At 49.4% G+C, this 57671-nt stretch carries 57 protein-coding genes, 2 tRNA genes and 1 other annotated feature (1 of these 60 running past the window's edge); of the genes, 49 read left to right on the top strand and 10 right to left on the bottom strand.

Annotated elements, in window-relative coordinates; translation table 11 throughout:
- The 23 genes from spoVE to GON22_RS04895 form a co-directional block, all read left to right on the top strand.
- A protein-coding gene (gene spoVE / locus GON22_RS05005; RefSeq protein ID WP_160395016.1) for a stage V sporulation protein E crosses the window boundary here: on the top strand, window positions 1–194 show its end. 904 nt of this gene lie to the left of the window's left edge; only the last 194 of its 1098 coding nucleotides appear in the window; its start codon lies beyond the left edge, outside the window; the stop codon is at window positions 192–194.
- 7 nt (window positions 195–201) lie between these two features.
- Window positions 202–1311, top strand: coding sequence for an undecaprenyldiphospho-muramoylpentapeptide beta-N-acetylglucosaminyltransferase (gene murG / locus GON22_RS05000; protein WP_160395015.1), 1110 nt, complete (start codon window positions 202–204; stop codon window positions 1309–1311).
- 189 nt (window positions 1312–1500) lie between these two features.
- On the top strand, window positions 1501–2406 hold the full coding sequence (gene murB, locus GON22_RS04995) for a UDP-N-acetylmuramate dehydrogenase (protein WP_160395014.1): 906 nt from the start codon (window positions 1501–1503) through the stop codon (window positions 2404–2406).
- A gap of 15 nt (window positions 2407–2421) precedes the next feature.
- Window positions 2422–3708: a UDP-N-acetylglucosamine 1-carboxyvinyltransferase gene (murA, locus tag GON22_RS04990; protein WP_160395013.1), complete on the top strand. Its 1287-nt coding sequence runs from the start codon at window positions 2422–2424 to the stop codon at window positions 3706–3708.
- A gap of 68 nt (window positions 3709–3776) precedes the next feature.
- Window positions 3777–4544, top strand: a complete 768-nt coding sequence (locus tag GON22_RS04985) for a cell division protein FtsQ/DivIB (protein ID WP_160395012.1) — start codon at window positions 3777–3779, stop codon at window positions 4542–4544.
- 221 nt (window positions 4545–4765) lie between these two features.
- Entirely contained in the window at window positions 4766–6016 is a 1251-nt protein-coding gene (ftsA, locus tag GON22_RS04980; RefSeq protein WP_160395011.1) for a cell division protein FtsA, read from the top strand.
- Window positions 6017–6031: 15 nt separating this feature from the next.
- A complete protein-coding gene (gene ftsZ / locus GON22_RS04975; RefSeq protein ID WP_160395010.1) occupies window positions 6032–7156 on the top strand; it encodes a cell division protein FtsZ in 1125 nt (374 codons plus the stop codon).
- Window positions 7157–7363: 207 nt separating this feature from the next.
- On the top strand, window positions 7364–8305 hold the full coding sequence (spoIIGA, locus tag GON22_RS04970; RefSeq protein ID WP_160395009.1) for a sigma-E processing peptidase SpoIIGA: 942 nt from the start codon (window positions 7364–7366) through the stop codon (window positions 8303–8305).
- 36 nt (window positions 8306–8341) lie between these two features.
- Complete coding sequence (gene sigE / locus GON22_RS04965) at window positions 8342–9064, top strand: RNA polymerase sporulation sigma factor SigE (protein ID WP_006036355.1); 723 nt, start codon at window positions 8342–8344, stop codon at window positions 9062–9064.
- A gap of 222 nt (window positions 9065–9286) precedes the next feature.
- Window positions 9287–9688 (top strand): GntR family transcriptional regulator, encoded by a 402-nt coding sequence (locus GON22_RS04960; protein ID WP_160395008.1) that lies wholly within the window; start codon window positions 9287–9289, stop codon window positions 9686–9688.
- Complete coding sequence (locus GON22_RS04955) at window positions 9685–10377, top strand: ATP-binding cassette domain-containing protein (protein WP_160395007.1); 693 nt, start codon at window positions 9685–9687, stop codon at window positions 10375–10377. Before GON22_RS04960 ends, GON22_RS04955 begins: the two co-directional genes overlap by 4 nt.
- Window positions 10374–11207 (top strand): hypothetical protein, encoded by an 834-nt coding sequence (locus GON22_RS04950; RefSeq protein ID WP_160395006.1) that lies wholly within the window; start codon window positions 10374–10376, stop codon window positions 11205–11207. The genes GON22_RS04955 and GON22_RS04950 overlap by 4 nt, the downstream gene beginning before the upstream one ends.
- 18 nt (window positions 11208–11225) lie before the next feature.
- On the top strand, window positions 11226–12548 hold the full coding sequence (locus GON22_RS04945) for a hypothetical protein (protein WP_160395005.1): 1323 nt from the start codon (window positions 11226–11228) through the stop codon (window positions 12546–12548).
- Window positions 12549–12760: 212 nt separating this feature from the next.
- Window positions 12761–13543: an RNA polymerase sporulation sigma factor SigG gene (sigG, locus tag GON22_RS04940; protein ID WP_160395004.1), complete on the top strand. Its 783-nt coding sequence runs from the start codon at window positions 12761–12763 to the stop codon at window positions 13541–13543.
- A 195-nt stretch (window positions 13544–13738) separates the two neighbouring features.
- Window positions 13739–14026, top strand: coding sequence for a YlmC/YmxH family sporulation protein (locus GON22_RS04935; RefSeq protein WP_160395003.1), 288 nt, complete (start codon window positions 13739–13741; stop codon window positions 14024–14026).
- A 155-nt stretch (window positions 14027–14181) separates the two neighbouring features.
- Window positions 14182–15054 (top strand): peptidoglycan editing factor PgeF, encoded by an 873-nt coding sequence (gene pgeF, locus GON22_RS04930; RefSeq protein WP_160395002.1) that lies wholly within the window; start codon window positions 14182–14184, stop codon window positions 15052–15054.
- A complete protein-coding gene (locus GON22_RS04925) occupies window positions 15051–15767 on the top strand; it encodes a YggS family pyridoxal phosphate-dependent enzyme (RefSeq protein WP_160395001.1) in 717 nt (238 codons plus the stop codon). Before pgeF ends, GON22_RS04925 begins: the two co-directional genes overlap by 4 nt.
- A 3-nt stretch (window positions 15768–15770) precedes the next feature.
- Window positions 15771–16241, top strand: a complete 471-nt coding sequence (locus GON22_RS04920) for a cell division protein SepF (protein ID WP_160395000.1) — start codon at window positions 15771–15773, stop codon at window positions 16239–16241.
- A 7-nt stretch (window positions 16242–16248) separates the two neighbouring features.
- Window positions 16249–16518 (top strand): YggT family protein, encoded by a 270-nt coding sequence (locus GON22_RS04915; RefSeq protein WP_160394999.1) that lies wholly within the window; start codon window positions 16249–16251, stop codon window positions 16516–16518.
- A 17-nt stretch (window positions 16519–16535) separates the two neighbouring features.
- Window positions 16536–17324: a YlmH family RNA-binding protein gene (locus GON22_RS04910; RefSeq protein WP_160394998.1), complete on the top strand. Its 789-nt coding sequence runs from the start codon at window positions 16536–16538 to the stop codon at window positions 17322–17324.
- 84 nt (window positions 17325–17408) lie between these two features.
- Window positions 17409–17915 carry a DivIVA domain-containing protein gene (locus GON22_RS04905; RefSeq protein WP_160394997.1) on the top strand — a complete coding sequence of 169 codons (507 nt, stop codon included), beginning with the start codon at window positions 17409–17411 and terminating at the stop codon, window positions 17913–17915.
- A 49-nt stretch (window positions 17916–17964) separates the two neighbouring features.
- Window positions 17965–18280, top strand: a binding site (T-box leader).
- Window positions 18281–18338: 58 nt separating this feature from the next.
- Window positions 18339–21431 (top strand): isoleucine--tRNA ligase, encoded by a 3093-nt coding sequence (gene ileS / locus GON22_RS04900; protein WP_160394996.1) that lies wholly within the window; start codon window positions 18339–18341, stop codon window positions 21429–21431.
- Between the two features lie 112 nt (window positions 21432–21543).
- Complete coding sequence (locus tag GON22_RS04895; protein WP_160394995.1) at window positions 21544–21912, top strand: DUF5665 domain-containing protein; 369 nt, start codon at window positions 21544–21546, stop codon at window positions 21910–21912.
- Here the strand turns inward: GON22_RS04895 and GON22_RS04890 are convergent.
- Window positions 21909–22664 carry a TraR/DksA C4-type zinc finger protein gene (locus GON22_RS04890; protein WP_160394994.1) on the bottom strand — a complete coding sequence of 252 codons (756 nt, stop codon included), beginning with the start codon at window positions 22662–22664 and terminating at the stop codon, window positions 21909–21911. The two genes, GON22_RS04895 and GON22_RS04890, sit on opposite strands and share 4 nt — an antisense overlap.
- A gap of 199 nt (window positions 22665–22863) precedes the next feature.
- Between GON22_RS04890 and lspA the strand changes: the two genes are divergently transcribed.
- The 16 genes from lspA (at window position 22864) to GON22_RS04810 (ending at window position 44642) form a co-directional block, all read left to right on the top strand.
- A complete protein-coding gene (lspA, locus tag GON22_RS04885) occupies window positions 22864–23409 on the top strand; it encodes a signal peptidase II (RefSeq protein WP_160394993.1) in 546 nt (181 codons plus the stop codon).
- A complete protein-coding gene (locus GON22_RS04880) occupies window positions 23409–24383 on the top strand; it encodes an RluA family pseudouridine synthase (protein WP_160394992.1) in 975 nt (324 codons plus the stop codon). The genes lspA and GON22_RS04880 overlap by 1 nt, the downstream gene beginning before the upstream one ends.
- A 134-nt stretch (window positions 24384–24517) precedes the next feature.
- A complete protein-coding gene (locus GON22_RS04875; protein WP_160394991.1) occupies window positions 24518–25753 on the top strand; it encodes an LL-diaminopimelate aminotransferase in 1236 nt (411 codons plus the stop codon).
- Window positions 25754–26536: 783 nt separating this feature from the next.
- Entirely contained in the window at window positions 26537–27091 is a 555-nt protein-coding gene (pyrR, locus tag GON22_RS04870; RefSeq protein WP_160394990.1) for a bifunctional pyr operon transcriptional regulator/uracil phosphoribosyltransferase PyrR, read from the top strand.
- 57 nt (window positions 27092–27148) lie between these two features.
- The gene (locus GON22_RS04865) at window positions 27149–28048 is read left to right on the top strand and encodes an aspartate carbamoyltransferase catalytic subunit (protein ID WP_160394989.1); all 900 of its coding nucleotides are present in this window, start codon (window positions 27149–27151) and stop codon (window positions 28046–28048) included.
- Window positions 28049–28106: 58 nt separating this feature from the next.
- Window positions 28107–29396, top strand: coding sequence for a dihydroorotase (locus tag GON22_RS04860; protein WP_160394988.1), 1290 nt, complete (start codon window positions 28107–28109; stop codon window positions 29394–29396).
- A 104-nt stretch (window positions 29397–29500) separates the two neighbouring features.
- Window positions 29501–30646, top strand: a complete 1146-nt coding sequence (locus GON22_RS04855; protein ID WP_160394987.1) for a carbamoyl phosphate synthase small subunit — start codon at window positions 29501–29503, stop codon at window positions 30644–30646.
- A complete protein-coding gene (gene carB, locus GON22_RS04850) occupies window positions 30633–33845 on the top strand; it encodes a carbamoyl-phosphate synthase large subunit (RefSeq protein ID WP_160394986.1) in 3213 nt (1070 codons plus the stop codon). Before GON22_RS04855 ends, carB begins: the two co-directional genes overlap by 14 nt.
- Window positions 33846–33977: 132 nt before the next feature.
- Window positions 33978–34715 carry an orotidine-5'-phosphate decarboxylase gene (pyrF, locus tag GON22_RS04845; RefSeq protein WP_160394985.1) on the top strand — a complete coding sequence of 246 codons (738 nt, stop codon included), beginning with the start codon at window positions 33978–33980 and terminating at the stop codon, window positions 34713–34715.
- The gene (gene pyrE / locus GON22_RS04840; RefSeq protein WP_160394984.1) at window positions 34712–35359 is read left to right on the top strand and encodes an orotate phosphoribosyltransferase; all 648 of its coding nucleotides are present in this window, start codon (window positions 34712–34714) and stop codon (window positions 35357–35359) included. The genes pyrF and pyrE overlap by 4 nt, the downstream gene beginning before the upstream one ends.
- Window positions 35360–35567: 208 nt before the next feature.
- Window positions 35568–37310, top strand: coding sequence for a methyl-accepting chemotaxis protein (locus GON22_RS04835; RefSeq protein WP_160394983.1), 1743 nt, complete (start codon window positions 35568–35570; stop codon window positions 37308–37310).
- Between the two features lie 184 nt (window positions 37311–37494).
- A complete protein-coding gene (locus tag GON22_RS04830) occupies window positions 37495–38277 on the top strand; it encodes an ABC transporter ATP-binding protein (RefSeq protein ID WP_160394982.1) in 783 nt (260 codons plus the stop codon).
- A complete protein-coding gene (locus GON22_RS04825; protein WP_160394981.1) occupies window positions 38243–39325 on the top strand; it encodes an efflux RND transporter periplasmic adaptor subunit in 1083 nt (360 codons plus the stop codon). Before GON22_RS04830 ends, GON22_RS04825 begins: the two co-directional genes overlap by 35 nt.
- A gap of 3 nt (window positions 39326–39328) precedes the next feature.
- Window positions 39329–42244, top strand: a complete 2916-nt coding sequence (locus tag GON22_RS04820; RefSeq protein ID WP_160394980.1) for an FtsX-like permease family protein — start codon at window positions 39329–39331, stop codon at window positions 42242–42244.
- A gap of 3 nt (window positions 42245–42247) precedes the next feature.
- Entirely contained in the window at window positions 42248–43123 is an 876-nt protein-coding gene (locus GON22_RS04815) for an ABC transporter ATP-binding protein (RefSeq protein WP_160394979.1), read from the top strand.
- 7 nt (window positions 43124–43130) lie between these two features.
- Window positions 43131–44642, top strand: coding sequence for an ABC transporter substrate-binding protein (locus tag GON22_RS04810; protein WP_160394978.1), 1512 nt, complete (start codon window positions 43131–43133; stop codon window positions 44640–44642).
- 100 nt (window positions 44643–44742) lie between these two features.
- On the opposite strand, the gene GON22_RS04805 is transcribed toward GON22_RS04810, so the two are convergent.
- A complete protein-coding gene (locus GON22_RS04805; RefSeq protein WP_160394977.1) occupies window positions 44743–45291 on the bottom strand; it encodes a 2'-5' RNA ligase family protein in 549 nt (182 codons plus the stop codon).
- A 152-nt stretch (window positions 45292–45443) separates the two neighbouring features.
- Between GON22_RS04805 and GON22_RS25670 the strand changes: the two genes are divergently transcribed.
- The 3 genes from GON22_RS25670 (at window position 45444) to GON22_RS04795 (ending at window position 45892) form a co-directional block, all read left to right on the top strand.
- Window positions 45444–45608 carry a hypothetical protein gene (locus tag GON22_RS25670; RefSeq protein WP_202113091.1) on the top strand — a complete coding sequence of 55 codons (165 nt, stop codon included), beginning with the start codon at window positions 45444–45446 and terminating at the stop codon, window positions 45606–45608.
- A 102-nt stretch (window positions 45609–45710) separates the two neighbouring features.
- Window positions 45711–45787 (top strand) — tRNA-Ile (locus tag GON22_RS04800).
- A 19-nt stretch (window positions 45788–45806) separates the two neighbouring features.
- Window positions 45807–45892 (top strand) — tRNA-Leu (locus GON22_RS04795).
- A 412-nt stretch (window positions 45893–46304) separates the two neighbouring features.
- Here the strand turns inward: GON22_RS04795 and GON22_RS04790 are convergent.
- Window positions 46305–47459: a stalk domain-containing protein gene (locus tag GON22_RS04790; protein ID WP_160394976.1), complete on the bottom strand. Its 1155-nt coding sequence runs from the start codon at window positions 47457–47459 to the stop codon at window positions 46305–46307.
- 169 nt (window positions 47460–47628) lie between these two features.
- Window positions 47629–48381, bottom strand: coding sequence for a GTP pyrophosphokinase (locus GON22_RS04785; RefSeq protein ID WP_160394975.1), 753 nt, complete (start codon window positions 48379–48381; stop codon window positions 47629–47631).
- A gap of 155 nt (window positions 48382–48536) precedes the next feature.
- Between GON22_RS04785 and GON22_RS04780 the strand changes: the two genes are divergently transcribed.
- Both GON22_RS04780 and GON22_RS04775 read left to right on the top strand, forming a co-directional pair.
- Window positions 48537–49241, top strand: coding sequence for a uracil-DNA glycosylase (locus tag GON22_RS04780; protein WP_160394974.1), 705 nt, complete (start codon window positions 48537–48539; stop codon window positions 49239–49241).
- Window positions 49228–50043, top strand: coding sequence for an SPL family radical SAM protein (locus GON22_RS04775; protein WP_160394973.1), 816 nt, complete (start codon window positions 49228–49230; stop codon window positions 50041–50043). The genes GON22_RS04780 and GON22_RS04775 overlap by 14 nt, the downstream gene beginning before the upstream one ends.
- 138 nt (window positions 50044–50181) lie before the next feature.
- On the opposite strand, the gene GON22_RS04770 is transcribed toward GON22_RS04775, so the two are convergent.
- The 4 genes from GON22_RS04770 to GON22_RS04755 all read right to left on the bottom strand — a co-directional run bounded on the left by GON22_RS04770 (window position 50182) and on the right by GON22_RS04755 (window position 53027).
- Entirely contained in the window at window positions 50182–51153 is a 972-nt protein-coding gene (locus GON22_RS04770; protein WP_160394972.1) for an S-layer homology domain-containing protein, read from the bottom strand.
- An 86-nt stretch (window positions 51154–51239) separates the two neighbouring features.
- Window positions 51240–51896, bottom strand: a complete 657-nt coding sequence (locus GON22_RS04765) for a LysE family translocator (protein ID WP_160394971.1) — start codon at window positions 51894–51896, stop codon at window positions 51240–51242.
- Between the two features lie 71 nt (window positions 51897–51967).
- Window positions 51968–52306 (bottom strand): L,D-transpeptidase, encoded by a 339-nt coding sequence (locus tag GON22_RS04760; protein WP_160394970.1) that lies wholly within the window; start codon window positions 52304–52306, stop codon window positions 51968–51970.
- A gap of 61 nt (window positions 52307–52367) precedes the next feature.
- Window positions 52368–53027, bottom strand: coding sequence for a CPBP family intramembrane glutamic endopeptidase (locus GON22_RS04755; protein ID WP_160394969.1), 660 nt, complete (start codon window positions 53025–53027; stop codon window positions 52368–52370).
- 84 nt (window positions 53028–53111) lie between these two features.
- Between GON22_RS04755 and GON22_RS26520 the strand changes: the two genes are divergently transcribed.
- The 4 genes from GON22_RS26520 to GON22_RS26680 are packed head-to-tail and all read left to right on the top strand — an operon-like array spanning window position 53112 to window position 54695.
- Window positions 53112–53312 carry a helix-turn-helix domain-containing protein gene (locus GON22_RS26520; RefSeq protein ID WP_336604263.1) on the top strand — a complete coding sequence of 67 codons (201 nt, stop codon included), beginning with the start codon at window positions 53112–53114 and terminating at the stop codon, window positions 53310–53312.
- Window positions 53313–53317: 5 nt separating this feature from the next.
- A complete protein-coding gene (locus GON22_RS04750) occupies window positions 53318–54010 on the top strand; it encodes a hypothetical protein (protein ID WP_160394968.1) in 693 nt (230 codons plus the stop codon).
- On the top strand, window positions 54007–54549 hold the full coding sequence (locus GON22_RS04745) for an accessory gene regulator B family protein (protein WP_160395130.1): 543 nt from the start codon (window positions 54007–54009) through the stop codon (window positions 54547–54549). Before GON22_RS04750 ends, GON22_RS04745 begins: the two co-directional genes overlap by 4 nt.
- A gap of 20 nt (window positions 54550–54569) precedes the next feature.
- Window positions 54570–54695 (top strand): cyclic lactone autoinducer peptide, encoded by a 126-nt coding sequence (locus tag GON22_RS26680; RefSeq protein ID WP_160394967.1) that lies wholly within the window; start codon window positions 54570–54572, stop codon window positions 54693–54695.
- 37 nt (window positions 54696–54732) lie between these two features.
- Here the strand turns inward: GON22_RS26680 and GON22_RS04735 are convergent, their stop codons facing one another.
- Window positions 54733–55056, bottom strand: a complete 324-nt coding sequence (locus GON22_RS04735; protein ID WP_160394966.1) for a hypothetical protein — start codon at window positions 55054–55056, stop codon at window positions 54733–54735.
- Window positions 55057–55301: 245 nt separating this feature from the next.
- Window positions 55302–55667, bottom strand: coding sequence for a helix-turn-helix domain-containing protein (locus GON22_RS04730; RefSeq protein WP_160394965.1), 366 nt, complete (start codon window positions 55665–55667; stop codon window positions 55302–55304).
- 464 nt (window positions 55668–56131) lie between these two features.
- On the opposite strand from GON22_RS04730, the gene GON22_RS04725 reads away from it, so the two are divergent.
- Window positions 56132–57671, top strand: a 1540-nt coding sequence (locus GON22_RS04725; RefSeq protein ID WP_160394964.1) for a contractile injection system protein, VgrG/Pvc8 family, incomplete at its 3' end; no start/stop codon positions are given.

Here is a 57671-nt window from a genome sequence, read left to right as displayed (position 1 = left end):
CTTTTGGCAGCTTGCTGGCGGCAGGAATTATTGGCATCGTCGGCGTACAAGTACTCATTAACATCGGTGTCGTTATCGGCATGATGCCGGTAACAGGCATTACATTGCCGCTAGTCAGCTATGGCGGCTCATCGCTCACGCTGCTTCTAACGGCGCTTGGCATTTTATTAAATATATCCCGTTATTCGAGGTGACTCATATATGCGTATTGTTTTGACCGGCGGAGGGACGGGCGGGCATATTTATCCGGCCGTCGCCATCGGGCGGCAAGCACAGGAGCAATCGCCGGGAACAGAGCTGCTGTACATCGGCACGACACGAGGGCTGGAAAGCCGCATTGTGCCTAAGCTTGGCATTCGGTTCGAAGCGGTTGAGATTACAGGGTTCAAGCGGAAGCTTTCCTTCGACAATGTGAAAACGGTTATCCGTTTCCTAAAAGGCGTTAAGCGTGCGAAGCGGCTGTTAAGGGAGTTTAAGCCTGATGTGGTCGTTGGCACAGGCGGGTATGTGTGTGGCCCTGTCGTATATGCGGCAGCGAAGCTAGGCATTCCTACGCTTATCCATGAACAAAACGTTATTCCAGGCATAACGAACCAATTTTTAGCGCGGTACACGGATTCCGTAGCGGTAAGCTTTCCGGATTCGGAGCGCCATTTTGCCAAAGCAAAGCGTACCTTCTACGCAGGCAATCCGTGTGCTACGAATGTGATGCGCGCGGAACCGGGCAAAGGCATCGCATCTCTTGGCTTAAAAGCGGGCAGCCGGATCGTTCTCGTCTTTGGCGGAAGCCGCGGCGCGAAGGCGATAAATGAAGCAATGCTTGATATGGCGCCGCAGCTTCATAAGCTGCCGGGCGTTCATTTTGTGTTTGTGCCCGGCGAGGTGTATTACGAGGATGTGAAACAGCGTGCCGAGCAGATGCAAGCATATCAATCCGGCCAGCTGCATGTTGTTTCCTATTTGCATAATATGCCAGATGTACTAGCTGCGTCGCAGCTGGTCGTAAGCCGGGCTGGCGCTTCTACGATAGCGGAGATGACGGCGCTTGGCGTGCCTTCCATCCTTATTCCTTCGCCTAATGTGACGAACAATCACCAGGAGGCGAACGCTAGAAGCCTCGTAGAAGCAGGTGCTGCTATGATGGTACTGGAGAGGGAGCTGAGCGGAACCCGATTATTCGAAGCTGTCTCCGCATTGTTAAGCGACGATAGGCGCCTCACGGATACAGGGAAAGCTGCTTTAACGCTCGGCATGCCTGATTCTGCTGTTACGATCGTTGATGAATTGAAGCGATTAAGCAAGAAAAAGTAAACATAACTTGAACCGTGACTGGCCATTTAGGCGTTTGTCACACTCCATGAGCCGGGGGCATAGGATACGTTATAAATCGCGACCGTCACCCATCGGGACGATTTTACGATATCTGAAGCGTCCGGCGGCGCCGTGTCTACGCCTTGGTGAAGGATACGGTTCAATTGACAGAAGGGGAGGTACGACTTGATGGAAGCCATATTGGCGGAACTACAACGGAACGATTGGGGTCAGGTTCTGTTGCAGGAGCCGCTTGCAAAGCATACAACTTGGAAAATCGGCGGTCCAGCCGATTGTCTCATTATCCCACGTGGAAAAGACCAGCTAGTATCGACCATCCTGCTGCTGAAGGAACATGGCATCCCGTGGACCAGTCTGGGACGCGGCTCGAATATGCTCGTAGCTGACAAAGGCATTCGAGGCGTTGTGATCAAGACTGGTGCAGGGCTGGACTACGCGCGCTTCGAAGGCGCTACGGTCGTTGCAGGGGCTGGATATTCGTTCATCAAACTGGCGGTCATGGCCGGCAAGGAAGGGCTGACCGGGCTGGAATTCGCGGGGGGGATTCCAGGAACGGTTGGCGGTGCCGTCTATATGAACGCTGGCGCGCTGGGGTCGGATGTGTCGCGCATTTTCAAATCGGCTGTCATTGTTCGGGAGACAGGGGAATTGGTAACTTACGGTCTGGAGGACATGGCGTTCACGTACCGGCATTCTATTCTGCATGAGGAGCGGGGAATCGTTGTCGAAGCGACGTTCGAGCTGGCGGAGGGCAACCGTTCGGAGATCGAATCGGTTATGGCTGCCAACAAAGAACGCAGATTGAATACGCAGCCGCTGCAGCTTGCTAGCTGCGGCAGCGTGTTCCGTAATCCGGCAGGTGATTTTGCTGCAAGGCTCATTCAGGAAGCGGGATTGAAAGGCCTACGTGTTGGCGCCGCCGAAGTATCGCAGCAGCATGCCAATTTTATTGTCAACACAGGGCAAGCGAAAGCCGAAGACGTCCTCACCTTAATGGCGCAAATTAAGCGCACCGTCAAAGATCGCTACGGCATCGATCTGGTGCCGGAAGTATTGGTGGTGGGTGAGCGGTAATTCGGAGGTGATACATTGGACAAATTGGTGATTGAAGGCGGGAAACCTCTCTCAGGAACCATTGCGATCCAAGGAGCGAAAAACGCCGCTTTGCCTATATTGGCTGCTAGCATGCTAGTTTGCGGTACCGTTACGATCGATTCTGTGCCGAAGCTGCTCGATATCGAAGTGATGCTAAACATCCTTCGTGAACTCGGGTGCAAGGCCGATCATATCGGGGATACGGTCGTTCTCGACACGACGCTGGCGCATTCGCCGCACGTGCCTGAGACGCTCATGCGCCAAATGCGTTCTTCGATTTTCTTAATGGGACCGCTGCTCGCACGTTTCGGCGAAGTTCATGTCTATCAGCCAGGCGGCTGCGCAATTGGCGAACGCAAGATTGATTTGCATTTGACTGGATTGCAAGCGCTTGGCGCTACGATTATGGAATCGGGCAACCGGATTATTTGCAAGGCTGATAAGCTTACAGGGGCAGAGGTGAACCTGAGCTTCCCGAGTGTAGGGGCGACGGAGAACATCATGATGGCCGCTGTGCTCGCCGAAGGCCGGACAACGATCAGCAACGCAGCGAGAGAACCTGAAATTCAGGATTTGCAAAATTACTTGAATGCAATGGGAGCAAGAATAATCGGAGCTGGCACGGATACCATTACGATCGAAGGCGTCGAATCGCTCACGCCTTGCCGTTATAAGGTGATTCCGGACCGGATCGTAACGGGTACGTTAATGGTAGCGGCTGCGGCAACCCGCGGGCATGTCGTTCTCCAGAATACGAATCCAGCCCATGTCTCGTCTCTCATTCATGTATTGCGCCGAGCCGGTGTTCAGATTACAGCTGACGATGATATAATTAAAGTTAACAGCATCGCACGGCCCAAGGCGATCGAGCGAATCGTTACCTCGCCATACCCAGCGTTTCCTACCGATCTGCAATCTTTGGTTATGGTGCTCCTGACGTTAGCGGATGGCGTTAGTATTATGAAAGAAACGATATTCGAAGGCCGCTTCAAGCATGTGGGCGAACTGTCGCGCATGGGTGCGGATATTCGAGTCGATATGAATGCTGCGTTTATCCGCGGCGTGTCAAGGCTGTACGGAGCGACTGTGGAAGCGACGGACTTGCGGGCAGGTGCTGCGCTTGTTGTCGCAGGTTTGGCTGCACAAGGAAGGACCGTCGTAGAGCAGGTGCACCATATCGATCGCGGATATGACCAAATCGAGCACATGCTTACCAGGCTTGGGGCCCGAATTAGCCGCTATACGCCGGTTCCAGATGATCGTGCCGTACCGAATGGTTAATGCTGTAAGACGCCGGCGCTCGCAACATTTGCGAGGGCCGGATGCTTTTGACGAAAGTAGGGACAAGCATGAAGCAACCGATGCCCGTGCTGCGGGAACCACAACGCAAACTTCGCAGCAGCCGCAAGCTAAAGATCATTCTTTTGCTCTTATTTATCGTGGTATTGTCGGTCTTGTTTTTTAACTCATCAATTAGTGAAGTGTCAACGGTAACGATTGACGGCGAGCGTTTCGTGCCGAAGGATGCAATCAGCAAAACGGCTGGCGTTTCAACTGGCGATGCCTTCTTCGGTTTTACGGAGCGTTCGATTGAACGAAAGCTTCTTGCGAATCCTGCGATTGAACAGGCGGAAGTAACGAAGAAGTTTCCTGGAGATGTTCATATTCATATTCAGGAGTTTCCAGCTGTTGGCTACGAGCTAACGCCTCAGGGACAGATGACCGCGATCCTGTCTAACGGCATAGGAATTACAGCGACTAAGGGCGAATTTGTTGTCGACAAGCCGCTGCTGTCGGGCTGGAAATCGAATGACCCTGTAAAATTAGCGCTCTCCAAAGTGCTAGCAGCTATTCCTGTACAGCAGCTCTCCGATATTTCCGAGATTCGCCCTGATCCTTCTAAGGCGTACCCAGACCGCATTCGCTTGTATACGCGCACGCGCTTTGAAGTCATTACAGCTGTTTCCGTATTCGCGGACAAACTTGAAACGCTCAATGCTGTGACCGAAACCCAACCGCCCGGTAAAGTGACGATGCTTTTGGCAGATACGTATGAGCCCTATGAACCGGATTCTACAGAAAACTTGGAAACTACTGAAAAAGAGTCTACTCAATAGCTACAAACGATGGTAGAATTTTAGTTATGGATTCTGGAGCTAGTGTAGTTTGTTGATAGCCGAAACGTTGCGATGATTGGCCTTTCTTTTGCTGGAAATTGGAAGCCGCTAAGAGGCCGAAAATTTTGTAGAAAAAAGAGGAAAGCCGTCAATTATGTTGAATATGTAGATTGTTAAGGACTGAAATTCATACTTTTCGTTGGGAATGGAGGTGCCGCACGATGAGCAACAGCGATATCATCGTTAGTTTGGACATCGGTACATCCAAAGTTCGTGCTATTATTGGTGAAGTGACGAATGGAGCCATTAATATTATTGGAGTTGGATCTGCCGACTCGGAAGGAATCCGGAAGGGTGCTATCGTCGACATCGATCAGACGGTAAGGTCGATTCGCAGTGCGATCGATCATGCTGAGCGGATGGTCGGCATTCAAATAAGCGAAGTATTTGTTGGCATCCAGGGCAGTCACATTGCACTGCAAACGAACCATGGTGTAGTCGCCGTATCGAACGAGGATCGCGAGATTGGCGAGGAAGATATTGAACGTGTCATGCAGGCGGCGCAGGTCGTTGCGCTACCGCCTGAGCGTGAAATTATCGATGTTGTACCTAGGCAATTTTTGGTAGATGGTCTGGAGGGAATTTCTGACCCGCGCGGAATGATTGGCGTTCGGCTTGAGGTAGAGGCTACGATTGTAACGGGAACCAAAACTTCCTTACATAACTTAGCTCGTTGCGTTGAGAAAGCGGAACTGCATACATCTGGCCGAATCTTAATGTCTCTTGCATCAGGTTCGATGTCGCTGACGAAGGACGAGAAGGTTATGGGCACGGCACTGATCGAGATCGGTGCAGGCTCAACGACAATCGCGATTTTCGAGGGCGGTGGACTCGTTGCAACATCTACGTTGCCAGTAGGCGGCGAGCATGTGACGAACGATATTTCGTACGGCTTGCGGACGCATACGGAGCAGGCGGAGAAGATTAAGCTTAAATTCGGATGTGCGCTCGTCTCAGACGCAGCTGAGGACCAGAAGTTCAAAGTGATGCGAATGGGCAGCAATGTCGAAAAAGAATTTTCTCAAGTGGATTTGGCTAATATTATTGAGCCGCGCATGCAAGAAATTTTCCATTTGGTTAGGCAAGAAGTTAGGCGCCTCGGTTTTGGCGACAAGGTAAACGGTTATGTGTTAACAGGCGGTGCGGTATCATTGCCGGGCACGCTTAGCTTAGCGCAACATGAACTGGAATCCTCGGTACGCATTGCCGTGCCTGACTTTATCGGTGTTCGTGACCCGGCTTTCAACAGCGGAGTAGGAATGCTGCAATATGTGCTGAAAAATACGCGCAGGGGAAGCACGACGCCTGTTGTGAAGAAAACGGCAAGCCGCAAAGCAAAAACGCCTGCCGCAGCATCGCCGAAACCCGGAATGTTCGAGCGACTCAAAAATTATTTCAGCGAATTCATTTGATCGGGGGAAACGGAGATGTTGGAGTTCGATATGGATATGGAACAACTAGCACAAATTAAAGTCATCGGCGTAGGCGGCGGCGGTAGCAACGCAGTAAACCGAATGATTGAGAACGGTGTCAAGGGTGTAGAGTTTATTACGGTGAATACAGATGCACAAGCTCTTCACCTTGCACACTCGGAACATAAGCTTCAAATTGGGGACAAGCTCACCCGGGGCCTTGGCGCTGGCGCAAACCCTGATGTAGGCAAGAAAGCAGCCGAAGAGTCCCGCGAACTGATCAGCAACACGCTAAAAGGCGCGGACATGGTATTCGTAACTGCAGGCATGGGCGGCGGTACGGGTACGGGAGCTGCTCCAGTCATCGCTGAAATCGCACGCGAGTGCGGTGCGTTGACCGTCGGTGTTGTTACGCGCCCGTTCACGTTTGAAGGCCGTAAGCGTTCGGGACAAGCCGAGCATGGCATCGAAGCGTTGAAAGAAAAGGTCGACACGCTGATCGTTATTCCGAATGATCGGTTGCTCGAGATCGTTGACAAGAAAACGCCAATGCTCGAAGCTTTCCGTGTAGCAGATACTGTATTGCTTCAAGCAGTTCAGGGCATTTCCGATCTGATTGCTGTTCCGGGTCTCATCAACCTCGACTTCGCAGATGTTAAGACAATTATGACGGAGCGCGGTTCCGCGCTGATGGGCATCGGCACGGCAACCGGAGAAAATCGCGCAGCTGAAGCTGCTCGTAAAGCGATTATGAGTCCGCTGCTTGAGACGTCGATTGACGGCGCACGCGGCGTAATCATGAATATTACGGGCGGAGCGAATCTGTCACTCTATGAAGTGAACGAAGCGGCAGAGATCGTAATCGCAGCTTGTGATCCAGAAGTTAATATGATCTTCGGTGCAATTATTGACGAAGACCTCAAAGAAGAAATTAAAGTGACAGTCATTGCGACTGGATTCGAGCATAAAGGCATGCCTGAACCAGTGCGCCGTCCTAGCCAACCGACATCAGAATCGACGGAATCGCGCAGTACGACTTCAACTGCAGCGTCGAACCTGAAATCATTTGGCGCAACGACGTCAAGCGACCAGCTTGATATCCCCGCATTTTTGCGTAATCGCCCACGCGGTGATCGCTAATCCACCCATAGGCTAGTTGCTTAGAACCGCTCACCGGCATTGGTGGGCGGTTTTTTTGCGTTATGGGGGAGGCTTCAATGCTCGACAAAAAAAGAGCGTCTGGGGCGTCATGAATAGACAGACATCGAAATACGATTATCCTATACTAGTCTCAATCGTTCCTACCGGATACGGACGTACGGCCGTACAGCAGGAACCGGCGGGCAGGTGAACGTCCTGGCGATTTACGTTGACGTCTTATTCATGAAAGAGTTGTTGATTGACGGAGCACTGCTGCTCGTCACTGCTTGGGTCAGGGGCATTCGCGCTGTCTGGTATCGAATACTAGGAGCGGGCGCTATCGGCGCCCTATACGTCGCTCTGTTGTTAGTTCCGCCGTTGTCGTTTCTTTACACATTCGCGTTTAAATTTGGCATTTCGTTAGTTATGTTGCTCGTTGCATTTGGTTTTGGCGGATTGCGCGCTTACGGCCGCAATTTAGCGGCATTTTATGCAGTTAATTTCATTGCAGCAGGTGCCGTGCTAGGTTTCTATTATCTCATCATGCAGCAAGGCTCATTGGCGTTATGGCAAGGGCTTCAGTTCATTGAAGGTGGCGTACGGACAGAGTTTAAGACAGGATTTATATTTGTTGGGTCAACAGCTTGTGTAGGGCTATATATCGCTCGCTCGGTTGTCGTACAGCGCCGTGAGAAAGCGCTTATACGAGCCCATGTCGCTCAGGTCAAGGTCACGATTGAGGATCGGGAATATGAATGTGAAGGTCTCATTGATACGGGCAACCAGTTGTATGATCCGCTGACACGGACGCCGGTGACCATCATCGAAGCGTCGCTGCTGGAAGCGGATTTGCCGTCTACATGGCTCAAGCGAATTCAGGAGTCTGAGGTTGATAAGTTGATCGTCGGTGATTCAGAAGAAACATTCGTCTGGCAGGACCGGCTACGGCTGGTGCCTTACCGGGGCGTGAACCGCGGAACGCAGTTTATGCTCGCACTGAAGCCAGATGCCGTTACGGTACAGTTCAATGGGGAAACCATCGTCACCCGAAAAGCTTTGGTCGGCCTTGATGGCGGACAACTGTCATCGGATCGGGCTTATCGGGCAGTCATCCATCCGTCCATGGCGGAGAGGAGCGGCGGAGCGTAACGGCGTATTTCATCTAAACGGGGAGGCATGAGGCCCATGCTCGGCAAATGGAGACTTATTCTTCAGTTATACTATTATCGTGTTCTGTTTTTATTCGGGATGAAGAGTGAAGAAATTTATTATATCGGTGGAAGCGAAGCGCTGCCGCCACCGCTTACAAGGGAAGAAGAGGAATATTTGCTGGAGAAGCTGCCTTCGGGCGATACGGCAATTCGCGCCATGCTGATTGAACGGAATCTCCGGCTCGTTGTCTATATCGCTCGCAAATTTGAGAACACGGGCATTCATATCGAAGACCTTGTATCGATCGGCGCGATTGGCTTGATTAAAGCGGTCAATACATTTGATCCGGAGAAGAAAATTAAGTTAGCGACGTATGCATCCCGGTGTATCGAGAATGAGATCTTAATGTATCTCCGCCGCAATAGCAAAACACGTACAGAAGTGTCATTCGACGAGCCATTGAATATTGATTGGGACGGCAATGAGCTTCTGCTCTCGGATGTCCTCGGTACGGAGAACGATACGATTTATCGCAATATTGAGGAGCAGGTGGACCGCAAGCTGCTGCATAAAGCACTCGATAAACTGACGGAACGCGAGCGAATCATCATGGAGCTTCGGTTCGGCCTTGCCGATGGCGAAGAGAAGACACAGAAGGATGTTGCAGATCTGCTTGGCATCTCGCAATCATATATTTCCCGTTTAGAGAAACGGATTATTAAGCGGCTGCGCAAAGAGTTTAATAAGATGGTGTAGGCACCCAAATCGAATCGATTTACAGAAAGGCTGCCTTTTGCCGGAAACGGCAAGAGCGGCCTTTTTTGTATGGTTAAGCCAATCAATCAGCAGCTTTTTCCAAATAAGGGTTGACGCAGAAGTGTATTATGGGCATAATACATCTATAGTGTATGAACCACATAGTACATACAATAAATATTGGAAATAGGCTGAAATGGACTCCAGGAAGGGGAGGTGCTAATGGCGTTGATTTTTAACAATCGAGATCCCGTCTATCTGCAGGTTGTACGGCACTTTAAGGAACGAATCGCAACAGGAAAGTTAAACGCTGGAGAGACAATTCCATCTCGGCGTGAGCTTGCTAGCCAATTAAACATTAATCCAAATACGGCGCAGAAAGCGTACAAGGAAATGGAGGAGCAGGGCTTGATCGTGACAGAAGGAAATTCACCGAGCCGCATCACGCGGGATAATGTAATTTTGGGCCGTATTCGTGAGGAGCTCTTGACTGAGGCTGTAGATTCATTCCTTGCTTCAGTAAGCAATATTGAAGTGCCAATTGAGCAGTTGCTATCGATTATTCGGCTGCGCCTAGAGAAAGCCGGGCAAGCAGGAACCGAAGGGGAGGGAAGCATATCGTGATCGTATTAGAAAATGTAACCAAGCGATTTGGCCTGCGGAAAGTGCTAAGCGGCGTCAGCTTTGAGGCCCCCCGTGGAGCGATCACCTGTTTGACGGGAATGAACGGTGTAGGCAAAACAACAATCTTAAAAGCAATTATGGGTTTAACGCCAATTCAAGGCGGCAGCATTACGATCGATGGCAGAACGCCTCATCCTGCGATGTACGAGCAGATCGTTTTCATCCCTGATAATTTGCCGATGCCTGGCAGCATGAAGATCGCGGACTGCTTGGCCTTCATGAAGGAGTTTTATCGGAATTGGAATACGGAGCGTGCACAGGAGTTAATGGGCATGTTTAAGCTCAATTCGAATGACCGGGTTCGTTCCTTGTCCAAAGGCACGGCAGCTAAGCTTAATCTCGTGCTCGGGCTTGGGATGGATGCACAATATATGCTGATGGACGAGCCGTTCTCAGGCATCGATATGTTCAGCCGTGAACAGATCGCATCCGTTTTTTCTAGTGAACTCATTGAAGGGCGCAGCGTCATTCTGACAACGCATGAAGTGCGGGAAGTGGAGCATTTGTTGGATCATGTGGTGATGCTTGATAACGGGAAAGTGACACGAACGTTCGACTGCGAAGAGGTTCGGATCCGGGAAGGGAAATCGGTCGTAGACGTGATGAGGGAGGTGTACACGACATCATGAGTTTTTGGAAGCTGATTAATTTCGAATTGAAACGGCTGGTTATACCGTTCGTTGCCATGGTGGTGCTGACGGCTGTCATTCAATTGATAGGCGTGTATGTAACGGCAAATCGGTTTGTCGACGCAGTAAAAGATGTGATGGATGATGAGAAAATCCCGAACTTCGAGCAATTTGCCCTGCTTAAAGGAGAGAGCACATTTTCTCATGCAATGGACCAATCGATTTGGATCACCGCTCCGGTTTTGTTGTGTATCGCATTTTTAATCATCTATTTGTTTTTCACTTGGTATCGGGAGTGGCTGGGCCGCCGGTCTTTTATCGTTCGGCTGCTAACGCTGCCGAATTCGCGGATGATTATCTATTGGTCCAAACTTGTATCGTTCCTGCTCGCTGTGTTCGGCCTTGTAGCGGCGCAGCTGCCGCTGCTTAAGATCGAGCAAGCTTTGTATTATCAGTTGGTGCCAGATGTACTAGTGAGAGATTTTCCAGTGGACATTTCGATTGCAAACAATACGTTGTTAAACATACTTCTGCCGCCTGCTTTTAGCGATTTTATGTTGTTCTATGGCGTTGGAATCGCAGCGGTACTTGTCTTGACGACGATCATTTTGCTCGAACGCAGTTACCGGATTGTTGGCATTATCGTTGGTCTGGCGTACGGTACGGCTGTTTTCTTCCTGTTCTTGATGCCAGTAATCATGCTAATAGATAGAACAAGCAGATTTTTCCCCAAAGAGCTGTTAGCGATGGGAATCGGAGTTGTAATCTTCGTGGCGGCATTGTCAATCTGGTGGAGTTCGTTTTTGCTCCGAAAAAAAATTACGGTGTGATTAGGAGGGCATGAATAGATGTTGATCGTTAAAAAATACGGGCTATTGTTCTTGCTCGCCGGCTTCATTATAGCTTGCATCGGCACATATTATGGCGTCGGTTGGGATAATGGCAAGCGTCCCGATTTTAGGCTGGTCACGAAAGAAGGGAATGCGAATGCGGTGCCGGATCTAGAGGTGCTGGCCAATTATGCCTATTTGGAGGCACATGATAATGGAGTTTTGGGATTCTCCTACAACTATAATAGATCCTTATATGACGAGATTGCGATCACGCCCACTAGCAATTCCTATGGCATCAAACAGTCATACATAACGCGCCGCTTGTTGGTGTCCCCGTACGAAGGCAAGCAGTGGAAAACGTTTATGGCAAAATACGCTTCGTTTGCGCGCGGCAAGTTGAGTTCAAATAACTTCTATGCCGATGACGACTCCGCCGTATATGTTGAAATAGTCTCTTCTCCGCCGCTGTATGAATCACAGAAGCTGTTTGTGTATGTCAAGCAATCGAATGGCGGCAACACGCAATCGTTTAGCGTAGATTTGCCATCCTACTCGGATTCAGGTGGATGGTATGTGTCAGATGTACAGCGCACATCAAATGGGCAGCTTCATGTGATGCTGCAACGGTCGATATACAATGCAAAATCCGAATTTTCCCAGCAACATGTCGCACTGCGAATCGATCTGAACAAGCAGGCTGTCGTTAGCGATAAGTTGGTAGAGGTGGAGCTGGCGGGGAAGACGGCCTCCAATATCGACTTCAGAAGCGAAACGAATTCGCCGGCAAAACAGCGTTACTATTTATTCGTAGGCAACGAAACGAAGGCTGCTCCAAGTGAAGCGAAGGACTCGGAACAGCCTAACCAGCCTGATACGACGATCCAGCATTATTATATCTACGACATCGAGAGCGGTCAGATCGAACCGTTCCCTCTTACAAGCGAGACTTGTACTTTTCTAAGTATTGCCGGCAGCAAGTTGCATTGTGCAAAGAAGAACAATAGTGTCTTAACCTATCGCGATTATAATCTTGCGGATGGCATGAAGCTTGATCACACCTTGAAGATTGATGCTTCAGAATGGGGAGCAGATACCCTTTATCTCTCGGATTCAAATGATAAGTACTTAAGCATTAATTACAGTACAGTACCACCGGCTGAAGAGGCGAAGGGACAACAATCGGGTAATTATTCAGCTATTAACGGCGTAGCACTCATTGACCGGGCGACCGGCAAGGTCGTTTATCGAGGCGAAATTCAAGCATTGGGAACGGATGCCGAGCAGCAGCGAGCAATAAACAATATTCGGATAAATCAGGGCATCGTATTGCAAGACTAAGTCATGTTGCACAAAGAGATGAAAGAGCAGCAAGCATCCTGTTCACCAGGGGCTTGCTACTTTTTTTTTCATGCTTAATAACGTTACCATTCCTTTCCTGATCTACGATTAAACGCTTTCACAGAATATGTCGAACATTGTCGGGGGGAGGAATATTTCGGGGGGGCGGGGAGATAATGAACATTAATGTTTCTCCTTGGGAGGTAATCACGTTGACCCGAAACAAAGTCGAGATCTGTGGTGTGGATACGTCGAAACTGCCCGTCCTCACGAATGCGGAAATGCGCGAGCTATTCACAGCGCTGCAAACGCGTAACGAGCGGGCAGCAAGAGAGAAATTGGTGAACGGCAACCTGAGGCTTGTACTCAGCGTGATCCAGCGGTTCAATAACCGCGGTGAATATGTAGACGACCTATTCCAAGTTGGCTGCATCGGACTTATGAAGGCGATAGATAATTTCGACCTTAGCCAAAATGTAAAGTTCAGTACGTATGCCGTTCCGATGATTATTGGAGAAATCCGTCGGTATCTTAGGGATAACAATCCCATCCGCGTATCGCGAAGCTTGCGGGATATCGCCTATAAGGCGCTGCAGGTCCGCGACAGCTTAACGAACCAGAATTCCCGGGAGCCGACGATTTTCGAAATCTCTGAGGCGCTGGGCGTACCGAAGGAAGATGTGGTCTTCGCGCTGGATGCGATTCAAGACCCGGTGTCGCTATTCGAACCGATCTACCACGATGGCGGGGATCCCATCTATGTGATGGACCAGATTAGCGATGACAAGAATAAGGATATTTCTTGGATCGAAGAAATTGCGTTGCGTGAAGCGATGCATAAGCTGAACGATAGGGAAAAAATGATCCTGTCGATGCGCTTCTTCGAGGGAAAGACCCAAATGGAGGTCGCCGATGAGATCGGCATCTCGCAGGCGCAGGTTTCACGGTTGGAGAAATCGGCGATCCAGCAGATGCAGAAGCATGTGAAAACTTGATAATTGGCTCTTAGAGCAGCGAGCAGCGGGCGCAGTTGGCATTCCTTCAGCTTCGCTTAAACCGAGGGCAGGAAAAACGGCGCATCGCGCCGTTTTTTTGCGCAATCAGGACATTTTGCCAAGGCTGGTCATATAGTAATAATAGAAGCCCATAGGCACCTGTCTTCCATCCGGTGTAGAAAGCGGTGAAGCAGCTTGAAAATATCTGACTTTCAGACAAAAGATGTGATTAACATCGTGGACGGGAAGAAGCTCGGCCAAGTAAGCGATTTGGAACTGGATTTGCGGGCAGGCCGGATTGATTCCATCGTCGTTCCGACGTTTACGCGATTTTTTGGAATGTTCGGAGGCGGTACGGATGTCGTTATCCCTTGGCGCAATATCGTCAAAATCGGCGCAGATGTCGTGCTCGTTCGGTTGGATGAAGCGAAGGCAGCAGCGTATCGCGCCGAGGAAGAGGAAGAGCTTCAAGCACGCAACTAATAGCCCCGGCCGCCTTGCGCGTGCCGAGGTCTTTTTTTCATCTAGGAATGGCTCTAAGTGTGCTGCACATGGCTGGATCGGAAGGATAACCCTGCATTTCCATCCTTCACCCCCTATGGTACACTGATGAGAACAGAGTAAAGAGGTGAATGGGTATGGAACCATTTGTATGGGATCAAGCATCAGGGGATGGAGCGTCGTTATTCACCTTATCGGAATGGGTAACTGGCAATAACGCGCTGACTGCAGGCTTCACGACCCGCCTTGGCGGCGTAAGCCGGGAGCCGTGGGCTTCATTCAATATGGGGCTGCATGTCGGGGATCGGGATGAAGATGTCGTAGCGAATCGGCAGCGGCTTGCAGAAGCGCTCGGATGGCCATTTGAAGCGTTTACTTGTGCGGAGCAAGTGCATGGCGACCGTGTCCATGCCGTTACGGCGGCGGATGCAGGGCGGGGGCGTGACTCGCGCGCATCCGCGCTACAAGATACCGATGCATTGATAACGAACGAACGTGGAGTGCTGTTAGCATCCTTTTATGCTGATTGCGTGCCTTTATATTTCTGGGACCCTGCCCATGAAGCCATCGGGCTCGCGCATGCAGGCTGGAAAGGAACGGCTGCTGAAATCGCGGCACGCACAATCGAGGCTATGCATGCGGAGTTCAGCTCGGAGCCTGCGCAGATCAGGTGCGCGATCGGTCCGGCGATCGGCAGTTGCTGTTATGAGGTGGATGGGCTCGTCATTGAACGGATGGAGCAGCTGTGCAGCAGTTTTGCGAGTTTGAATGGCTCTGGCGGAACAGGACCGGTAACGGCCGATCTTGTACAGAGGAAGGGCAACGGGAAAGCGATGCTCGACTTGAAAGAAATCAACCGACACATTATGATAAAAGCAGGAATTTTGCCGATCCATATCGAATTGTCCAAGTGGTGTAGCAGCTGTCGCACCGATTTGTTATTCTCCCACCGTGCGGAGAACGGATCGACAGGTCGGATGGCGAGCTGGATAGGCATGGAGAAGAGGTGAACCTCTTGTCGACGTTAGCAGAACGGATACAAGAAGTAGACAGAAGGATTACGGCGGCGTGCGAGCGCAGCGGGCGTGACCGGCACGACGTGAATGTTGTAGCCGTGACGAAATATGTGTCATTGGACAACGTGCGGGAAGTCGTAGCGCATGATGTTTTGCATCTGGGGGAAAATCGGTGGCAGAATGCCAAGCCCAAATGGGAAGCGTTCAGTGGCCTGCCGGCTAACGAACAGCCAGTGTGGCATTATATCGGGTCGCTGCAGTCGAATAAAGCGAAGGACGTCATCGGGAAATTTACATACATTCATTCATTGGACAGAGTTTCCCTTGCAGAGGCCATTGCGGACCGTGCAGACAAACTTGGGCTAGTCGTTCCTTGCTTTATTCAGGTGAACGTGTCTGGTGAAGCTAGCAAGCAAGGATTGGAGCCGGAGGAGCTGGAGCCGTTTATTCAGACCCTCAAGCAATTTCCTTCGATCAAGCCGATAGGGTTAATGACGATGGCACCTTTCGAGGCTGAACCGGAGGAAACACGGCCAGTGTTCCGGGAGCTTCGGATGTTAAGGGATAGGCTGAATGCACAAGGCATATTGGACGAGCCTTTGACCGAGCTGTCGATGGGAATGTCCAACGATTTTGAAGTTGCTATTGAGGAAGGCGCGACTTGGGTGAGATTGGGCACGATATTAGTAGGGAAAGAGGAGGCATGAGGCATGGGCGTAATGAATCGCTTTATGAACTTTTTTGGTCTTCAGGAAGAAGAAGAGGTTATTGAGCATGAAAAAGTAACAACAACCCACCACCAAACAGCAGACGAGCCGGAGCAAGAATTTGAAACTTCACCGTTCGAAGCGCGTAAACAAGCCAAAGGATCGAACATTGTGAGCATCCATTCGCAGAAGAACATGCGAGTGGTCTTGAATGAGCCGCGCTCGTTCGAGGAAGCGCAAGAGATCGCCGATCATCTGCGGGCACGCCGTGGTGTCGTCGTTAACTTGCAACGCGTGCCGAACGATGTTGCCAAGCGAATTTTTGACTTTCTGTTAGGCACGTTGTATGCGGTGAGCGGAACGATGAATCGGATTGGTCCTGGCATTTTCTTCTGCGCTCCCGAGAATGTGGAAATTCAAGGCACGATTTCTGAGATGCTAGTGGACGATCAGGATTACAAAAGAATGAGGTGACCTTGCGTTGTTGACAACGATTAGTTCTTACATTGGTACACTTGAACAAATTTACTCTTACATGCTGATCGGTTATGTCCTATTGTCATGGATGCCGAACGCACGGGACAGCTTTATCGGACAATGGCTTGGGAAGCTTGTGGAGCCGTACCTTTCGATATTCCGCCGTTTTATCCCGCCGATTGGCGGCATGCTCGATATCTCGCCGATTATTGCGTTGTTCGCACTGAAGTTCATCGCGCTCGGCATTGTGTTTGTACTTGACATTTTCCTCTAAGGTGAAGGATTGACGCAATGAGCCAGAAGAAAAACATTTATGATCACTTTCACCCGGATGAACGTTCTTTCGTTGTAAAAGTGGAGGAGTGGATCGAACGCTGCTCCGAGCGCCATGAGTGGAAAAGAACTGATTACCTTGACCCGAGGCAAGCGGAGATTGTTCGCTCCCTTGCATCTCGGGCAGGTGGAGTTGCGGTTCGGTTCGATGGCGGAAGTGAGGATGCGGAACGGCAACGTGCTGTAATCGCTCCTGACTACGCAATGTTGGACGACGAGCCGATGGGTGTCCAAGCGATTGCAGTAACAGCAGATTCGCAAGGCCACCTGGATCTCGATCACGGCGATTATTTGGGTGCATTGCTAGGGCTTGGCGTCAAGAGAGAGCTGATCGGCGATATTCATGTCCATGAGGATGGCTGCCACTGCTTAGTGACAGAGGAAATCGCGGATTATGTCAATATACATTTGCGGCAAGTCCATCGGGTTCATGTTCTGACGGAACTCATTCCGCTGTCAGCGCTTCGCGTTGTGAAGTCGAAGCTGGAGCATATGAGTTTATCAGTCGCTTCTTTACGGCTTGACGGCATAGCGAGCGATGTATACCGAATGAGCCGAACACGGATCGTAGAGCCGATTCGGGCAGGGCGGTGCCGCGTGAATTGGAAGGCGGAAGAAAATCCTTCCGCGATGCTGAAAGCGGGCGATGTCGTCTCGATGAAGGGGCTAGGCCGCTTCCAAGTGCTTGAGGTGGAAGGCATGACAAAAAAAGGCAGAATCCGAGTCGCAATCGGTAAATATATTTGATGTGATGCAGGATTTTGGGCGGTTCTGTCGAAACATTCCATTACTATCAAACAAAGAACCGTCATATCCATAGGAGGTGCGCCAATGCCGCTTACGCCATTGGACATACATAACAAGGAGTTCGGAAGAAGGCTTCGTGGTTACGATGAGGATGAAGTCAACGAATTCTTGGATCAAGTGATTAAGGATTACGAGACGCTCATTCGCGAAAATAAAGAAATGCAAAACCAGCTGTTGAGTTTGCAAGAAAAGTTGAATCATTTTACGAATATCGAAGAGACGCTTAGCAAAACGATTATCGTGGCGCAAGAAGCGGCTGATGAAGTGAAGCACAACGCGAAGAAGGAAGCGCAGCTAATCGTGAAGGAAGCGGAGAAGAATGCAGACCGCATCATTAACGAATCGTTGTCCAAATCTCGCAAGGTGGCGTTGGAAGTGGAAGAGCTGAAGAAGCAGGCCTCGATCTACCGTGCACGCTTCCGTACGCTCGTTGAAGCCCAACTGGAGCTGCTCAGCCAAGATGGTTGGGAAGCGCTCGATTCAAGTGCTGCAGCTGCGAACGAAACGCTTCAAAAAAGCAGCTTCGAATAGGCGAATGCCGATTTGACAATTGTTGCGGGTTCAGCTATAACTAGTAATAATAACTTCATTGACGAGACCAAGTACATGGCGGCATCGTTCCCCAGAGAGCTGGCAATTGCTGCAAGCCAGCGTTCGAATCGCTATGGAATATCCTCTCCGAGAAGCAGCGCAGAACATGCATAGGTGACCAGCCTATTGCCAGTAAGCGTTGACGGACGTCCCCCGTTACCGGGAACGCGATTGAGCTGCAAGGAAGAGCCGATCGTGATGAAGGTGCTATTGGCACACTGTGGCGATTGCCAGATGGATCAACTATGGTTGATGGGTGTGCGAATAGAACAAGGGTGGTAACGCGAGCACGACTCGTCCCTTATGGGACGGGTCTTTTTGTTTTTTCTAACAATGGTTTGGATAATGGAAAGGGGTAATGGCATGCAACGCGTAGATGTCAAAGAAAAGGCGCGGAGCCGCGAGCTTCGCATCCTCGAGCAGTGGAAGAAAGACGGCACTTTCAAGAAATCGATCGACAATCGGGAAGGCAAACCGAACTTTGTTTTCTATGAAGGACCGCCTACAGCCAATGGGGCGCCGCATATCGGGCACGTTCTTGGCCGTGTAATCAAGGATTTTATTTGCCGTTACAAAACGATGTCGGGTTATCGCGTCGTGCGTAAAGCGGGCTGGGATACGCATGGTTTGCCGGTTGAGCTGGGCGTAGAGAAGCAGCTCGGAATTTCAGGCAAGCAAGAGATCGAGAAATACGGGATCGAAGCATTCGTGAAAAAATGCAAAGACAGCGTGTTTGAATATGAGAAGCAGTGGCGTGAACTGACAGAAGGCATCGCTTACTGGACCGATATGGATAACCCTTACATCACGTTGCAAAATGAATACATCGAGAGCGTGTGGCACATCTTGTCTACGATTCATAGCAAAGGCTTGCTGTACCGCGGCCACCGCGTAAGCCCTTATTGCCCTTGCTGCCAGACGACTCTTAGCTCGCATGAAGTAGCACAAGGCTATGAGGATGTTAAGGATCTCAGTGCAACCGTGAAATTCAAGCTTGCGAATACGAATGAGTATGTGCTCGCTTGGACGACGACGCCTTGGACGCTGCCAGCGAACGTTGCGCTTGCGGTTAATCCAGCCCTCACGTATGTCAAAGTGAAGCGGGACGATGAGACGTATATCGTTGCGAAGAGCCTCGTGGAATCCGTATTCAAAGAAAGTGCACACGAGATTGTTGCAGAGGTACAGGGCGCTGAACTGGTCGGTCTAAGCTACGAGCCGCCTTTCCGTTATGTAGCAGTTGAGAAGGGCCATATTGTAATTGGCGCTGAGTTCGTAAGCGATACAAGTGGTACGGGTATCGTTCATATCGCGCCTGCACATGGTGATGATGACTATAAAGCTGCGCGTGCTAACGATATCAGCATGCTGAGCGTTGTGAATGGCGCGGGGCGTTACGTGGACGAAGTGACGGATCTGGCTGGCCGTTTCGTCAAGGATTGCGACATCGAAATCGTCAAAATGCTGAGCGAACGCGGGCTGTTGTTCAGCAAAGAAAAATACGAGCATAGCTATCCGTTCTGCTGGCGCTGCAAATCTCCGCTGCTCTATTACGCAACAGAGAGCTGGTTCATTGAAACGACGAAAATTAAGGATCAACTGATTGCCAACAATAATGGCGTAGAGTGGTATCCAGGGCATATCCGGGAAGGCCGCTTCGGCAAATTCCTAGAGGATCTCGTGGATTGGAACATCAGCCGTAACCGCTACTGGGGAACGCCGCTTAACGTATGGATTTGCGAAGCGACAGGCAAGGAATATGCGCCGCGCAGCATTGCGGATCTCCGCGAACGCGCGGTTGATTTTGTGCCAGAAGATATTGAACTCCATAAGCCTTATGTGGATGAAATCAAGCTGAAATCGCCGTTCGCTGAAGGTGCGGTGATGACGCGGACATCTGAAGTAATCGACGTTTGGTTCGACAGCGGCTCGATGCCGTTCGCTCAGCAGCATTATCCGTTCGGCGACCAAGAGAAGTTTGCTGACCAATATCCAGCAGATATTATTTGCGAAGGCATCGACCAGACGCGCGGCTGGTTCTTCAGCTTGCTGGCAGTATCGACGCTGTTCAATGGCAAAGCGCCTTACAAAGCGGTTATTTCGACCGGTCATATTCTCGACGAAAATGGCCAGAAGATGTCCAAGTCGAAGGGCAATGTTATCGATCCTTGGGAAATCATCAACGAGTTCGGAACCGATGCATTCCGTTGGGCTTTGCTCGCTGACAGTGCGCCTTGGAACAGCAAACGTTTCTCGCGCGGCATCGTAGGGGAAGCGAAATCGAAAGTTATCGACACGATCGTGAATACACATGCGTTCTTCGCGCTATATGCTTCCATTGATGGATACAACCCTAGCGAGCATGCTTATAAGCCTTCGGAAGCGAAGCTGGACCGCTGGATTGTATCGCGTTTGAACAGCTTAATTGCGCAAGTGTCCAAAGGGCTTGAGGTGAATGACTTCCTCAACCCGGCTAAGCTGATCGAAGCGTTCGTGGATGAGCTGAGCAACTGGTACATTCGCCGTTCGCGTGACCGGTTCTGGGGCAGCGGCCTGACGGCAGATAAGCTGGCGGCTTACGGGACGTTGCAACATGTGCTGCTGACGCTATCGCGCGTAATCGCGCCTTATGCGCCGCTCGTTGCTGAAGATGTATATGGCAACCTCGGAGGCGAGGGAAGCGTGCATCTGGCGGATTACCCAACAGTGAATGAGGCTCATATCGATGAGAAGCTGGAGCGTGACATGGAAACAGCTCGCCAAATTGTAGAGCTAGCACGCAACGTGCGCAACGAAACGGGAATCAAGACGCGCCAGCCACTGTCGGACTTGATCGTTTCACTCGATCGCGACTTTGACGTTGTTGCTTATGAAGACATCATCAAAGACGAGATCAACGTGAAGGCCATCGTCATTGAAAACAGCGATAGCGGCTTTGTTGACTTTACATTTAAGCTCAATCTGAAAGTGGCCGGCAAGAAGTTTGGCAAAAACGTAGGCCCAATTCAAGGCTACCTGAAAGGCTTGAGCGCGGAAGAAACCCGCGCCGCGGTTCAAAGCGGTGGATTGGCCTACACTTCTGCAGAAGGAGAGCCGATCTCCATCACAATCGATGAGCTGCTAGTTGAGAAGCAAGCGAAGGAAGGCTTTGCATCAGCTTCGGGTTACTCGCTTACAATTGCACTAAACACGGACATTACGCCAGAGCTTGAGCAAGAAGGCTGGGTGCGCGAAGTCATTCGTGCCGTGCAGGATACGCGCAAGAAGCTTGATCTGCCGATTGAGAAACGGATCGATCTCGTTCTGGACGTGGATTCGGAGCTTGAAGCTGCGCTAAAATCGTTCGATCATGTGCTTCGTGAGAATGTGCTCCTGAGTACGGTGGCATTCGAAGCGGCTGATGGCATGGAACGCATCGAGTTAGGCGGCAAAACGATCGGAATTCAAATTGGCTAATGAGGGCAATCTAATATAACGAAACAAAAAAACGAGCGTTATCTCGATGGGCAAGAAGCATCGGGGCTCGTTTTTTTGTTGATAATCGGTTGTAGAAGGGCGTGCCTTAGATATGGATGAGCGGGGAAGTAAGGAACATGGTGCAACACGGCAGCCAGAGGAGCCCCAAGAAAATTTGGCTGCGCTACGATATTCATTAAATGCAGTCGATAAGCAGCTTCAGAAGGTTGCAGCAGATATGGAGCGGACACAGATGGCAGAATATGTGGCACTGCTTAATCGGCCGATTAAGTTGATATGGCGCAATTTTGTGTCTGGGACGGCGCGCGGCGTTGGCATCGCTTTAGGCTTTACCGTATTCGCCGCGACCATCTTATATGTGCTTCGCTTGCTTGGAGCATTGAACTTGCCTATTATCGGTGATTACGTTGCAGATCTTGTCCGAGTCGTACAAGCGCAGCTCGAGGGAAAGGCTTATTAGAGCCAAGTGCTTGAATCAGCGGCATTGCTCTGGGCAGGGTCGGCTTCTAGCTCGCCATCGCCTTCGCCATGGGAAAGATATTCATGATATTGACGATTGCGGACGACCGATACGACACGTCCTGTAATATCGGTTGCAAGGAAGCTTTCGATCGGCTCGACAAACCCGTCGTTCTCATCCGCTTCCGAATACATTTCGTTATAGGAATCGACTTCCCGGTTGTCTGACATGGCAGGTGAGTTGGAATTGCCCCAATGCTCTACGATCTGCCAAGCATCCTCGCCATCGAATCCGTTATAGCCATCATCATCGTCTCGGTTGCTGCGGCCAAATGCCGGCGCTAAGAAGCTTTCCTCTACAGGGCGTTGATTATCTTCCAAATGCTGGCGAGGCGCATGTTCAACGCAGAATGCAGCGTCAGGCAGGGCATCGAGCCGGTCCGTAGGAATCGGTTGGCCGCAGGCTTGGCATATCCCGTATTTGCCTTCTTCGATGGCTTTGAGGGCAGTGTCAATACGCTCCAGCTTCAAATCCTGTTGCTCATGCAGCGCCATATCCTTGCTTCGTTCGAACATTTCGGTACCCATGTCGCCTGGGTGATTGTCGATGGGCGAGAGCTCGCCAGTTTCATCCTTTAAGGAGAAAGCGAGCCCATTATGTTCGCTATCTAGTTGTGCTTGTTCGATCCCTTGCTTCATATTCACCAGCATTTGCCGGTAATGGCTAATCTGCTGCGGGGTTAGTGGCGTCACGTTCAGCACCATCCTTTTATCTGCAATAGCTATAGGTTGAACCGCGAACAGTTGTTTTAACAGCCGCAGAAGGGGAGGATTAACTCCTGTTTTGGGCGAAGTTTACAGCTGGTAATGCAGCAAATGCCTGCTGTGGTCGCCCCTTCAACGTTTGTGTTACAATAGGCTTGACTGTCAATAAGGGGGAATCAGGGAATTCATGAGATCGATGCGATTATGGATGTATTTTGTGCTTAGTGCAGTAGTGTTTTTTGCGGATATGGTAACGAAGCGAATAATCGTGAATGAGATGCAAATGAATGAACAAATAAGCGTTATTGGGGATTTCTTCCTAATTACATCTTATCGGAACACAGGCGCAGCCTTCAGCTTGCTTGAAGATCAACGGGTCTTTTTTCTTATCGTCACAGTCATCGTTACAGTAGGCCTTGTTTGGTACATGGCCAAAATGAGAAAAACAGGCCGGGCAATCCTGTTAACAGGGCTTGGCATGGTGCTCGGCGGAGCTTTAGGCAACTTTAGCGATCGTGCGCGCACGGGCGAAGTTGTCGATTTTCTGCAATTTAATTTTGGCAGCTATACATTCCCTATCTTTAACGTTGCGGACATGGGGATTTGCATCGGCGTCGGTTTCATCCTTCTTGATGCATTTATTGGAGCACGGGAAGAGCGCGCACAAGCGCAATTATCAAATAACAGCCTCGCGGCTAGCCTAGATTCAGATCGGAAGGAAAGAACAGAATAATGACTGAAGTGAACCAATCAACAGAAGTTGAATACATCATGGATAATGAAGAGGATAATTCCTCGCTGGAATGGGTAGTTGAAGGGGATGCTGCTGGCGAGCGCCTTGATAAATATGTAACGGATTCGTTCGCCGATTCCGCTGTTTCTCGCACCCAAGTCCAAGATTGGATCAAATCGGGAGCGGTACTCGTGAACGGGACAGTGGCAAAAGCGAAGCATCGGCTAGATGAGGGAGACGTCGTCTTTGTTGATGTGCCAGAGCCGGAGCTAGCGGAAATCGTAGCTGAGCCTATTCCGCTCCATATCGTTTATGAAGATGAAGATGTCATCGTCATTAATAAGCAGCGCGGGCTCGTGGTACACCCTGCGCCAGGCCATAATTCGGGCACTGTCGTGAACGCGCTTATGTACCATTGCACCGATTTGTCCGGCATTAATGGTTCGATTCGGCCAGGCATCGTTCATCGGATCGATAAAGATACGACAGGTCTATTGATGGCCGCCAAGAATGATGCTGCACATGCTTCTTTATCCGAGCAGCTGCGAGCACATACAGTTACGCGCAAATATATCGCACTTGTGCATGGCAATATGCCGCATGACCGCGGGACAGTTGATGCTCCAATCGGCCGGGATGGCCGGGACCGGAAAATGTTCACCGTTACGGACAAAAACAGCAAGCATGCGGTTACGCATTTTTCCGTAATAGAGCGGCTTGACGACTATACCCTGTTGGAATTGCAGCTGGAAACCGGCAGAACGCATCAAATTCGTGTGCATATGAAGTATATCGGGCATCCGATGGCGGGCGATCCGATGTATGGCAGAAGCAAAACAGTTGCATTGAATGGCCAAGCGCTGCATGCGGCGATTCTTGGGTTTAAGCATCCGCGTACGAACGAATATTTGGAATTTGAAGCGCCGATTCCTGAGGATATGGAAAACGTTCTGCATAGCCTCCGTCAACGATAGTGGTGTAATAGTACAAATTTTTTGTGCATTCGTATATTTAAGTTGTGGCACACGATGCGATATGCTGAGTACATTACTATCAATAGGCTGATGGCATAAGCTACTGCAGCCTGTCACGGAAAGGTGATATCGCAATGACTCAAATGAATCCCTACTACTCGGAGCTTCAAGGCAGCTACTTGTTCTCCGAAATTGCAAAACGCCGTACGAAATTTGTACAAGAAAACCCTAACGCTGAAATTATCAGCCTTGGAATCGGCGACGTAACGCGCGGCCTTCCAGACGCAATCGTTAAAGCGATGCATGCTGCAGTGGACGAGCTCGGGCAACCAGAAACGTTCCGCGGTTATGGCCCGGAGCAAGGTTACGACTTCCTGATTCAAGCGATCATCGAGAATGATTACAAAGCGCGCGGCATTGATATCCAATCCAACGAAGTATTCCTCAGTGACGGATCCAAATGCGACGTAGGCAACATTCAAGAGATTTTCAGCCAAGATAGCGTTGTAGCCGTACAAGACCCGGTATATCCGGTTTATGTCGATACGAACGTAATGGCTGGCCGCTCCGGCAAATACAACCGTGAGACGAATCGCTACGAAAACATTGAATACCTCGATTGCACAGCTGAGAACAACTTCACGCCAAGCTTGCCGAAGCGTAAAGTAGACATCATCTACTTGTGCTACCCGAACAATCCGACGGGCATGACGCTGACCAAAGCGGAGCTGAAAAAATGGGTTGACTATGCAAAAGAGAACAACTGTGTAATCTTGTATGATTCGGCTTATGAAGCATTCATTACAGAGCCGGACGTGCCACGCAGCATTTATGAAATCGAAGGCGCGAAGGAAGTTGCTATCGAATTCCGCAGCTTCTCCAAAACAGCAGGCTTCACGGGCGTTCGCTGTGCCTATACAGTCGTTCCTCGTGAGCTCAAAGGCTTCGATAAAGACGGCAAAGAGCTGCTTGTAAATGACCTGTGGAACCGTCGCCACACGACGAAATTCAACGGTGTATCGTATGTAACGCAACGCGGTGCTGCTGCAGTCTACTCGCCAGAAGGCAAAGAGCAGATCAAAGCGCTTGTCGATTTCTACATGACGAACGCTCGCATCATTCGTGATGGCCTGGCATCGATCGGCCTTGAAGTTTTCGGCGGCGTTAATGCACCGTACATCTGGCTTAAGACGCCAAACGGCATGGACTCGTGGGCGTTCTTCGATAAATTGCTTTCCGAAGCAAACATTGTCGGCACGCCAGGCGTAGGATTTGGCCAAAGCGGCCAAGGCTACTTCCGCCTAACTGCATTCGGCACTCGCGAAAATACGGAAAAGGCAGTCGAGCGCATTCGCAACATGTCGCTGTAATTCGTATCGCATATTGTTTGATAAGAGGTGTCCCTAAAGCCGTGACGGCTAAGGGACACCTCTGTTTTTGTTTTGCAGCGGCAGAGTTGCGTTGGGCACGCGCAGAATACTGCGTATGTTGCATGTAAGGTTGAGTTGATGTCCTCCTCATTGCAGTTCGTACAATGGCAGCAACTGTGTGTGTGGAAGTAAGGAAATGTCCTTGCATATTGTGCAATGGAAATAGGCTGCATTCAACGTTTTCTAGCGTGACCGGGGGTCGTTTCGTGCTGTGCATCGTAACTTTATGAATAAATGAGAGTTCAGGGATGTTTATTCCCTATTTATTTTCTTTCATTTCAAGGGAAAATTCGTAATTGCAGCGCCAATTTGGCTGGTCTTGTTTTGGTTAGAAACAGCCCGAAACATCAATAGTAATCTTAATGAAAAATGCGGGCGAATCATTGTATGGAGGGGGCTGCGGGTCTTGACAGATCGTGTCGAACATGGGATAATTCCTTTGATACAGCAGTACCTTTAAATCAGCCCTGTGAGGCTGGCAAGGTAGCGTGATAACATGAAGTCTCGGTCGGCCCGCAGCCGGCAAGACAGGTGTCTGCATATGCCGATTTCCTAGGTGGAGGTTGGAATGCGGATGGCTTGTCTTCGCTGACGGAGCCACTGGGTTATCAGCTAACTCCTTGCCCAACAGGCAAGGAGTTTTTTTATGCGCTCACCTGTGAAGGCATACGACGAGGACGGCCGAAGCCGTCTGGCACGGTATGAGAGGGGGATACGGCTTCCATGATGGCCGAACAGCGGATCTTGATGGATGAAACAGCGATACGCCGCGCCTTAACGCGCATCGCCCATGAAATTGTCGAGAAGAACAAAGGGATCGATAATTGCATGCTGGTCGGAATTCGGACGAGAGGCATTTACTTAGCTGAGCGGCTTGCGACTCTGATCGAAGAGATCGAAGGAAAGCCGGTAGAAGTAACCGATCTGGACATTACCGCTTATCGGGATGACCGCAGGTCCAATGCTTCTAGCCAAGCACGCAATGAGACGGCTGCTGCTAAGCAGGAATGCAATCACCTGAACGTAGAAGGGCGCCGGATTATTTTGTTCGATGATGTCCTGTACACAGGCAGAACAATTCGAGCAGCAATGGACGCTGTTATGGACCGTGGAAGACCGGAAATCATTCAACTGGCTGTTCTGGTTGATCGGGGCCATCGTGAACTGCCGATTCGTCCAGATTATGTCGGGAAGAATGTACCAACCTCGAAGCAGGAGCAAATTGAAGTATCGCTGTCCGAAGTGGATGGCGACGATAAAGTGACGATCATCCATTAGTAGGCGGCATCGGCCTAAGGCGACTTGTAAACACGCAATATGAAGGGGGCAAGCCGGATGACGGCAACGGCATTGAAGCAACGCAGCTTACTTGGGTTGAAAGACCTCGACGCAGCAGAAATCGAATCGATTCTTGACCGAGCGGCTTATTGGGAAGGGCAGGCGGAGAAGCTAACGCCTGTACTGCAAGGGAAGTTCGTCGCGAACATGTTTTTCGAGAACAGCACGCGGACTCGCTTCTCATTCGAGATGGCAGAGAAGCGGCTCGGAGCGGAAGTGATGAACTTCGCAGCGGCAGCCTCCAGCGTAGAGAAGGGCGAATCGATCTACGACACAGTGCGAACGCTCGAGTCGATGGGCATTGACGCAGGCGTCATTCGGCTGAAGCCAATAGGCATGCTGGAAGAGATTGCAGCGAAAGTGAAAGTGCCGCTTATCAATGCAGGGGATGGCAACAATGAGCACCCGACGCAAGCGCTGCTTGATTTGTACACAATGCGCAAGCATTTTGGCGATCTCAAGGGGTTGTCGGTTTCCATCATCGGCGACATTCTGCACAGCCGTGTAGCACGCTCGAACCTGTGGGCGCTTCGCAAGCTTGGCGCAGATGTGAAGTTCTGTGCGCCAGCTGAGATGCAAGCAACCGAGTTGGACGCGCCTTACATCTCCATGGACGAGGCAGTGAAAGCGGATGTTGTTATGATGCTGCGCGTACAGTTGGAGCGGCATGCTACAGGAATGATGAAGTCCGCTGAGCTCTATCGTGAAAGCTACGGGCTAACGGTGGAACGGGCTAACCGGATGCAATCGAACGCGATTATCATGCACCCTGCACCGGTAAACCGGGATGTAGAAATCGATAGCGAGCTAGTGGAGCATGCCAAATCCCGCATTTTCCCGCAAATGGCCAACGGTGTTCCGATTCGGATGGCTGTTATGGAACGGGCAATGGGCTAACGGATTAGATCTAGACCAAATAGATGATTTGGGCAACTATGAAGGGAGATTCGCAACAATGTCAGTATGGATTCTGAATGGCCTCGTATGGAACGAAGAAGCGGGCACGCTCGTGAAGAAACATGTACGCACGGAAGGCGGCAACATCGCTGAGATCGTGGACGGCTCCCAGCAGCCTGATACAGCGGGCAGCGAAGTTATTGATGCAGCAGGCAAGCTTGTGAGCGCTGGTTTCATCGATATGCACGTCCACCTTCGCGATCCAGGCTTTGAATATAAAGAAGACATCGCAACCGGCACTCGCTCGGCTGCAGCAGGCGGGTTCACAACGATTGCATGTATGCCGAACACACGTCCGGTAACGGACACGGCTGAAACGGTGAAATACATCCTTGATAAAGCAGCCAAAGAAGGCATCGTACGCGTACTGCCATATGCAGCGATTACGAAAAACGAGCTGGGCCGCGAGCTGACTGACTTTGCAGCTTTGAAAGAAGCGGGTGCCATCGGATTTACAGATGACGGCGTCGGCGTCCAAAACGCGCAAATGATGAAAAATGCAATGGCACTGGCGAAGTCGCTCGATATGCCGGTCATCGCTCACTGCGAGGACGACTCGTTGGTTGAAGGCGCATGGGCTTCGGAAGGCAATTTCTCCAAAAAGCATGGCCTCAAAGGCATTCCGAACGAGTCCGAAGCGATCCATGTAGGCCGCGATGCGCTGCTTGCGGAAGCGACAGGCGTTCACTACCACGTCTGCCACGTCAGCACGGAGCAATCGGTACGCTTGATTCGCTTGGCGAAGTCGATCGGAGTTAGCATCACAGCAGAGGTTTGCCCGCATCACTTGGTGCTGTCGGATGAAGATATTCCGGGCCTGGATGACGCTAACTGGAAAATGAACCCGCCGCTGCGTACGCCACGCGACGTGCAAGCGGTCATCGAAGGCCTTGAGGACGGGACGATCGATATCGTCGTTACCGACCACGCGCCTCATAGCGCGGAAGAGAAAGCTCGCGGCCCGTTGCTCGCACCATTTGGCATCGTTGGCTTCGAGACAGCTTTCCCGCTGTTGTACACGAAGTTCGTACGCACAGGGCAATGGACACTCGGCTTCTTGCTGAAACGTATGACAGCTGATCCAGCTCGCGTGTTCAACCTGCCAACGGGCCGCTTGGAAGTAGGCGCGCCTGCTGACTTGACGGTTGTGGATCTGGAAAACGAACGCGAAGTACGTCCAGAAACATTCGCTTCGAAGAGCAACAACACACCGTTCGGCGGTTGGAAGCTGTATGGCTGGCCAACGGCGACAGTCGTAAACGGCAAGCTCGTATGGACCAAAGCGTAAGCGGAGCAATGCCCCGAACGAACGTTAACCCGAATCAAAGAATGGCCATTATAAGCAAACACAGTTATTTCATTAAGATTCAGAACTTCTGAGGAGTGATACGGATGCAAGCGAGATTGTTGTTGGAAGACGGTACGCTGTTTACAGGCCTCGCCTTCGGCGCTGAGGGCCAATCGACTGGCGAAGTCGTATTTAATACAGGAATTACAGGTTACCAAGAGGTACTGTCCGATCCATCCTACTGTGGCCAAATCGTAACGATGACGTACCCGCTCATCGGCAACTATGGCATTACGCGCGATGACTTCGAAGCAGTGCGCCCTTACATTCACGGCTTTGTTGTACGCCGCCATGAGCCGGTGCCAAGCAACTGGCGCGGTGAGTACTCGCTGGACTACCTGCTCAAAGAGTATGGCATTACAGGCATCAGCGACATCGATACTCGGATGCTTACGCGTAAGCTTCGTAACTTCGGTACGATGAAAGGCCTTCTGACGACAGGCAACGAACGGATTGAAGAATTGCAAGAGCGTTTGGGCGTTGCACAATTGCTGCATGACCAAGTAGCGCGCACGTCGACGAAAAACATTTTCTCGGCTCCAGGCAACAAAGAGCGCGTCGTTCTGATCGACTTCGGCGCGAAGAGCGGCATCGTAAAAGAATTGTCGAAGCGCGGTTGTGACGTCATCGTCGTTCCGCATGACACGACGGCTGACCAAATCCGCCGCCTGAATCCTGACGGCATTCAATTGTCCAACGGCCCTGGGGATCCAAAAGACGTTCCATATGCGGTTGAGACGGTTAAACAACTGATCGGCGAATTCCCGATCTTCGGCATCTGCCTTGGCCACCAACTGTTTGCCCTGGCAAGCGGCGCTGACACGACTCGCCTGAAGTTCGGGCACCGCGGCGGCAACCACCCAGTTAAAGAATTGGCAACGAACCGTTGCTACATTACATCCCAGAACCATGGTTATACGGTGCTGGAAGATTCGATCGCTGGCACGGACCTCGAAGTGACGCACATCAACAATAATGATGGCTCAATCGAAGGCCTTAAACATAAGAAACATCCAGTATTCACTGTGCAATACCATCCAGAAGCTGCGCCGGGCCCACATGATTCGAGCTATCTGTTCGACCAATTCCTGGACATGATTCGCGACCACAAGAAGAACAACCCATTGAAGCCGCTTCAAACACGGCTGCAGGAGACGTTGAAGGGAGAGCTGCAGTATGCCCAAAAATAATGAACTCAAAAAAATTCTCGTAATCGGATCCGGTCCGATCGTTATCGGACAAGCAGCTGAATTTGACTACGCTGGCACGCAGGCTTGCCAAGCATTGATGGAAGAGGGCTTTGAAGTCGTCCTCATCAACAGCAACCCAGCAACAATAATGACGGATACGAACATGGCGCATAAAGTTTACATTGAGCCAATTACGCTTGAATTCGTATCGCAAATCATTCGCCAAGAGAAGCCAGACGGCTTGCTCCCAACGCTGGGCGGCCAAACAGGCCTTAACATGGCAGTTGAGCTTGCTCGTGCAGGCGTTCTCGAGCGCGAGAACGTGAAGCTGCTCGGTACGCAGCTTGATGCAATCGAGCGCGCGGAAGACCGCGACTTGTTCCGTGAGCTGATGCGTGAACTGGAACAGCCTGTTCCAGAATCCGTAATCGTAACGACGGTTCAAGAAGCAGTGGACTTCGCGAATGAGATCGGCTACCCAATCATCGTTCGTCCGGCTTACACGCTCGGCGGTACGGGCGGCGGCATTTGTGCGAATGAAGAAGAGCTTCTAGAGACAGTTGCGTCAGGCATTCGTTACAGCCCGATTGACCAATGCTTGATCGAGAAATCGATCGCTGGCATGAAGGAAGTTGAATATGAAGTTATGCGTGATGCGAACGACAACTGTATCGTTGTCTGCAACATGGAAAACTTCGACCCAGTAGGCGTGCACACAGGCGATTCGATTGTCGTTGCACCAAGCCAAACGCTGTCTGACCGTGAGTACCAAATGCTCCGTTCAGCATCGCTCAAAATCATCCGTGCGCTGAGCATCGAAGGCGGCTGTAACGTACAGTTTGCGCTTGATCCGCACAGCTACCAATATTATGTAATCGAAGTTAACCCGCGCGTAAGCCGCTCGTCGGCACTTGCATCCAAAGCAACGGGCTACCCAATTGCGAAGATGGCAGCAAAAATCGCATCGGGCTACACGCTCGACGAAATCGTCAACCCGGTTACAGGTCAAACATACGCTTGCTTCGAGCCTACACTTGACTACATCGTTTCCAAAATCCCGCGTTGGCCGTTCGATAAATTCACATCGGCTAACCGTAAGCTCGGAACGCAAATGAAAGCGACTGGCGAAGTTATGGCAATCGGCCGTACCTTCGAAGAGTCGATCCATAAAGCGGTCCGCTCACTCGAAATCGGCGTACACCGCCTGCACTTGAAAGAAGCTTCGTCGCTTGACGACGAGACGTTGACAGCACGCCTGGTTAAGCCAGACGACGAGCGCATGTTCTTGATCGCAGAAGCTTTCCGCCGTGGCTGGAAGCTGCTCGATATTCAAGACCTGACGAAAGTCGACTGGTGGTTCCTCGACAAAATCGAAAGCCTGATCGCTTTCGAGGATCGTATCCGCAAAGAGGCTACGCTGACGAGCGAAACGCTTTATGAAGCGAAACGCAAAGGCTTTTCTGACCGTTCGATCGCTGAATTGCGCCGCGAAGGTGCTGCCAAATCGCATACGCATGAAGATGACATTCGTGCGCTGCGCGTTGAGCAAGGCTTGAAGCCAGTTTACAAAATGGTTGATACATGTGCGGCTGAGTTCGAAGCGACGACGCCTTACTACTACTCGACTTATGAAACAGAGAACGAAGTGACAGAAACTAGCAAACAAAAAGTGCTCGTGCTTGGCTCCGGCCCAATCCGGATCGGCCAAGGCATCGAGTTCGACTACTCGACTGTACATGCTGTTTGGGCAATCCAAAAAGCAGGTTATGAAGCGGTTATCATTAACAATAACCCAGAGACTGTTTCGACGGACTTCTCGACTTCTGACCGCTTGTACTTCGAGCCGCTCTTCTTCGAGGATGTAATGAACGTTATCGAACAAGAACAGCCAATCGGCGTTATCGTTCAGTTCGGCGGCCAGACGGCAATCAACCTTGCTGCTCCGCTTGCTAAAGCTGGCGTACGCATTCTCGGTTCGAGCCTTGAAAGCATCGATGCGGCAGAAGACCGCAAGAAATTCGAAGCTATGCTTCGCAAGCTTAACATTGCACAACCTGAAGGCAGCACGGTAACGAACGTAGACGAGGCTGTAGCAGTTGCACAAGGCCTGGGCTATCCGGTTCTTGTTCGCCCTTCGTACGTACTCGGCGGACGCGCAATGGAAATCGTATACTCGGATACGGAATTGCTGCTCTACATGAAAGAAGCAGTCAAAATCAATCCTGAGCATCCGGTCCTGATCGACCGCTACATGCTGGGCAAAGAAGCGGAAGTTGACGCGATTTGCGACGGCGAGACGGTTCTGATCCCAGGCATCATGGAGCATGTCGAGCGCGCAGGCGTTCACTCCGGTGACTCGATCGCAGTATACCCTCCACAATCGTTGTCGGATGATATTAAGCAACAAATCATCGACATTACGATTAAGATTGCGAAGGAACTGCAAGTAATCGGACTCGTGAACATCCAGTTCGTCATCCATGAAGAAAAAGTATACGTCATCGAAGTTAACCCGCGTTCGTCGCGTACGGTTCCGTTTTTGAGCAAAGTAACGAACCTGCCAATGGCAAACCTGGCAACGAAAGCGATCCTTGGAACGAAGCTCGCTGAGCTTGGTTATACGGATGGCCTGTGGCCAGAAGATGAATATGTATCGGTTAAAGTACCGGTGTTCTCCTTCGCGAAGCTTCGCCGCGTAGACCCGACGCTGACGCCAGAAATGAAATCGACAGGCGAAGTTATGGGCCGCGATGTACAGTATGAGAAAGCACTGTACAAAGGCTTGATCGGTGCAGGCATGAAAATTCCAACGACTGGCGCGATCGTCGTAACCGTTGCGGATAAAGATAAAGAAGATGCGGTAGAATTGATGCAAGGCTTCGCAGCACTCGGCTACAAGCTGATTGCTACAGGCGGCACGGCAACTGCGCTTGAAGATGCTGGCCTGCGCGTTACGCGCGTTAACAAGCTGAGCGAAGGAACGCCGAACATCCTCGACTTGATCCGTACGGGACAAGCTAACTTCGTAGTCAACACGCTGACGAAGGGCAAAACGCCTGAGCGTGACGGCTTCCGCATTCGCCGTGAAGCGGTTGAGAACGGTGCAGTTTGCTTGACTTCCCTTGATACAGTTCGCGCATTGCTCCGCATGCTGGAGACGCTCAACTTCTCCTCGCGTTCGATGCCGGTGTTCAAATAATAGTTGCTAAAGCGGCCAACGACCGTCCATTCTTGTCCTTAAATGGAGCAAGAATGGATGGCGCGTGGCCGCCTTCCATGTCCGGGTGGTGGACTTTGGATACATGACATAAAACGAGAGAGGGGAATGGCGATGGGTTTAACCAAGGAGCAAGCTGCACGGCGCGTCATGGTCGCTCTTGATTATCCAGATGCCGATGCAGCGGAGCGTTTGCTGCAGGAGCTCAGCGGGATCCCTTGTTATATGAAAGTTGGGATGCAGCTGTATTTCGCAGCTGGGCCTGCATTTGTCCAAGGGCTGAAAGAACGAGGCTATCATGTGTTCCTCGACCTCAAGATGCATGACATTCCCAATACAGTCAAAGGCGGGGCTAACAGCATTACGAAGCTCGGCGTGGATATGTTCAACGTGCATGCCGCAGGCGGCAAAGCGATGATGGAAGCGGCTATGGAAGGTGTAGAAGAAGCGTTAGCCAGTTCTGCTGGCGCAAAGCGCCCGACGGTGATCGCGGTAACGCAGCTTACGAGCACAAGCCAGTCGGTACTGAACGACGAGATTGGCATTGCCGGACCGATTGACCAAGCCGTGCTTCGTTACGCTCGGCTTACGCGCGAAGCAGGGCTTCAAGGCGTCGTGGCATCCCCGCAAGAGGTACAAGCGATTAAAGGGGCATGTGGAGAAGCATTCCAAACCGTCACGCCTGGCATCCGCCCTGCGGGAGCAGACATTGGAGACCAATCGCGTATTATGACGCCTTCGCAAGCGATATTGGCAGGAACGGATTTTATGGTCATTGGCCGGCCGATTACTGCAGCGCCAAGCCCTCGTGCCGCGCTCGAAACTATTATTGAGGAGCTGATGAGTGTATGACAACGGTATCCATAGAACAATTGCCGCGTGAAATTGCCAAGAGCTTATTAGAAATCGAAGCGGTTGCGCTTCGTCCCAATGATCCATTCACTTGGACGTCTGGCTTGAAATCGCCGATTTATTGCGATAATCGCTTGACGATGACGTATCCAGCGATTCGCGATCTTATTGCAGAAGGCTTCGCTGCTGTCATCCGCGAACGGTACCCGAATGCAGAGGTAATCGCAGGTACGGCAACAGCCGGCATCCCACATGCCGCATGGGTAGCGCAAAAGCTTGGCTTGCCAATGGCGTATATTCGCGACAAAGCGAAAGGGCATGGCAAGCAGAACCAAATCGAAGGACGCATTCAAGCAGGGCAAAATGTCGTCGTTATCGAGGACCTGATTTCGACAGGCGGCAGCTCGCTTAAAGCGGCAATTGCAGTGCAAGAAGCAGGAGCAACCGTTAATGCAGTGCTTGCCATTTTCTCGTACCAATTCGCTCAAGCAACGGAAGCCTTCGCACAAGCAGGCGTTCCGCTTGAAACGTTATCCAACTACACAGCGTTGATTGACGTTGCTGCCGAGATTGGCAAAGTACAGCCGGATGATATCGCCGCACTGAAGGCATGGCGTGAAAATCCACAAGCATTCGGCCAATAAATACGATTTCTATTCGAAGAAGCCAGGCTCTTGATTAGAGCCTGGTTTTTTTGTTTGCTTGAATTTGTATACATGAAAACGTTTCCAGATATTAAATTGCATAATTCGACACTTTTCTTAAGCTTTTCGCTATTTTTTCTTCTTTTCTGACACGGCGACGCCGATGAAGTAAGTAATCGTAATATAAGGAAAGAGGAGTTGTTGGTTGATGGCAAGAGTGTCAAGAGCGATATTTCGGATGGACTTGAAGAAGAAAATAATAGGGCTAATTGGCATTCCACTTGCGCTTTATTTAATTACCGCGTTTTATTATCCAGAAGATTTTAAGAAAGATATCAATAAGATAACGTCTGATATTTATGATTTAGCCTATATGACGAACAATGACGTAATGAATGCGGATCGCGATCTCTACCAGTCGCGAATGTATTACGAGCAGCTACAAGGAGACCGCCTGAAGGGGAAAGCCCGTGAAGATGCCGTCAAAGCGTTCGAAGAAAACTTAGCCCAAGCGACGGAACGGGTTCAAGCTGCTAAGCAGTTAGTTACAGCGGCAGGCTTGATTAATGTGCAAGCGACAGAGAAAGTTGTAGTCAGCGATCTATTCAAAGCTTATGAAGGATTTATCCCGGCATGGGCAGAGCAAGCGCGCCAAGTGATCAAGGCCAATGGTTACGGAACGCCTGCGATGGATAAGTTGTTCGATCAGGGACGTGAAGGCCTTAACGCATTTAGCGATCTCGTGGATGGCTATACGAAGCAATCGATTGACGATGTGCGTTCTGAGAATGCAAAGATGGTGAAGGTGAATTATAGCGTTACGGTCATCTTTATCGTATTGCTGATTCTTTTGATTTTCGTATCCATTCGCAAGATTAACCGGAACGTGACGAGTGCGGTTGGCAAGATGTCTAGCGTTATGGCTGGCGATTTGACATCGAGTGCAGAGAGCAAATATGGGAAAGATGAGCTCGGCCATATTTTGCGTGATGCGGATACGATGATTACGAGATTGAAAAGCATCGTAGGCGTCATTCTCGTGAACACGAACAAAGTGGCCGTTTCCTCTGAAGCGCTCTACACAGCATCGAAGGAAACCTCGGATTCGGCCAAGCATGTAGCTGAACATATTCAAGACGTAACATACGGCACAGAAATACAAGCGAAGAGCGCAGAAGAAACTTCACGCGCGATTGAAGAAATGACAGCCGGCATTTTGCGAATTGCGGACAATACGACATCGATGGCAGACCATTCGGCTGAAACGACGGACATTGCAGCAGAAGGAAGAGAAGCGCTCGATCTGCTTGGCGATCAAATGCGGGAAGTAGTAAGCATTATTACGGAGCTGTCGCACACGATTGAGACATTATCCCATCGGTCGGGGCAGATCAACCAGATTGCAGATCAAATTACGGCTTTTTCGTCACAAACGAATATCCTATCGCTTAACGCTTCCATCGAAGCAGCACGGGCTGGCGAGCATGGCAAAGGCTTCGCTGTTGTAGCGGACGAGATTCGGAAGCTCGCGGCACAATCGATTGAATCCGCAGACACCATTCGTGATTTGGTTGACCAGACGCGCAAAGATATTACGGGCGCATCGCATTATATGGGCCAGACGATGCGTGAAGTCGAGCGCAGCAGCGAACGGATGCAATCGCTGGATGAGAAATTTAGTGGCATTGCAGGTTCAGTGCGTGTCGTAGCAGAGCAATTGCAGGAGAACGCAGCGATTGCAGAGCAAATGTCCGCCAGCGCTGAGCAAGTGAGCGCATCTATGGAGCATTCCTCAGCGGCAGCAGCTGATAATTTGGGCAAAGTGCAATCTGTTGCAGCAGCGACGGAGGAGCAGATGGCGATGATGGCCAACATGGCCGAATCCGCAGAGCAGTTACAGGTAATCGTGCAAGACCTGAATAGTGTCGTTTCTAAATTTAAAGTGGAATAGCAATAATCCCCGTCCTCCTTATGGTGTCGAATGATCGATTCGAGAGCATTAGGGGGATTTTTTGCTCTTTTATAGAATCTTTAACAAAAATGCTGTCGAGGAGCGTAACTTTTCTTATGCGTCAGCCGTCTATAAGTTAAATGAGAAAAATGAAAGTACATAGGGGGGAGGTGTCCACACGCCAATGGGGATGTGGACTGCATTTAAGCGCAAAACGAAACCGTCCGGCGAGGAAATTGCTGCAAGCAATGGGCCGGCATTAGAAGTTGCTCATCGCTCGATGGCTCCTCAGTCCAATGAACCGTTATTAACGGTGAATGGCGTTGAACGAACGTTTCAGGTCGGAGGGCAACCGCTTCATGTATTGAAAGGGATCAACATGCAGTTGCTGCCTAATCAGCTTGTTATGCTCAGAGGCCGATCAGGCTCAGGGAAGACGACCTTGCTTAACATGCTAGGCGGGCTGGATCAGCCAAGCAAGGGGGAGATTTGGTTTCATGGCCTCCCGTTTCATGAAATGGGCGATAACGACCGTACGTTGACGAGACGGAAGGAAATGGGCTTTATTTTCCAAGCGTTTGCCCTTATGCCGTTGCTCTCGGCTTGGGAGAACGTCGAGCTGTCGCTCCGAATGGCTGGCGTACCGAAGGGAGAGTGGAAGCAGCGTGTTGCCCATTGCTTGCGATTGGTCGGGCTAGAGAAGCGGATGCATCATCGGCCCTTCGAGCTATCAGGCGGTGAGCAGCAGCGCGTTGCTATAGCGAAGGCGATCGCCCATCGGCCACGCTTGCTATTAGCGGATGAACCTACTGCGGAGCTAGATTCCCAGATGTCAGCGCAAATCATGGCGGTATTTCAAAATATTATCGAAACAGAACAAGTAACTATATGCATGACAACACATGATCCTACGATTTTGGAGGTTGCCGACCATGTTTACGAGATGGTGGACGGGAAGTTTGTATAAGCGGTGCGCAGCTGTTGTGCTGAGCGTATCGTTATTAACAGTCGGAGGATGCGGGCTGCTGCCGAAAGAGCAAGAAGAAGAGAAGCTGCCATCGATCACGCCGCCGACGATTTCGAAGAAACCGGAGTATGATGTCACCACGACTACGCTTGAGACGAAGGTATCAGCAATTGGCAAAATGCTTTCGCTTCAAGAAGAAACGCTTTACTTTACGCTCGATGGCAAACGGTTGAAGGAGTTATATGTTAAACCGGATAGCAAGGTAAAAGCCGGCGATGTCATTGCAGAGCTGGACGTGGATGACATGCGGAAGGATTTGCGCAACAAGCAGCTCGATTTGCGTAAACAAGAAGTTTCAATGAAGGAAACGCTTCGCAAGAAGGATGAGATGACGCCTGCTGAATTTGAAGCAGCTGTTATCGTATTCGAAGAATTTAAACAGTCGGTTGCTGACATTCAGACGGAGATCGATAAAGCGACGCTGGTCGCACCATTCGCTGGCACGATCGTCGGATTGAAAGTGGCGAAAGGCGATCTCATTAAAGCATACGACCAAATCTGTATCGTAGCGGACAATGGAAATCTAACGGCAGCTGCGAAGCTCGATAAGGATGAATTAGCGCAAGTGAGCATTGGCATGCCGGTAGTGGTTGATGTAAACGGCGCTGGCAAGGTGAAGGGGGTTGTCAAGCAGCTTCCTTCGCCAAGTGAGGATGACAGCAATGGGAATGGCAATGGCGGCGGCCTTGGCCCGAACGGCGAACGTCCGGAGCGCCCAGAAGACTTCTTGATCGTGCAACTGGAGAAAATGCCGAAGGGCGTAGTCCGGGGCACGCTCTTATCGATGGAAATCATTACGAAGCGCAAGGAAAACGTCGTTGTCATTCCGTTGTCTGCGCTGCGCAGTATAGGCTCCCGCAATTATGTACAGGTCATCGAAGCCGATGGCACGAAGCGGGAGGTTGATATTGAGCTTGGCCAACAGACAGCGACGGAAGCGGAGATCCTGAAAGGGTTGACCCCAGGGCAGAAAGTCGTAGGTCGATAAGCTATGGGGATCCCGTTGTTTCGATTTATTTTTCGTAAAATGTGGAATACGCGCTGGCTAACCATTAGTACCTTCGCTGGCCTGGTGCTAGCAGTCGCCTTTGCTACGAGCATTCCGATGTATGCAGACGGTGCGCTCAAGCGCGTCGTTGCACAATCGCTGCAAGAGAAGAGCGACGGCTTGCCTGCTGGCTCCTTGCTCATTCGCAATCAAGCGGCAGCTGGCGGCAAAACAGACCTTAAGGCCCTGACCAAAGTCGACCAGTTCATCGACAAGGATGTTCCGAAACAGATTGGCTTCCCTTCTACGACGAAGGTAAGATCGTATTCGATCCGCAGTACGGAGATCGTTCCAGTTGATCCTTCTAAAGTAGATGCGAGCCGCGTTCGGCAGATGTCGCTTATGACGATGTCGGGCTTGAAGGAAAAGGTAGAGCTTGCACAAGGCCGATGGTTTGTGGACTCAGCTACGAGCGATGATGGCGTTGTAGAGGCTGTCATGCTGGAAGAAGCGATGTACCGTAATGATATTCACATTGATGACGTCTTTGAATATCCGGTGTATGGCGGTTTGGATTTGACGCTCAAGGTGAAGATCGTAGGGGCTTATAAGCCGCTAGCTGATACTGATCCGTATTGGTATCAAGGAATCGAGAGCTTAATGAGCAGCCTCCAGATCGGCGGCGAGACGTTTACGGGCCAACTGATGCAGCAGCAGAGCATTCCGTTGCATACGGCAAGCTGGTATTACGCTTTCGATTTGAAGGAAATCAAGACGAGCCAGCTGTCACCGCTTGGCCACACACTTGACCGTTTGAACATTGACTTAAACCAACAGATGAAGAATACGAAAATCGAAATTTCGTTCGCATCGACGCTGACGGAATTCCGCAAGCAGAGCTTGCAGCTGCAGACGTTGCTATTTACGCTGGCTGCACCGATGATTGCAATGGTCTTCTATTTCATTGCGATGAATGCACGCCAGTCGCTCGACAAGCAGCGCTCGGACATTGCTGTTCTCCGCAGTAGAGGAGCGAAGACGCGCCAGATCGTATGGATTTACTTGCTCGAAGGATTAATGCTCGGCGTTGCTGCTTTGATTGCAGGCCCTTTGCTAGGATGGTTTATGGCGAAAAGCATTGGCTCGGCAAATGGCTTCCTTGCGTTCGTTGAACGTAAGTCGATTCCAATCGGCTTCTCAACAGATGCGATGATTGCTGGCGGAGCAGCCGTTCTGTTGGCTATTCTAGCGACAGTCATTCCAGCAGTGATCTATGCTCGGTCATCCATCGTTAGCTACAAGCAGCAATTGGCGCGATCGGATCGCCGGCCAGGCTGGCAGCGTTGGTTCTTGGACGTCTTGCTGCTGGGCATCGCTGGATATGGTTGGTATCTATTTAATGAGCGCCAAATGATCACGTTCCAAACCGGCATGACAACCGATCAGCTGAACGTTCAGCCCTTCTTATTTTTCGTGCCGGCGATTGCGATATTTGCGCTCGGATTGTTCTTCTTGCGTATCTTCCCATGGCTGCTGAAGCTATTTAATTGGCTAGGGCGCAAGCTGCTTCCGGTGCCGCTATATTTAACGCTTACGCAATTGTCCCGATCATCCAAGGGTTATTATCCGCTGATGATTTTGCTTATTTTAACGCTCGGCCTTGGTGTCTATAACGCATCTGCGGCACGGACGATCGACTTGAATTCAACAGAGCGAATCCTTTACAAATTCGGTACGGACGTCACGATCCAAACGGTTTGGGAAGGGCGCGCAGAGGTCGTTGATAACGGCCAAGGCGGAAGCGGCGGCCAAGGCAACGGCGGGGGGAATGAAGGTGGAGGCAATGGCGGCAATGGAGGAAACGGTGGTGGCGGTGGCGGAGGCAATCCGAATGGCGGAGGGAATAAGACGCCAACCCGCATTAATTACTCGGAACCTCCGTTCCAAATATTCAAGGATCTGGAAGGTGTAGAAGCTGCGGCGCGTGTTCTGCAGACGAAGGGCAATGTGGTCGTAGCGAACCGTTCCATTGGCCAAGGCACATTGATGGGAATTGATAACGTTGATTTTTCCAAGGTTGCTTGGTTCGGGGAAGGGCTGTATCCCGTCCATCCTTACTATTATCTGAACAATCTTGGCTTGTTCGAGCAAGCGGCACTTATCCCATCTTCTGTTGCAAAGAAGTATCAGCTTAAGCTTGGCGATACGATTGAGGTGGGGATGCCAGACGGCATGATTGAATTCGCAATCGCGGGCATTCTGCCATACTGGCCTAGCCAATACCCTGATAAGTCACCGTTCATTATTGCGAACCTGGACTACATCTACGACCAAATGCCGATTATCCCGTACGATGTATGGCTGAAGATGAAGCCAGAGGCGAAGGTAGGACCGATCATGACGGCGTTGCAGCAAAAAGGAATCGAGCTCGCATCCGTCCAAGATTCGCGTGCGGAGCTGCTCACCCAGTCGAAGCTGCCAACGCGCGGTGGCGTATTCGGGATATTGAGCCTCGGGTTCCTCGTTTCCGTTGTCGTTTCGTTGACGGGTTATATTTTGTACTGGTTCTTCAACCTGTCTGGCCGGGTCGTTCAATTCGGTGTTCTGCGGGCAATGGGGCTGTCGCGTCGCCAATTAACGGGCATGCTGCTGCTAGAACAGCTGTTCACAGCTGGGCTATCGATTGGGCTTGGGATTCTCATTGGCAAAATCGCGAGCTTGCTATTCCTGCCGTTTCTCCAAACGACGGACAATGTTGCGGGCTCTGTGCCGCCCTTCCGGGTCGTCTTCGACTCTAAGGATACGACGCAGCTGTACATTGTCGTGTCAGTGATGATGCTGATTGGCGCATTGCTGCTGCTTACGCATATTCGCAGGCTGCGCGTCCATCAAGCGGTCAAAATGGGAGAGGAGCGGTAAGCGATGATTGAATGCGAAGGCTTAGTGAAAATTTACAAAACCGACGATCTGGAAGTTGTCGCGCTGCAAGGCTTGAACTTGCGCGTCGAAGACGGCGAAATGATGGCGATCATCGGCAACAGCGGCAGCGGCAAGTCGACCCTTTTGAACATACTGGGGGGGCTTGACCGCCCGTCTGCCGGCTCGGTATCGGTTGGGCCGTGGGATTTGCTCAAGATTACAGAAGACCAGCTCGTCGAGTACAAACGGGACACGGTCGGCTTCATTTGGCAGAACAACGCACGCAACCTGCTCCCCTACTTGTCGGCGCTTGAGAATGTAGAAATGCCGATGATGCTGGCAGGCAAGGCGGATCGCAAGTATGCGAAGCAGTTGCTGGAATGGGTCGGCTTAAAAGACCGCATGTACAATAAGCTGCATCAGCTCTCCGGTGGCGAGCAGCAGCGTGTCGCGATTGCGATTTCGCTGTCTAACCGCCCGAAGATGCTGTTAGCAGACGAACCGACCGGCTCGGTCGATACGCGTACGGCGGATCTTATTATGGATATTTTCCGCCGCATGAATCGCGAGCTAGGCGTCACAATCGTCATCGTTACGCATGACCTTACGTTGGCGGGCAAGGTTGACCGGGTGGTCGCCATTCGGGATGGCTTAACGAGCACGGAGTTTATTAAGCGCAATCCGAATCTTGATGACGGCATTGTCGTTGGGTTAAGTGGGCTGCAAGAGGTGCATGAAGCATACGTGGTCGTGGATCGCGTTGGCAGGCTGCAGGTGCCCAAAGAATATTTGTCGGCGCTAAACATTACAGATAAAGCAACTATTGAGTTTGATGGCGAACGCATCGTTATCATGCCGCCGAAATCATTGGAGGGGTAATTACAAAATGACAAAAAGAACATGGTTTACACGCGTTGCATCCGTATCTGTCGCATTGACACTGGTTGTGCCAATGCTTGCTGCTTGTAGCGGGGGAGACAAAGACACGTCGGCTGAGCGCCGCGTGCTTCGAATCGGCACATTATATGGCGGGAAGGACAATGAGCCTTGGTTCCGCCAGCAGTATACCGATACGTTCGAGTATACGCATCCCAACGTTGATCTAGAGATCGTAAGCGCGATTAACTCCGATAGCCAACGTTATGAGCAATATGATCCGAAGAAGAAGCAGCCAGACGTTTATGAAGAACTGAAGAAGATGCTCACGGGCCAAAATCCGGTTGACGTCGTCGTTATCGACTACTCGCAGCTGAAGCGTTTGATCCAAGATAATCTGCTGCAGCAGCTGGACCCGCTCATTACCAAAGATAAGGTAGACCTGGCTGACTACGTGCCAACGGTTATCGATGGCATCAAACAAATTGGCGACGACAATATTTACGCACTGACGCCAACCTTCAATAGCTCGGCCTTATTCTATAATAAGAAACTGTTCAAAGACGCAGGCGTTCCTGTACCGACGGACAATATGCTTTGGCCGGATATTCTTGACCTTGCCCGCCGTGTGTCCAAAGGCGAAGGCAAAGACCGCCATTATGGCTTCACGTTCAACCGCTGGCCAGGAAGCAATGGCATTTGGGATGTTCAAAACTACTCCAGCGCGCTTCAACTGAAAATGTGGGATGACAAAGGCGAGAAAATGCTCGTGAACAAGCCAGGCTGGGAGAAAGCTTGGACGACGGTTGCCGGCCTCTACAAAGACGACATTATTCCAGACCAAGACGATGTGAACAAGGTGAACGAAAGCAAAAAGCCTTCGGATACGAATGTGTACAATCCGATGGAAGGCGACTGGTTCATGAATGGCAAAGTAGCGATGACGATTTCTGATTTCAGCTTTGTCAACGAGTTGAACAGTGCGAAGGATAACGCTGCCCAAATCAAAGGCTTCACGCCAGTCGATTGGGATGTTGTAACGGTGCCACAACATCAAGAACAAATGGGTGTTGGCGGCAACATCGGGCTTAGCCAGCTGATGGGCATTAACGCAAGCGCGCAAAATGCAGACGATGCATGGGAGTTTATTAAATTCTCTAACAGCCGTGAATGGGCGAAGCTGAAATCGCGCAGCCTGTACGAACTGACATCGCGCAAAGAATTCCTGAAAGTAGCAGACGGCTCAACGCCATTCAACATCAGCGCATTCTATACGCTGAAGCCAGTACCGCCAACTTCAACAGATGCCGACTCGCTCTATCGTGAGAAGCCAGGCATCTGGGAAGCGCAGAACCCTGGCAACGAGCTATTTAATGAAGTCGTCAAAGGCACCAAAACAACGAAAGAAGCGTTGGCTGAGTGGGAAACGAAAGGCAATGCGATTCTCGAGAAGCTTAAGACGAATCCGACGGGCCAAGCCGAAGGCGGCAGCTCGGTTGAAGTAAGACCGATGGTTAAATAAGCAACTTGCGATTGATTGATAGCTGAAATAGACAAAAAGCCTCTTACAGGGTGCCGGAAATAAGGCGCAGTTGTAAGAGGCTTTTTCATTTCTGTTTTTTTCATTGCCCATCCTCGCTCGTAGATGGAGCCTGACCGCCGCGAAACGGAAAAGTTTCGTACAGCGTCCAGTTGCCATGAATGGTACGTTGCAGCAGATGTAGCGCTTTGATTTCCATAGGGAAATCAAGAGTATGCATGCGTAATCCACCATAGGCATCGTGAAGCTCGTCAGGAGCCAAATTTTGCCCGATTGTAATGTGAGGGGTAAATGTGTACGGTATTACGTTAGCCAGCGTTAGAGGCCCTGTACAGACGGCTTGATGCAAGGCGATGATTGGATCAGGCTTCTCTAATGCCAGATAGATAACATGGGATGCTGGGAAAAACGAAGATACGCGATTAATGCGTACCGCAATTGGGGCAATTGTAGACGTGAATTGGTCCAGGTGGACACGTACAGCGGCTAACTGCTCGTCGTTCCAGCACTCGCTTTCACGAATCGTCATGTGCGGCGAGATAAGCCCATACTTCGGGTCCAGACGTTTGCGCAAGCTGTTCGCGAACTGCTGGACGACTTTGGAGGGAAAGGCTGCAAGGCCGTATTCCATCGTGTAGACCTCCTTCTAGAAGGCTAGCATAAGGGGGAACAATGCAAAGCCAATTGCACCCTTACTTAATTATATGCACACTGCTTGTTTTCACTGATTATGGGTACATTAAAAACAATCTCACATGAGATCAAACATTCGGAGGGATTGTAATGAAATGGATCTATTGGGGGCGGCTGTACGAGTCGAAGTTCCAAGCTGGCTGCTTAGTGCGGCGCATGGAGAACGATTGGTGGATCTACGGCTACGACAGCCCAACAGAGGTTGAAGTGTTCCGTTCGCGCAAGGGAAGATACGGCGTCCGCTATTTGCCATAACAGCCAAAAAGAAATTTCAAAAAAATGATTGACTTACAAATATAAAATATAGTATATTATTGTTTGTCTCGGTCGAGCAATTGCGGAAACGCGATGTGAGAGGGGCCCTTAGCTCAGTTGGTTAGAGCGGTCGGCTCATAACCGATTGGTCGGGGGTTCGAGTCCCTCAGGGCCCACCAGATTTTCTTTTTTGAACGTGCCGGGGTGGCGGAACAGGCAGACGCACAGGACTTAAAATCCTGCGGTGGGTGACCACCGTACGGGTTCGACCCCCGTCCTCGGCACTTCCCATTATTACAGGGATTTTGACTTCTTAAACCGAGTCAAATGTGCGAATATATTCTAATTAAAACTCCTTTTCATCACTTGTCTCAAAGAAGTGATCGAAAGGAGTTTTTTACATGTCTAGAGCACATGTAAAGGTTTAATCGTCATTCGCGGAGTGACAGGCTTGAGAAAAGGTACAAGCCGTTACTAGTCCAAACAGATCGCTTGAAATGGTTCGGGGAATTGATGTAAAGAGCAACTCCTTTGAGTTGCTCTTTTGTTTTGGACCCAGTTATCTTTTGTTGATCTTGAACAAAAGAAAAACCGCCCAAAAGAGCGGTTTATTCTAAACTATCGTATACATTTTATTCTTCTCGCGAAATAGTCCTTACCTTCAAACATTATTCTGTAATTCCGTTAGGCTGCTGCTTAATTTTTAAAAATCACGACCATACGCTTGCTTCCCATATATTCAACAGAAGTATTTAACTGCTCCGCCACAAAACGAACAGGAACGAAGGTACTGCCGTTCTTCAGTAGTAAAGGAGCATCTTGCATCACTGTTTGCTGGTTTACTTTTACCTGCCTGTTCCCTACAACCAAACGAAGCGTTTTGCCATCCTTCTGGATTGTTACCTCTTTGGTGCTCTGATTCCAATTCACGGTTGCCCCAAGCTTCTCGGAGATAAAGCGGATCGGCACATAAGTGCGTCCCGTCTGGATAAATGGCGCTGCGGTAATACGATAAGCACTGTCTCCAACATAAGCCGTAGTGCTGCCGATCACCAAGCGCTGTATCTTGCGTTGGCCGCCAGGCATATTATTTCCTGCCAGGTTGACGAATAATTTATATGTTTTTGAACCCTTGCTTAAATCTAAATAGTTATTATTCAGAGCAAGGGGTTCAATGAATGCACCCGTATCATAATACGGGGAGAAATTACGTTGTTGGATTGGCTCTAAATCCCACACGCGATTGTTGCTCAAATAGAGGTAACTCAAACCTTGAAGATTTCTCAATGGCTCCAAATCATAGATCTGGTTAGATGATAAATTCAGAGAAACCAAGTCAGTTAATTTAGACAAAGGAGCAAGATCTTTGATGTTATTAAACGCAGCATCGAGTGCCCTGACATTCACTAATCCTGCTAGCGGCTTCAGATCTGTGATCTTGTTGGAACTAATGGACAACCTACTCAGATTGACTAGTCCCGCTAGTGGTGAAAGATCATTAATTTGGTTGCTAGCTGCAGATAAATCTGTCATCTTCGTTAACATCCTGAGGGGCTTAATATCCTCGATTTGATTGCTGCTTAAAGCGAGCTTCGTCACATGAATTGCATATTCCAAACCTTGCAAACTTTTAATTCCTTTACCCGATAAATTAACGTCGGTCAGTGACTCTAAATCCTCTTTAGTTAGTGGTTCATCGCCATTTTTATTTAATAATGACTTAAGCGCTAGTTCTAGATTGGGATCCTCAATAGTAACAGGCTGCTGGCTAGAAGCCTCCATGTAAGCCTGTCCTGGCAAGCCCAAACCTAGGACAACAATAATTAATAATCCAGCAAGATATTTCTTCATTCTAACCATTTCCTCTCTAATCACTGTATAAGCACATTATTTCATAATAACACTTGAGTTCCACGTGACGTGCAGGTAAATAACGGAAAACGATAAATCGAATATGTTCGATATAAAAAAACGGCGTACAAACCAATACAGTTTGTACGCCGTTTTTTATTTCGTTCCCTTACTCCCCATCCCCGTTATTCTCACCCATCAAACTCAACAGCGCAGCAGGAATCGCGAACTGCTGGTTGTTGATCATCAGCTTCAACTGTTCTTCCTCTTCAGCCGCATTGGCTTCCTTGATCTCAGAGATTTCGCGATGGAGGCGTTCCATCTGTTGGTCCAATGCCGTGGCGGAGTTGGCCGCTGCTTTGAGCTCTTGGAGCAGGCGGAGCGGGACTTCTTCGTTGTATTTATAGAAGATTTTGTGCTCGAGGCTTGCCCAGAAGTCCATAGCGATCGTTCGGATTTGCACCTCTACACACACATGCTCAAGGCCGTCAGACATATAGATGGGTACTTCAATTAATAAGTGCAGGCTCTGGTAACCATTTGGCTTCGGATTTTTTATGTAGTCTTTTACTTCAAGAATTTTAAGATCGTGCTGGCGGTGGAGCATGTCATTGATGCGATAAATATCGGAGATGAACGAGCAGGTAATGCGCAGGCCGGCGATATCTTTAATGTTCGTCCGAATGTTTTCGAGCGATAGGTCGCAGCCTTTGCGGATGAGCTTGTTCATCATGCTTTCTGGGGATTTTAGCCGGGATTTTGTATGCTCGATTGGGTTGTACTCATGGAGCAGATGAAATTCTTCCTTAAGAATTTCGATTTTGGTTTCCATTTCGTCGAGCGCGAATTTGTACACCATTAAGAAGCGGGTAATCTTATTTTTGAATGTTTTAAAATGATCCATCGGATACTGCATATTCATCTCTATAACTCCCTCCATCTCCCGTGATGTGCATCTAAATGTAACATCACAACTTGAGCATATTACAAATGATGGTCGTAAGCAAATCGGCTGCTGCGTTGTCACCCTAGGATGCGTCCGGTATACTGGACGGTAACATAGGATGAGGTGAGAGGATGAGCAAGTTAAAGCAGCAGGATTGGCTGGAGAAGCTCGGGGACGAGCTGGTGCAGCCTTATTTTGAACAATTGCAATTAAAGCTGGACGATCAGTACGAGGGGGAGACGGTTTTCCCGCCGCGTGAGCATGTGTTTAACGCGCTAGAGTACACCTCCTACGAACAGACGCGTGTTGTCATTATTGGACAAGACCCCTACCATGGCGAAGGGCAGGCGAACGGCCTGAGCTTCTCTGTACGCCCTGGCGTTCGGATACCGCCATCGCTGCGGAACATTTATAAAGAACTGAACGAGGATATCGGCTGCCCGATTCCTGATCATGGTTCGCTGGAGTCGTGGGCCAAGCAGGGCGTTCTCCTTCTTAATAGCGTATTAACCGTGCGGGAGGGCCAGCCAAACTCCCATAAGAAGCTTGGATGGGAGCGATTTACGGATCGTGTTATTGCAGTGCTGAACGAGCGTGCAACGCCGGTTGTGTTCGTGTTGTGGGGCAGCCATGCACAGGAGAAAGCCGCTGCTATCGCGCAAGATAAGCATGGCATTATTGCTTCCGTACATCCAAGCCCGTTAGCTGCGCGCAAAGGCTTCTTCGGCAGCCGGCCATTCAGCCGGGCGAATGAGCTCTTAATGGGCTGGGGGCTTGCGCCAATCGATTGGCGAATACCGATGAAAGCAGATTTGCCGGAAAATGAGCGAGCCTAAGCGTTCCAGCGTACGTTGGCTAAACCCAGCATCAGGTTTTCTGGACGGCTACAGCCATACAGTGAATCCTTATGTAGGCTGTACCTTTGGCTGCTCATACTGCTATGTCCGTCGAATGCCGATCGGGTTGTTCAATCCGGAGCCATGGGGGGATTGGGTCAAAGCGAAAGCATTAGATGAGGGCAAATTCAGGCGAGAGTGGCTTCGTGAAGCGGGCAAAGGGCCATTGCGCCTGTTTATGGCGTCGGTAACGGATCCTTATCAGCCGATCGAGCATGAACAGCGGCTTACGCGCCGTTTGCTGGAATTAATGGCAGAACAGCCGCCCGACTATTTGCTTTTGCAAACGCGCAGCCCGCTTGTGACGAGGGATATCGATATTCTCCAAAAGCTAGGCGCAACCGTCCGCGTCAGCATGACCGTGGAGACGGATTTGGAACCGATACGGAAGCTATTTGCTCCGCAATCGCCGCCGCTTGCAGCACGCATGCGTGCGCTTCGCGAACTCTCAGCCGCAGGGATTGCCGTACAGGCGGCCGTGTCACCGCTGCTGCCTGCATCGCCAGATTTTGCAGAAAAGCTCGGTGAGCTGGCTCCCCGTATCGTCGTGGACGATTTTTTTCGAGGGGATGGAAGCGGGGGCAAGCGCACGGCACAGCTCAAGATCCGGCAGCTTTATGAGCAAGCAGGGATGCTGGAGCAATACAGTGCGAGGTACGCGGATCTGTTTGTGCGGGAACTGAAGGAGAGGCTGCCAAGGCACGAAATTCGGTTTAGCCAGGAAGGGTTCGCGCCGGATTAAATGCAGTGGGAACTATCATCCGGACAAATGCGATGAAGGTAATGGGCAAAAATGGTGAACCGAAGCCTACAAAGGCCAACAAAAAAGGAGTGCGCCAATCGATGGCGTACTCCTTTTTGGCATATGGCTTGTAGCTGCTTAGCTTGCTTTAGCTGATGAACCAACGCTCCCGCTGGAACTGGCCGCTGGATCGTTTCCGCCAGCAACTTGAAGCGTCGGCCTGTAATCGGAGGAAACGTACGTTTTCACCGTCACCGTCGTAATGACTTGGGGGTAGACGCGATCGGGGTCGGGTGGGATCGATATTATCGAGATAATCGCCTGGTCGCCTTCGAAGGTGATGGACTGAACGCGTACGCCATAGCCCGGGTTCGGCACATCAGCCGTGATCGTTACCTCATTTACTGCCTTCGTAACAGGAGCTATGCTTAGTTTCGCGTCGTAAAAGAAGGCCGGAACGTTTCCGCCGCCCGTCGTAGGCTGCGATTGGTCCTTCACGAATGCGATGCCATCATGCAGCCATGCTGCGGCGTCGCCGCGTTTGATCTGCTTCGTTGGGTAAAACTTCTGGCTGCTGTCCAGCGAGACGATATGCGTGATGAGCAGCTTTTGGATACTGTCCATGTATGCGGGGTTAATGTCCTTCTCGTCCTTGATCATGTTGTAAATATCGATGAAAGCAAAGTCATGCCCATGCGTCATCGCTTTGAACAAATGGTGTGCGAATTGTTCTCTCGTCATTGGAGCGCTCGGCTTCACATCCTGGGGAATGTCTAGCCCTGTGTATTCCGCAATGATGAATGCAGAGGAGTACCACTTATCGTCTTTCACGTTCGGGAAGTGGTCGCTAGCCTTAGGTTCTTTGACAAACCGGATGTTATCGATGTTAAGCCCGAAACCTTTGACAAGCATGGCTACACCTTCTGCATAAGTCAGCGTACTGCCGGGACGGTACTTGCCGCCATGCCCAGCGATAATCCCTTGTTCCTGCAGGGAATCGATTTTGCCCTCGTTAGGATCGCCTTTCGTATCAGAGAACGCAAAAACGGACTGTCCGAATGCCAACAGGCCGGCCAGTAGGAGCAGCGTAAGCAAGGCCATTCGTTTCATTAGCCATCATCCTTTCTTGGATAGGAATCTATTGTCATAGACGGCATAATCGCGATAAGGTTGCAGCCAAGCGGCGGAGATTTGGATTAGCCAATCAGATCCTGTAAGCCATTCGTAAATATATGCCATGCAAAATAGAGCAGCAGCACGGCTGCGCTAGCAGAGATAATGCGAACGAAGGTTTGTCCAAATGCAGCGCCTGACCAAGCGCTTAATCGCGCAATTGTAGCCGACCAGGCTAGTCCAGCGAAGAAGAAGCCGGCTATAAACCATTCTAGCCCATAACCGAACGTGAATTTCATCCCGCCAACAATCGGTCCAGCGATGAGCGCGAACCACATGATCGTCGTAGGGGATGAGAGGGCAAGCAGGATGCCGGTTAGCCAATGCTGTTTTAGGCTTTTTCTAGATTGGGAGGGGGCTTGTTGATCGGCAGGAGCTGTTCCCGGTTTAGGCCGATAGGCATCACGCGCCATCTGAATCGCTAACCATACTAAATATATCGTGCCTACCGTCCAGAGCGGCCATCGAATGAATGGGTACTCGAATAGGAAGCTAACGCCTAGCAGGGCCAGCGTCAGATAGATTAAGTCGCCGAAGCAGGAACCAAATCCGACCATGAACGATTTGCGAAAGCCTTGCTCTACGCCGACCTTGATAATAGCGACATTCACAATCCCGAGATCAAAACATAACGATAATGAAAACATAAATCCTTGTCCGAATGGGATGAAGTTGCTCATGACGGTTGCTCCTTAAAATGGTGAATATCGTGAAAGGAAATTTGGAGCAGGGATGCTCTTCTTGCAGGTGGTTAATTGCGTATCGTTACGCGTGTGCCGACGCCAACGAGTGTGGAGAGTGCCAGCACGTCCTTATTATACATGCGGATACAGCCATGGGATACGACTTTGCCGATTGAAGCGGGGTTATCGGTGCCGTGAATGCCATAGTGGGGCTTGGAAAGCCCCATCCAGAAGGCGCCGAACGGCCCGCCGGGATTGCTTTGCTTATTAATGATACGAAACTCACCGGTAGGTGTACGGGTTAACATTTTGCCAATGCCAACGGGGTAAGCATTGACTACGATATCGCCATCGAGCAGGTAAAGCTGTCTGTCCGACAAATCGACGATAATCCGATAATTGGGCATAGTGATCCCTCCGGGTTTATCGTATGCCGTGATTAGGGTGTATGACCGGGTTTCTGCTTACTTACCGCTGTAGCACGCGTGCAATATAGATGGAACGAAGGTTATAGGCAATATGGATTATGATCGGCAGTAATAACGATCCTGAGGCCATGTACAAATAGCCCATGATCAGGCCAAACATGATCGAGTTCGATATGCCGCGCAGCCCCTGCATGAAGTGGCCAATGCCGAAGAGCAGGGAAGCGATGAGGTACGACAGTGTTGGCGTCAGCCCTGTTTGATTGATCAAATATTGATACATAAACCCTCGATAAATAATTTCCTCGCAAATGCCAACCGTAACGGTGACAAACCCAAATTGAATCTGCTCGCTTGTTGAGATGGGATACAGCCGATCGTCGTAATTGCTTCTGACCATATCTTTGAACTGCTGATGATAAGGCATGAGTGCTAATGGAAGGATGGTGGTCAGGATTAAATAAGCGATGAGGCACCAAATTGCAATGTCCCATAATGCACCGAAAGTAACTGGCGTATTGGACCGGTATAGTTCTCCTAGTGGATTGTCGATTAGGATCAAGATGACAATAGACCAGTTAATCAGATGTATGAAAACGTATCCCGATTCTTTACTAGCGGCACCTGCTTGCTGTTTTCTCGTTCTATAGTAGTTATAAGCAGGTAGGATAAAAAGTACAATTAGAATAACATATAGTCCCATGTTTGACACTCTCCTGTAATTGACGCCCGATATCGGGCATGATAATATTGGAATAATATGTGTGCCCGATAACGGGCGAAAGGGGTGTTGAACATTTTGAATCGAAAGTGTGACCCACTTGACTTAATAATAGGAACGGATGATGCTGCGAAGCTTTGGAATATATCGCAAGACCATGTAAAGCGGCTCTGTAGAGAGGGAAGGTGTACTGCTAAACAGATCGGGAAAACATGGATCATACTTAAGGATCAGGCGAACCCAACGAAACATAATAAGGATGTGTGAATGGGATGTTTGAACTAATAATCAAATTAGCACTTGCATTAATTTTTTGTTGTTCAACAACCATATTGATGTTCACAATGTTTAAAATCCCAATCAAGGCAAATGACAAACAAATTACTATATTCGCGTTGATATTAGGGTTTGTGAATTTTTATTTTAAATTTATTCTCGGTTCTCCGCTTGTTTTCTTTTATCAAGTTGTTTCCTTCGTTATTTTACTAATGATTCTAAGAAGATATCCTATATTGTATGCTGTTATTGTAGCAGCAACAGGATTTATTTGCTCAGGATTAATTGATGCTATAGTTTCATTAGGGGCACAATTACTAAATGTAACAGTTGATCAAATGATTAATGATTTGAAAGTTTATATAATTTTACATGTCATTACTACCATTTTATATTTGATGGCAGCGTTTGGTTTGCAAAAGTTTAATATTGGATTCTCATTTGTTAAACGGAGGTTTTCTAGCAGAAACAATATATCTAATGCTAACTATTTATGGGGAGCAATGATGATAGTGGCTATGATCGTTATGACTTTTTTATCACAGCCCTCCGTCATTAATACATTAAATATGTACATTATTATAATGGTCGGGATATTGTTTATAGCAAGCATCTGTTATGCTTACATTCAAAATAAATTATCATTAGTTGATCGATATGGAAATCAAGAAAGGAATGTTCATAAATAAAACTATCAGAGTCGATCTCAAATAAAATTGTTACATCTATAAAAACGAATGATCCAGAATCTTCTTCTGTAGCGGTCTTGAAGTATGCATTGGATAATCTAATAAATTTGGCTATCTACATGCTTATTGTACTCATAATTAGTATAATTACTGGTGATTTTGTTACTGGGCTTATAGCAGTTGTTGCATTTCCTCTTTTGCGTTATTTTAGTGGTGGATTACATTTTAAATCAGTGAATGTATGCAATATTATTTCTAGCTTACTTGTATTAATTTGTATATATAATAATATAGATTTTTGGTATACTGGTGTTGTTATGAACGCAACTGCTTTAATTATTTTGGTAATAACGGCTCCAGCAAATGTACCAAGAAGTAATCTAAAGCAACATGAATACAAATATTTAAAAATGATTGTTGCAGTAATTGTTGGATTAAACTTTTATTTTCAAATGTCTGTGCTGTCTCTTGTTTTCTTTATTCAAGCGCTTACTACTTTGCCGGTAGCCCAAAAACTGCTCGATAAGTACAAACTGTAAGAAGAAGGGGAGGTAATGCAATGCGTGTAATGGCTGCTAAACTCGCTAATAAAGTTCTTACATCGGTCGCAAAGAAGTTGGTAAAGACGAATTGTATTTTTATTTGCCATCGGTCAGAAGCCCCAGAAGAGCTATTCCAACGTTAAAAAAAGCCCAGATCATTTAAATGATCTGGGCTTTTTTTTACGCCTTATCGTTTCTAAACGTTAGCATTGGCAGCGAATTCAGGAATGTTTTATTAATTTGATCGATTCCTTTAAGCAAATTGAACCCGAAAGCTAATTTATCTCGGTACACGATCTTCTCCACGCCTCTTAGATCAGAGTTGTGGTGCTTGATCAGAAGGTGCACCGTGTCCTCCTGCCGATCGTTATCCATCATGGAATTGAGTACAATCTGGTAACCATTAAGATCAGCGTAAATCCCTACGATTCTTTTGCCCAACAGACAATAGTCTATTGTTATTCCAAGTTTTCTGGCTGTTTCATAAGGTGATTCGTTCATCATATTAGGCCTCCCAATGCTTTGATATTTCCTGAAATAATCGGTTTTAATGCTTGTGTACTAATTTGTTGGCAACAACTCCTCTAGAAGCAATGAATCGATGATGTTCAAACAAGATAGTTCATATGTAAGGAATAGGCCATTGGGTACCTTGTGGTCTATTTGTCGCGTGTAAATGGATGTTTTTGTATATGAGATTGTATCATTGGCAAAACGAAAACTATGTCGTTTCTTGTCGAAAGTGTTAATTATTTTTTTCGTGCAATGTTTCTCGCGTTCAAAAACTCAATGAAATCAATTGCATACGCTAAGTCGATATCGGATAAATCATTTCTAATTAGTTCTTTTATACGATCTATGACATGTATTTGTACAGGCCGCATGTCATCTTCTTTAATGAAAGTCTGATAAGGGTCATTCGTACGGCCAATCAAATAGTCGATCGAAACTTTAAATAAATCTGCTAAATTCCTAAGTGTCTCAAGATTTGGTGAAGTGCCTTTTGTTTCATAACCGGCTATATCTGCTCTTTTTTTACTAACGGCTATCGCTACGTCGTGTTGGGTCATATTGCGTTGTTCACGAAGCTCTTTAAGGCGCTCGCCAAATGTCATTGCATTCGATCCTTTCTTTTAAAGCGATTAAGTGAATTTAAAACACACGAAACTTTAAACTCGGAATTTTCGTAAGTGTCTTTATTTATTTATATCTGATTTTACAGTGTGTTTAAGAGGCATACAATTGGAACGAGTGTTCTGTTTCGTTATTGTTTCGTGCTTTTGGTTTGTGATTTTAAATCACAAGTTAGTGGATGTGTGTGTATTGGCAAGAGGAGGCAGAGTGAGAAAACCAATCGGCTTCTCTTTTTGTAAAATTGGGTGAAATTTTTGAGTCCAAATCCGATATAGTTGGTAGTCTTGCTCCTAATTCTGGATAATTATTTTTGATATGGGTTTAATGGTGTTGTCTTACACATAACTTTTCATCGATTGGTGCAAGTGAAACAGAGTACGAACATGGAAACGCTGCATGCACTCATACGCATTGCCGCGCTTTTTGGAGTGCAGAGAATGGAGATATGCGTATTGAGCAGCGATTGGGCGAGCATGCCAAGCACGTGGCTGAATTTTTCGTGAATGAAGGAGATGGCGAAATGGCAATATCGGCAGTTAGCTATGACCAATTGAGGGTTCTACCGTTTAATGTTAGTTTGCACCATGTAAAGCTAACGAAAAAAGTGAATGATCATGCCAGATTATTAGTTACTGGAATCCTCCCAGAAGCAAATGAAAATGATTACGCACGTTTGGCCGATGAGCAAACGCATATTGAGCTTGTATATAAAGATAACAACAGAAAGCAACAGCGGTTGTTTCATGGCGACATCCTTCGGTTTCATGTGAGAGTCGAGAATCAAGTCAGTTGGCTGGAAGTAGAAGCGATCTCCCATACACACGCAATGGACCTCAAGCATGAAACACATTCCTTTCAGAACAAGTCTCTGCCTATCCCCGATTTAATGCAGAATATTAGTGACAGCTATTCTAAAGGAGCAGTATTCAATACGTTCGATGAGAACAAGCGGCTAGACTCCTATATCCTGCAATATCAAGAGACAGACTGGCAGTTTCTGAAGCGTCTTGCTTCTCACTACCACACCGTACTCGTTCCTGTGACAACAGAGGATAGCGTTCGTGTGTATTTGGGCATTCCTGACCATTGTGATGCAGGCAAGCTTGAGGCTACGCATTACCGGATGTATAAGGACATGCTCGCTTACCAGAAAGAAACGGCAAATGAGAAGAGTGGGCTTAGCGAACAAGATTTTATATGTTATGAAGTGAAGTCGAATGACCGGGTGCTTGAGTTAGGCGACAAAGTCACCTTTAAAGGCCAAAAGCTTCATGTTTTTGAAGTGCTTACTGAAATGAAGCAAGGCCTGCTAACACATCAATATACGCTCTGCAATGCCAAGGCTGCTTATAGAAGAAAAAGATACAATTCTGCGTTAATTGGAGCATCGATTTCTGGGAAAGTAATGGAGGTCGTCCGAGACGAGGTCAAAGTACAGCTTGAATTTGATCAAGACTGGAGTCTAGCGAAAGCTATTCTTTTCCCCTATTCAACGATGTATGCATCAGACGACCAGACCGGCTGGTACTGTATGCCAGAGAAAGGGGACAGTGTCCGCATCTATTTTCCGAATGCGAAGGAAGCAGAAGGGATCGCGCTTAGTTCGGTACGGAAAAAACTGCCTAACGAGGCTTTGGCAAGCAGCTCGGGAGGGCATGGACAGAATAGCAAGACAACGGTCGTTCAACAAGAACAGTTACAGCCTATTATCAATTATGACAAAGATTTAAAAGACGACCTGATGGCTAATCCAAACACGAAGTTTTTGCTTACTCCGACAGGGCAGAAGATTACTTTCGAGGAAGATAAAATCACAATTACAGGAGCAACTGGTGGGGCAACCATCACACTCACAAGCGAAGGCACCATTATTCTGAATTGCGAGAAAAAAATTATGCTGCAAGCGAGCAAACAAATTGAAATGGTCTCTGAATCTATTATGATGGTCGCCAATCAAATTGAAATGTCCACGAAGGAAGGCAAAG

It is taken from the genome of Paenibacillus sp. MMS18-CY102 (assembly GCF_009789195.1).
Classification (GTDB): Bacteria; Bacillota; Bacilli; order Paenibacillales; family Paenibacillaceae; genus Paenibacillus_T.
This window is presented reverse-complemented; position numbering and strand designations above follow the sequence as displayed.

Coding starts and splice junctions, on each gene's coding strand:
- GON22_RS04960 (WP_160395008.1), top strand. CDS start 9,287: ATGGCGTTGATTTTTAACAATCGAGATCCCGTCTATCTGCAGGTTGTA.
- GON22_RS04920 (WP_160395000.1), top strand. CDS start 15,771: ATGGGCGTAATGAATCGCTTTATGAACTTTTTTGGTCTTCAGGAAGAA.
- ftsA (WP_160395011.1), top strand. CDS start 4,766: ATGAGCAACAGCGATATCATCGTTAGTTTGGACATCGGTACATCCAAA.
- GON22_RS04780 (WP_160394974.1), top strand. CDS start 48,537: ATGAGCAAGTTAAAGCAGCAGGATTGGCTGGAGAAGCTCGGGGACGAG.
- ftsZ (WP_160395010.1), top strand. CDS start 6,032: ATGTTGGAGTTCGATATGGATATGGAACAACTAGCACAAATTAAAGTC.
- pgeF (WP_160395002.1), top strand. CDS start 14,182: ATGGAACCATTTGTATGGGATCAAGCATCAGGGGATGGAGCGTCGTTA.
- GON22_RS04765 (WP_160394971.1), bottom strand. CDS start 51,896: ATGAGCAACTTCATCCCATTCGGACAAGGATTTATGTTTTCATTATCG.
- GON22_RS04895 (WP_160394995.1), top strand. CDS start 21,544: ATGGATGAGCGGGGAAGTAAGGAACATGGTGCAACACGGCAGCCAGAG.
- GON22_RS04805 (WP_160394977.1), bottom strand. CDS start 45,291: ATGGAATACGGCCTTGCAGCCTTTCCCTCCAAAGTCGTCCAGCAGTTC.
- GON22_RS04985 (WP_160395012.1), top strand. CDS start 3,777: ATGAAGCAACCGATGCCCGTGCTGCGGGAACCACAACGCAAACTTCGC.
- GON22_RS04835 (WP_160394983.1), top strand. CDS start 35,568: ATGGCAAGAGTGTCAAGAGCGATATTTCGGATGGACTTGAAGAAGAAA.
- lspA (WP_160394993.1), top strand. CDS start 22,864: ATGAGATCGATGCGATTATGGATGTATTTTGTGCTTAGTGCAGTAGTG.
- murG (WP_160395015.1), top strand. CDS start 202: ATGCGTATTGTTTTGACCGGCGGAGGGACGGGCGGGCATATTTATCCG.
- GON22_RS04785 (WP_160394975.1), bottom strand. CDS start 48,381: ATGAATATGCAGTATCCGATGGATCATTTTAAAACATTCAAAAATAAG.
- GON22_RS04825 (WP_160394981.1), top strand. CDS start 38,243: ATGTTTACGAGATGGTGGACGGGAAGTTTGTATAAGCGGTGCGCAGCT.
- GON22_RS04790 (WP_160394976.1), bottom strand. CDS start 47,459: ATGAAGAAATATCTTGCTGGATTATTAATTATTGTTGTCCTAGGTTTG.
- GON22_RS04830 (WP_160394982.1), top strand. CDS start 37,495: ATGGGGATGTGGACTGCATTTAAGCGCAAAACGAAACCGTCCGGCGAG.
- GON22_RS04760 (WP_160394970.1), bottom strand. CDS start 52,306: ATGCCCAATTATCGGATTATCGTCGATTTGTCGGACAGACAGCTTTAC.
- GON22_RS04860 (WP_160394988.1), top strand. CDS start 28,107: ATGTCAGTATGGATTCTGAATGGCCTCGTATGGAACGAAGAAGCGGGC.
- GON22_RS04755 (WP_160394969.1), bottom strand. CDS start 53,027: ATGGGACTATATGTTATTCTAATTGTACTTTTTATCCTACCTGCTTAT.
- GON22_RS04945 (WP_160395005.1), top strand. CDS start 11,226: ATGTTGATCGTTAAAAAATACGGGCTATTGTTCTTGCTCGCCGGCTTC.
- GON22_RS04855 (WP_160394987.1), top strand. CDS start 29,501: ATGCAAGCGAGATTGTTGTTGGAAGACGGTACGCTGTTTACAGGCCTC.
- GON22_RS04770 (WP_160394972.1), bottom strand. CDS start 51,153: ATGAAACGAATGGCCTTGCTTACGCTGCTCCTACTGGCCGGCCTGTTG.
- GON22_RS04880 (WP_160394992.1), top strand. CDS start 23,409: ATGACTGAAGTGAACCAATCAACAGAAGTTGAATACATCATGGATAAT.
- GON22_RS04735 (WP_160394966.1), bottom strand. CDS start 55,056: ATGATGAACGAATCACCTTATGAAACAGCCAGAAAACTTGGAATAACA.
- GON22_RS04750 (WP_160394968.1), top strand. CDS start 53,318: ATGTTTGAACTAATAATCAAATTAGCACTTGCATTAATTTTTTGTTGT.
- GON22_RS04730 (WP_160394965.1), bottom strand. CDS start 55,667: ATGACATTTGGCGAGCGCCTTAAAGAGCTTCGTGAACAACGCAATATG.
- sigE (WP_006036355.1), top strand. CDS start 8,342: ATGCTCGGCAAATGGAGACTTATTCTTCAGTTATACTATTATCGTGTT.
- GON22_RS26680 (WP_160394967.1), top strand. CDS start 54,570: ATGCGTGTAATGGCTGCTAAACTCGCTAATAAAGTTCTTACATCGGTC.
- carB (WP_160394986.1), top strand. CDS start 30,633: ATGCCCAAAAATAATGAACTCAAAAAAATTCTCGTAATCGGATCCGGT.
- GON22_RS04865 (WP_160394989.1), top strand. CDS start 27,149: ATGACGGCAACGGCATTGAAGCAACGCAGCTTACTTGGGTTGAAAGAC.
- GON22_RS04810 (WP_160394978.1), top strand. CDS start 43,131: ATGACAAAAAGAACATGGTTTACACGCGTTGCATCCGTATCTGTCGCA.
- pyrF (WP_160394985.1), top strand. CDS start 33,978: ATGGGTTTAACCAAGGAGCAAGCTGCACGGCGCGTCATGGTCGCTCTT.
- murB (WP_160395014.1), top strand. CDS start 1,501: ATGGAAGCCATATTGGCGGAACTACAACGGAACGATTGGGGTCAGGTT.
- GON22_RS04815 (WP_160394979.1), top strand. CDS start 42,248: ATGATTGAATGCGAAGGCTTAGTGAAAATTTACAAAACCGACGATCTG.
- GON22_RS04820 (WP_160394980.1), top strand. CDS start 39,329: ATGGGGATCCCGTTGTTTCGATTTATTTTTCGTAAAATGTGGAATACG.
- pyrE (WP_160394984.1), top strand. CDS start 34,712: ATGACAACGGTATCCATAGAACAATTGCCGCGTGAAATTGCCAAGAGC.
- GON22_RS04875 (WP_160394991.1), top strand. CDS start 24,518: ATGACTCAAATGAATCCCTACTACTCGGAGCTTCAAGGCAGCTACTTG.
- ileS (WP_160394996.1), top strand. CDS start 18,339: ATGCAACGCGTAGATGTCAAAGAAAAGGCGCGGAGCCGCGAGCTTCGC.
- GON22_RS04910 (WP_160394998.1), top strand. CDS start 16,536: ATGAGCCAGAAGAAAAACATTTATGATCACTTTCACCCGGATGAACGT.
- GON22_RS04905 (WP_160394997.1), top strand. CDS start 17,409: ATGCCGCTTACGCCATTGGACATACATAACAAGGAGTTCGGAAGAAGG.
- GON22_RS04775 (WP_160394973.1), top strand. CDS start 49,228: ATGAGCGAGCCTAAGCGTTCCAGCGTACGTTGGCTAAACCCAGCATCA.
- GON22_RS25670 (WP_202113091.1), top strand. CDS start 45,444: ATGAAATGGATCTATTGGGGGCGGCTGTACGAGTCGAAGTTCCAAGCT.
- pyrR (WP_160394990.1), top strand. CDS start 26,537: ATGATGGCCGAACAGCGGATCTTGATGGATGAAACAGCGATACGCCGC.
- GON22_RS04950 (WP_160395006.1), top strand. CDS start 10,374: ATGAGTTTTTGGAAGCTGATTAATTTCGAATTGAAACGGCTGGTTATA.